Annotated in this window: 50 protein-coding genes and 1 riboswitch (1 of these 51 cut by a window edge); of the genes, 34 read left to right on the top strand and 16 right to left on the bottom strand. The window is 39.9% G+C overall.

The features are described 5' to 3' along the window. Positions 1 to 268 precede the first annotated feature (268 nt). The 4 genes from mglA to AC3ANL_RS23835 all read left to right on the top strand — a co-directional run bounded on the left by mglA (position 269) and on the right by AC3ANL_RS23835 (position 5,921). Positions 269 to 1,774, top strand: a complete 1,506-nt coding sequence (gene mglA, locus AC3ANL_RS23850; RefSeq protein WP_488326794.1) for a galactose/methyl galactoside ABC transporter ATP-binding protein MglA — start codon at positions 269 to 271, stop codon at positions 1,772 to 1,774. Between the two features lie 11 nt (positions 1,775 to 1,785). After that, complete coding sequence (gene mglC, locus AC3ANL_RS23845; RefSeq protein WP_488326793.1) at positions 1,786 to 2,808, top strand: galactose/methyl galactoside ABC transporter permease MglC; 1,023 nt, start codon at positions 1,786 to 1,788, stop codon at positions 2,806 to 2,808. 327 nt (positions 2,809 to 3,135) lie between these two features. After that, a complete protein-coding gene (locus AC3ANL_RS23840; RefSeq protein WP_488326792.1) occupies positions 3,136 to 4,311 on the top strand; it encodes an ABC transporter substrate-binding protein in 1,176 nt (391 codons plus the stop codon). 374 nt (positions 4,312 to 4,685) lie between these two features. Then, positions 4,686 to 5,921, top strand: coding sequence for an allantoate amidohydrolase (locus AC3ANL_RS23835; protein WP_488326791.1), 1,236 nt, complete (start codon positions 4,686 to 4,688; stop codon positions 5,919 to 5,921). 140 nt (positions 5,922 to 6,061) lie between these two features. Here AC3ANL_RS23835 and AC3ANL_RS23830 read toward each other — a convergent pair whose 3' ends face one another. Both AC3ANL_RS23830 and AC3ANL_RS23825 read right to left on the bottom strand, forming a co-directional pair. After that, positions 6,062 to 6,985, bottom strand: a complete 924-nt coding sequence (locus tag AC3ANL_RS23830) for a DsbA family protein (protein ID WP_488326790.1) — start codon at positions 6,983 to 6,985, stop codon at positions 6,062 to 6,064. 18 nt (positions 6,986 to 7,003) lie between these two features. Beyond that, positions 7,004 to 7,318 carry a winged helix-turn-helix transcriptional regulator gene (locus AC3ANL_RS23825; RefSeq protein WP_488326789.1) on the bottom strand — a complete coding sequence of 105 codons (315 nt, stop codon included), beginning with the start codon at positions 7,316 to 7,318 and terminating at the stop codon, positions 7,004 to 7,006. 243 nt (positions 7,319 to 7,561) lie between these two features. On the opposite strand from AC3ANL_RS23825, the gene AC3ANL_RS23820 reads away from it, so the two are divergent. From AC3ANL_RS23820 to AC3ANL_RS23790, 7 genes are all read left to right on the top strand, one after another. Continuing rightward, entirely contained in the window at positions 7,562 to 8,509 is a 948-nt protein-coding gene (locus AC3ANL_RS23820) for a 3-hydroxyacyl-CoA dehydrogenase family protein (RefSeq protein ID WP_488326788.1), read from the top strand. Between the two features lie 235 nt (positions 8,510 to 8,744). Continuing rightward, positions 8,745 to 9,350, top strand: coding sequence for an acetate CoA-transferase subunit alpha (gene atoD / locus AC3ANL_RS23815; protein WP_488329820.1), 606 nt, complete (start codon positions 8,745 to 8,747; stop codon positions 9,348 to 9,350). 2 nt (positions 9,351 to 9,352) lie between these two features. Then, positions 9,353 to 10,003, top strand: a complete 651-nt coding sequence (locus AC3ANL_RS23810; protein WP_488326787.1) for a 3-oxoacid CoA-transferase subunit B — start codon at positions 9,353 to 9,355, stop codon at positions 10,001 to 10,003. Positions 10,004 to 10,066: 63 nt separating this feature from the next. Then, positions 10,067 to 11,251 (top strand): acetyl-CoA C-acetyltransferase, encoded by a 1,185-nt coding sequence (locus tag AC3ANL_RS23805; protein WP_488326786.1) that lies wholly within the window; start codon positions 10,067 to 10,069, stop codon positions 11,249 to 11,251. A 308-nt stretch (positions 11,252 to 11,559) separates the two neighbouring features. Then, entirely contained in the window at positions 11,560 to 12,993 is a 1,434-nt protein-coding gene (locus AC3ANL_RS23800; RefSeq protein WP_488326785.1) for a GntP family permease, read from the top strand. A 50-nt stretch (positions 12,994 to 13,043) separates the two neighbouring features. Further along, positions 13,044 to 13,829, top strand: coding sequence for a 3-hydroxybutyrate dehydrogenase (locus tag AC3ANL_RS23795; protein ID WP_488326784.1), 786 nt, complete (start codon positions 13,044 to 13,046; stop codon positions 13,827 to 13,829). A gap of 305 nt (positions 13,830 to 14,134) precedes the next feature. Next, positions 14,135 to 15,760 (top strand): ATP-binding protein, encoded by a 1,626-nt coding sequence (locus tag AC3ANL_RS23790; protein ID WP_488326783.1) that lies wholly within the window; start codon positions 14,135 to 14,137, stop codon positions 15,758 to 15,760. Positions 15,761 to 16,036: 276 nt separating this feature from the next. On the opposite strand, the gene AC3ANL_RS23785 is transcribed toward AC3ANL_RS23790, so the two are convergent. The 4 genes from AC3ANL_RS23785 to AC3ANL_RS23770 all read right to left on the bottom strand — a co-directional run bounded on the left by AC3ANL_RS23785 (position 16,037) and on the right by AC3ANL_RS23770 (position 19,776). After that, the gene (locus AC3ANL_RS23785; protein ID WP_488326782.1) at positions 16,037 to 16,564 is read right to left on the bottom strand and encodes a phosphatase PAP2 family protein; all 528 of its coding nucleotides are present in this window, start codon (positions 16,562 to 16,564) and stop codon (positions 16,037 to 16,039) included. Further along, positions 16,564 to 17,898: a UDP-glucose dehydrogenase family protein gene (locus AC3ANL_RS23780; protein WP_488326781.1), complete on the bottom strand. Its 1,335-nt coding sequence runs from the start codon at positions 17,896 to 17,898 to the stop codon at positions 16,564 to 16,566. The genes AC3ANL_RS23785 and AC3ANL_RS23780 overlap by 1 nt, the downstream gene beginning before the upstream one ends. A gap of 135 nt (positions 17,899 to 18,033) precedes the next feature. Then, positions 18,034 to 19,011 carry a GGDEF domain-containing protein gene (locus tag AC3ANL_RS23775; RefSeq protein ID WP_488326780.1) on the bottom strand — a complete coding sequence of 326 codons (978 nt, stop codon included), beginning with the start codon at positions 19,009 to 19,011 and terminating at the stop codon, positions 18,034 to 18,036. Positions 19,012 to 19,026: 15 nt separating this feature from the next. Then, positions 19,027 to 19,776, bottom strand: a complete 750-nt coding sequence (locus AC3ANL_RS23770; RefSeq protein ID WP_488326779.1) for an EAL domain-containing protein — start codon at positions 19,774 to 19,776, stop codon at positions 19,027 to 19,029. 339 nt (positions 19,777 to 20,115) lie between these two features. Between AC3ANL_RS23770 and AC3ANL_RS23765 the strand changes: the two genes are divergently transcribed. Next, positions 20,116 to 20,961, top strand: a complete 846-nt coding sequence (locus AC3ANL_RS23765) for a VOC family protein (protein WP_488326778.1) — start codon at positions 20,116 to 20,118, stop codon at positions 20,959 to 20,961. 87 nt (positions 20,962 to 21,048) lie between these two features. Here the strand turns inward: AC3ANL_RS23765 and AC3ANL_RS23760 are convergent, their stop codons facing one another. Next, the gene (locus AC3ANL_RS23760; protein ID WP_488326777.1) at positions 21,049 to 21,282 is read right to left on the bottom strand and encodes a hypothetical protein; all 234 of its coding nucleotides are present in this window, start codon (positions 21,280 to 21,282) and stop codon (positions 21,049 to 21,051) included. Positions 21,283 to 21,366: 84 nt separating this feature from the next. Next, a complete protein-coding gene (locus AC3ANL_RS23755; protein ID WP_488326776.1) occupies positions 21,367 to 21,534 on the bottom strand; it encodes a DUF3934 family protein in 168 nt (55 codons plus the stop codon). Positions 21,535 to 21,801: 267 nt separating this feature from the next. Here AC3ANL_RS23755 and AC3ANL_RS23750 point away from each other — a divergent pair, with 267 nt between their 5' ends. From AC3ANL_RS23750 to AC3ANL_RS23740, 3 genes are all read left to right on the top strand, one after another. After that, complete coding sequence (locus tag AC3ANL_RS23750) at positions 21,802 to 22,557, top strand: NRDE family protein (protein WP_488326775.1); 756 nt, start codon at positions 21,802 to 21,804, stop codon at positions 22,555 to 22,557. Positions 22,558 to 22,773: 216 nt separating this feature from the next. Continuing rightward, positions 22,774 to 23,349: a LemA family protein gene (locus tag AC3ANL_RS23745; protein ID WP_488326774.1), complete on the top strand. Its 576-nt coding sequence runs from the start codon at positions 22,774 to 22,776 to the stop codon at positions 23,347 to 23,349. Then, positions 23,349 to 24,110, top strand: coding sequence for a TPM domain-containing protein (locus tag AC3ANL_RS23740; protein ID WP_488326773.1), 762 nt, complete (start codon positions 23,349 to 23,351; stop codon positions 24,108 to 24,110). Before AC3ANL_RS23745 ends, AC3ANL_RS23740 begins: the two co-directional genes overlap by 1 nt. Before the next feature lie 55 nt (positions 24,111 to 24,165). Here the strand turns inward: AC3ANL_RS23740 and AC3ANL_RS23735 are convergent, their stop codons facing one another. Beyond that, positions 24,166 to 24,759 carry a DedA family protein gene (locus AC3ANL_RS23735; protein WP_488326772.1) on the bottom strand — a complete coding sequence of 198 codons (594 nt, stop codon included), beginning with the start codon at positions 24,757 to 24,759 and terminating at the stop codon, positions 24,166 to 24,168. A 157-nt stretch (positions 24,760 to 24,916) separates the two neighbouring features. Here AC3ANL_RS23735 and AC3ANL_RS23730 point away from each other — a divergent pair, with 157 nt between their 5' ends. The 9 genes from AC3ANL_RS23730 to ebgA all read left to right on the top strand — a co-directional run bounded on the left by AC3ANL_RS23730 (position 24,917) and on the right by ebgA (position 39,697). After that, positions 24,917 to 27,103, top strand: coding sequence for an alpha-galactosidase (locus tag AC3ANL_RS23730; protein ID WP_488326771.1), 2,187 nt, complete (start codon positions 24,917 to 24,919; stop codon positions 27,101 to 27,103). A gap of 189 nt (positions 27,104 to 27,292) precedes the next feature. After that, complete coding sequence (locus tag AC3ANL_RS23725) at positions 27,293 to 29,032, top strand: sensor histidine kinase (RefSeq protein WP_488326770.1); 1,740 nt, start codon at positions 27,293 to 27,295, stop codon at positions 29,030 to 29,032. Continuing rightward, entirely contained in the window at positions 29,010 to 29,807 is a 798-nt protein-coding gene (locus AC3ANL_RS23720; protein WP_488326769.1) for a response regulator transcription factor, read from the top strand. Before AC3ANL_RS23725 ends, AC3ANL_RS23720 begins: the two co-directional genes overlap by 23 nt. Before the next feature lie 120 nt (positions 29,808 to 29,927). Continuing rightward, complete coding sequence (locus tag AC3ANL_RS23715) at positions 29,928 to 31,205, top strand: ABC transporter substrate-binding protein (RefSeq protein ID WP_488326768.1); 1,278 nt, start codon at positions 29,928 to 29,930, stop codon at positions 31,203 to 31,205. A 60-nt stretch (positions 31,206 to 31,265) separates the two neighbouring features. Further along, positions 31,266 to 32,174: a carbohydrate ABC transporter permease gene (locus tag AC3ANL_RS23710; protein ID WP_488329819.1), complete on the top strand. Its 909-nt coding sequence runs from the start codon at positions 31,266 to 31,268 to the stop codon at positions 32,172 to 32,174. Between the two features lie 36 nt (positions 32,175 to 32,210). Then, the gene (locus AC3ANL_RS23705; RefSeq protein WP_488326767.1) at positions 32,211 to 33,041 is read left to right on the top strand and encodes a carbohydrate ABC transporter permease; all 831 of its coding nucleotides are present in this window, start codon (positions 32,211 to 32,213) and stop codon (positions 33,039 to 33,041) included. A gap of 107 nt (positions 33,042 to 33,148) precedes the next feature. Next, positions 33,149 to 34,447 (top strand): MFS transporter, encoded by a 1,299-nt coding sequence (locus AC3ANL_RS23700; RefSeq protein ID WP_488326766.1) that lies wholly within the window; start codon positions 33,149 to 33,151, stop codon positions 34,445 to 34,447. Positions 34,448 to 34,460: 13 nt separating this feature from the next. Further along, positions 34,461 to 36,170 carry an amylo-alpha-1,6-glucosidase gene (locus AC3ANL_RS23695; protein ID WP_488326765.1) on the top strand — a complete coding sequence of 570 codons (1,710 nt, stop codon included), beginning with the start codon at positions 34,461 to 34,463 and terminating at the stop codon, positions 36,168 to 36,170. 470 nt (positions 36,171 to 36,640) lie between these two features. Beyond that, positions 36,641 to 39,697, top strand: coding sequence for a beta-galactosidase subunit alpha (ebgA, locus tag AC3ANL_RS23690; protein WP_488326764.1), 3,057 nt, complete (start codon positions 36,641 to 36,643; stop codon positions 39,695 to 39,697). Positions 39,698 to 39,761: 64 nt separating this feature from the next. Here ebgA and AC3ANL_RS23685 read toward each other — a convergent pair whose 3' ends face one another. Beyond that, positions 39,762 to 41,159: a sigma-54 interaction domain-containing protein gene (locus AC3ANL_RS23685; RefSeq protein ID WP_488326763.1), complete on the bottom strand. Its 1,398-nt coding sequence runs from the start codon at positions 41,157 to 41,159 to the stop codon at positions 39,762 to 39,764. Between the two features lie 277 nt (positions 41,160 to 41,436). Between AC3ANL_RS23685 and AC3ANL_RS23680 the strand changes: the two genes are divergently transcribed. The 6 genes from AC3ANL_RS23680 (at position 41,437) to AC3ANL_RS23655 (ending at position 48,514) form a co-directional block, all read left to right on the top strand. Further along, positions 41,437 to 42,216 (top strand): SDR family NAD(P)-dependent oxidoreductase, encoded by a 780-nt coding sequence (locus AC3ANL_RS23680; protein WP_488326762.1) that lies wholly within the window; start codon positions 41,437 to 41,439, stop codon positions 42,214 to 42,216. 24 nt (positions 42,217 to 42,240) lie between these two features. Beyond that, entirely contained in the window at positions 42,241 to 43,680 is a 1,440-nt protein-coding gene (gene gcvPA, locus AC3ANL_RS23675; protein WP_488326761.1) for an aminomethyl-transferring glycine dehydrogenase subunit GcvPA, read from the top strand. After that, positions 43,667 to 45,244: an aminomethyl-transferring glycine dehydrogenase subunit GcvPB gene (gene gcvPB, locus AC3ANL_RS23670; protein ID WP_488326760.1), complete on the top strand. Its 1,578-nt coding sequence runs from the start codon at positions 43,667 to 43,669 to the stop codon at positions 45,242 to 45,244. The genes gcvPA and gcvPB overlap by 14 nt, the downstream gene beginning before the upstream one ends. Before the next feature lie 137 nt (positions 45,245 to 45,381). Beyond that, the gene (locus tag AC3ANL_RS23665; RefSeq protein WP_488326759.1) at positions 45,382 to 46,677 is read left to right on the top strand and encodes an ABC transporter substrate-binding protein; all 1,296 of its coding nucleotides are present in this window, start codon (positions 45,382 to 45,384) and stop codon (positions 46,675 to 46,677) included. 86 nt (positions 46,678 to 46,763) lie between these two features. Continuing rightward, positions 46,764 to 47,687 (top strand): carbohydrate ABC transporter permease, encoded by a 924-nt coding sequence (locus AC3ANL_RS23660; RefSeq protein WP_488326758.1) that lies wholly within the window; start codon positions 46,764 to 46,766, stop codon positions 47,685 to 47,687. Continuing rightward, positions 47,684 to 48,514: a carbohydrate ABC transporter permease gene (locus AC3ANL_RS23655; RefSeq protein WP_488326757.1), complete on the top strand. Its 831-nt coding sequence runs from the start codon at positions 47,684 to 47,686 to the stop codon at positions 48,512 to 48,514. The genes AC3ANL_RS23660 and AC3ANL_RS23655 overlap by 4 nt, the downstream gene beginning before the upstream one ends. Before the next feature lie 118 nt (positions 48,515 to 48,632). Here AC3ANL_RS23655 and AC3ANL_RS23650 read toward each other — a convergent pair whose 3' ends face one another. Next, positions 48,633 to 49,853, bottom strand: a complete 1,221-nt coding sequence (locus tag AC3ANL_RS23650) for an MFS transporter (RefSeq protein ID WP_488326756.1) — start codon at positions 49,851 to 49,853, stop codon at positions 48,633 to 48,635. Positions 49,854 to 50,047: 194 nt separating this feature from the next. Here AC3ANL_RS23650 and AC3ANL_RS23645 point away from each other — a divergent pair, with 194 nt between their 5' ends. Together AC3ANL_RS23645 and queF are read left to right on the top strand one after the other, a co-directional pair. Beyond that, positions 50,048 to 50,419 carry a winged helix-turn-helix transcriptional regulator gene (locus AC3ANL_RS23645; RefSeq protein WP_488326755.1) on the top strand — a complete coding sequence of 124 codons (372 nt, stop codon included), beginning with the start codon at positions 50,048 to 50,050 and terminating at the stop codon, positions 50,417 to 50,419. A gap of 93 nt (positions 50,420 to 50,512) precedes the next feature. After that, positions 50,513 to 50,559, top strand: a riboswitch (PreQ1 riboswitch). A gap of 122 nt (positions 50,560 to 50,681) precedes the next feature. Then, positions 50,682 to 51,182: a preQ(1) synthase gene (queF, locus tag AC3ANL_RS23640; protein ID WP_098532388.1), complete on the top strand. Its 501-nt coding sequence runs from the start codon at positions 50,682 to 50,684 to the stop codon at positions 51,180 to 51,182. A gap of 42 nt (positions 51,183 to 51,224) precedes the next feature. On the opposite strand, the gene AC3ANL_RS23635 is transcribed toward queF, so the two are convergent. From AC3ANL_RS23635 to AC3ANL_RS23615, 5 genes are all read right to left on the bottom strand, one after another. Next, positions 51,225 to 53,171, bottom strand: a complete 1,947-nt coding sequence (locus AC3ANL_RS23635) for an FtsX-like permease family protein (protein WP_488326754.1) — start codon at positions 53,169 to 53,171, stop codon at positions 51,225 to 51,227. Then, entirely contained in the window at positions 53,161 to 53,922 is a 762-nt protein-coding gene (locus tag AC3ANL_RS23630) for an ABC transporter ATP-binding protein (protein ID WP_488326753.1), read from the bottom strand. The genes AC3ANL_RS23635 and AC3ANL_RS23630 overlap by 11 nt, the downstream gene beginning before the upstream one ends. A 103-nt stretch (positions 53,923 to 54,025) precedes the next feature. Continuing rightward, positions 54,026 to 55,030, bottom strand: coding sequence for a sensor histidine kinase (locus AC3ANL_RS23625; protein WP_488326752.1), 1,005 nt, complete (start codon positions 55,028 to 55,030; stop codon positions 54,026 to 54,028). Further along, complete coding sequence (locus AC3ANL_RS23620; RefSeq protein WP_488326751.1) at positions 55,023 to 55,718, bottom strand: response regulator; 696 nt, start codon at positions 55,716 to 55,718, stop codon at positions 55,023 to 55,025. Before AC3ANL_RS23620 ends, AC3ANL_RS23625 begins: the two co-directional genes overlap by 8 nt. Positions 55,719 to 55,926: 208 nt before the next feature. Then, positions 55,927 to 56,871: an urea transporter gene (locus tag AC3ANL_RS23615; RefSeq protein WP_488326750.1), complete on the bottom strand. Its 945-nt coding sequence runs from the start codon at positions 56,869 to 56,871 to the stop codon at positions 55,927 to 55,929. Positions 56,872 to 57,035: 164 nt separating this feature from the next. Here AC3ANL_RS23615 and AC3ANL_RS23610 point away from each other — a divergent pair, with 164 nt between their 5' ends. Then, positions 57,036 to 57,338: an urease subunit gamma gene (locus AC3ANL_RS23610; protein WP_066250648.1), complete on the top strand. Its 303-nt coding sequence runs from the start codon at positions 57,036 to 57,038 to the stop codon at positions 57,336 to 57,338. A gap of 38 nt (positions 57,339 to 57,376) precedes the next feature. Next, positions 57,377 to 57,671 carry the 5' portion of an urease subunit beta gene (gene ureB / locus AC3ANL_RS23605; RefSeq protein WP_488329818.1) on the top strand. 29 nt of this gene lie beyond the right edge of the window, so the window shows 295 of its 324 coding nt (coding positions 1-295); its start codon is at positions 57,377 to 57,379; its stop codon lies beyond the right edge, outside the window.

Genomic DNA, 57,671 nt, shown 5'->3' with positions numbered 1-57,671 from the left:
AGCTGGACAAATAAGCGTAAGCGCCCTGGTCAGCGGCGTATGGAGGCGCCTTTCCTGGGGCTGTGATGATCAGCCCCCTGGCGCTCTTCGAACGAAGGAAAAGATGACGCTTTTCCTTCGTTCGGGGATTTGTGGAGCAAGGGACAGATCCGTTTGCGACATCCACTGGACGCCGTACAAATTAAATGTACTTTTTATTAAACAAATAGGAGACGGGCTCATGAGTGCCGCTCATATTTTTTAAATGGTAAAGTGAGGAGGTTCACTTATGTCAGAATCTAGTACTACCAATCTACTTGAAATGCAGAATGTCACCAAAAGGTTCCCTGGGGTACTTGCTTTAGACAATGTTTCCCTGAAGGTGAAGCCTGGTTCGGTACATGCTTTAATGGGAGAAAACGGGGCAGGAAAATCAACATTAATGAAATGCCTATTCGGTATTTATTCCATGGATGAAGGCAAGGTCATTTTTGAAGGAAAAGAAATATCCTTTATGAATTCCAAACAAGCTTTAGAAAGTGGAGTCTCGATGGTGCACCAGGAGCTTAACCAGGTGCGTCAACAGAATGTTATGGATAATATTTGGCTGGGGCGCTATCCGAAAAAGGGCATTTTTATTGATGAAAAGAAAATGTACGAGGATACGAAGGCGATTTTTACCAATCTGGACATTCACATTGATCCACGCAGTAAAGTAAGTTCATTATCCGTTTCCGAAATGCAGATGGTAGAAATTGCAAAAGCCGTCTCCTATCATTCAAAAATCATTGTAATGGATGAACCGACTTCATCGCTGACAGAGACCGAAGTCAATCATCTCTTTAGAATCATAAGAAGGCTTCAAAGTGAGAATGTGGCGATTATCTATATTTCACACAAAATGGAGGAAATCTTAAGGATTTCGGACGAAGTTACGATTATGCGCGACGGCCAGTACATTGCAACAAAGAGTGCAAAAGACCTAACGACGGACGAAATCATCAAGCTAATGGTGGGTCGAGACTTATCGCAGCGCTTCCCTGCTAAAGAAAATACGCCTGGTGATGTCATTCTGAAGGTTTCTGATTTGACTGCAGAAACACAGCCGTCTTTTTCGAATGTAAGTTTTGAACTAAAAAAAGGTGAGATATTAGGAATTGCTGGATTAGTAGGATCAAAACGAACGGAAGTAGTCGAAGCCTTATTCGGAATCAGGGCGTTAAAATCTGGAACGATTGAATTAAATGGTAAGGTGGTTCACAATCATTCACCACAGCACGCCATCAAAAATGGCTTTGCCCTTGTAACAGAGGAAAGAAGATCAACTGGGATTTTTCCAGAATTGAGCATCAGCTTTAACTCGATTATTTCAAACATGAAGCAATACAAAACGAAAAGTGGCTTTTTATCTAACCGCAAAGTGGCCGACGATACCCAATGGGTGATCGATTCGATGAAAGTAAAAACACCATCTCAAAGGACATCGATTGGCAGCTTATCGGGTGGTAACCAACAGAAGGTCATAATTGGTCGTTGGTTATTAACAAAGCCCAATATATTATTGCTAGATGAACCTACACGGGGTATTGATGTTGGGGCAAAGTTTGAAATTTACCAGCTGATTAACCAATTGGCAGCAGAAGGAAAAGGGATTGTCATGATTTCTTCCGAAATGCCTGAGCTTTTAGGGGTTACAGACCGAATTTTAGTTATGAGTAATGGGAAAGCAGCTGGGATTGTTGAAACAGCTGCCACATCTCAAGAAGAAATCATGCGTTTAGCAGCTTTGTATTAGGAGGAATAAAAATGAATACGAAGGCTTCAAAAAAGACCAATGTTTCAAAATGGTTTGTTGATAATGTCATTTATGTAGTTTTAATTCTATTAGTTGTCGGGATTGTCATTGCTTCCCCTGACTTTTTATCGATGACTAACCTAATCAATATCCTAAGTCAGGCCTCTTCTCGAGTCATTATCGCACTTGGGGTAGCGGGGATCTTGATTTTAGCGGGTACTGATCTATCAGCCGGAAGGATGGTTGGTCTTGCAGCGGTTATTTCAGCATCCATGTTACAAGCCGGTGATTACGCTTATAAAATGTATCCCAATTTGCAGGAATTACCGCTATTTGTTCCAATCATCATTGCCATGCTTGCAACGGGTATAATTTCTGCCATCAGTGGCGTGATCGTTGCAAGACTTCATGTTCCACCATTCATTGCAACATTAGGTATGATGATTGTTGTGTACGGATTAACTTCGATTTACTTTGACCGGCCGCCATATGGTGCGCAGCCAATTGGTGGATTAAGTGAAAAATTCACAACGTTTGCACAGCGTGGAATAAAGATTGGTCAATATGAATTCCCATATCTCATTTTATATGCCATCATTGTATCGGTCATTATTTGGGTCATATGGAATAAAACACAACTAGGTAAAAACATGTACGCCATTGGCGGTAACCCGGAAGCAGCGAAAGTTTCAGGGGTAAATGTAGCCAGAAATATTATAATTATTTATATGATTGCCGGCCTTCTTTATGGCCTAACTGGTACACTTGAAGCCGGTCGTGTTGGTAGTGCTACCAACAATACAGGTAACATGTACGAGATGGATGCAATCGCAGCCTGTGTTGTTGGCGGGGTATCCTTAACGGGAGGAATTGGAACTGTACCGGGTATTGTAACCGGGGTTCTGATTTTCCAAGTTATTAACTACGGTCTAGCCTTCCTTGGTGTAAGTCCATATATCCAATTTATTGTAAAGGGTTTAATCATCATTGTCGCGGTCGCATTCGACATGCGGAAACACGCTAAGAAAAAATAGAAGCAAGTAAAAGGGCAGTCTCCTATGGGGATTGTCCTTTTGGTATATTAGAATATTTACAAAATTGATTAATAGAAAGATAGTATAATTTTTTATCCAGCTATTATTATTCAGAATTTAGTATGTTTGTTTCAAAACTGTTATAATACAATGAATTCAGAAATATTTAAATTAATAAAAAATATACTAGACGAAAGAAGAAAATAGTATTAGAATACTATTTATCAAATAACTCAACGACAAAGCAAAATGTTTTTACCATTTTGGTAAAAAACTAGCTATGTTCATTGATGTCAGAAAAATCAAACAAATAAGGGGATCATCATTATGAAGAAGAAATTTGCAAAGATGTTTATGGCTTCAGCATTATTAGCTGGAGTATTAGCTGGATGTGGTCAGGCAAAAGAGAGTTCAGGCAGTAGCAGTGATTCTATTAAAATAGGTGTTAATTTAGAACTTTCAGGCGGTGTTGCTTCCTATGGCGAGTCACTTGCATCTGGGATCGATCTTGCTGTTGAAGAGATTAACAAAAATGGCGGGGTTGATGGTAAAAAGCTCGATCTTATCAAAGTGGACAATAAATCAGATGCAGCAGAAGCCACCAATGGTGCCATCAAGTTAACGAGTCAAGATAAGGTAACAGCCATTATTGGAGCAGCCACAAGTGGGGATACAGTAGCACAGGCTGAAATCGCAAATGGTAATAAAACAGTTTTGTTAACTCCTTCGGGAACAGCACCAAATGTAACTGTAAGTGATAAAGGGAAGTTGAATGAATTTGTTTTCCGTACTTCATTTATTGATCCATTCCAAGGAACAGTTGCTGCAAATTTTGCTGCTAAAGAATTAAAAGTTACAAATGCTGCTATTTTTGAGGACAGCGCCAGCGATTATGCAAAAGGTCTTGCGGCTTCATTTAAGAAGACTTTTGAAACAGCAGGCGGAAAGGTTGTTGCTGAAGAAGCATATGTAGGAAAGGATACGGACTTCCGTGCTACCTTAACACGGATCAAGGCAAAAAATCCTGAATTCATTTTTATTCCTGGATACTATGAAGAAGTAGGCTTAATCGTTAAACAAGCTCGTGAGTTGGGGATTGACGTTCCATTGGTTGGAGGAGATGGCTGGGATTCACCAAAGTTAATTGAATTAGCAGGCGCTGAGGCATTGAACAATACATTTATCACAACCCATTACTCTCCTGAAGATCCAGACCAAAAGATTCAAAAGTTTGTAACCGCATATAAAGAAAAGAACGGTGGAAATTTACCTAACGCCTTCAATGCTCTTGGCTATGATACTGCCTATCTATTAGCAGACGCCATCAAGCGTGCCGGCAGCACGGATTCAACAAAAATTAAAGATGCATTAGCGAAAACTAAAGATTTATCACTTGTTACTGGTATTGTTACGATAGACAAGAATCACAATCCTATTAAATCAGCAACTATTTTAGAGTATAAAGACGGTAAGCAAGTGTTTAAAACCAAAGTTAACCCATAAGAAGAAAAGCGGAAGCGCCCTGGTCAGCGGCGTATGGCCTGGAGCTGGACAATTCTCGAAGACAAAACTTATAAATTCTTATATAAGCAAAAAGGTGAAATGGGCAGGGTCTCCTGCCGTTTCATCTTTTTTGTTTTCCAGGTTTTCTTTTAAATATACAAACTATAAAACAATTAGGATGGAAGATTTTATGTTTTGTCTAATGACAGGAAAGGGCCGTGGTGTATAATTAAAATGTTAACTGAATATTTTAAAGAATATATATATTTATCTGTTTACACATTAATCCCGATGAAATTCACTTTAATAAACATTCAATGAAACATTATTTGTTCATTATTTAGTATCAGTTTTTTAAAGGGGGAGTGTTTAGCATGCAGCAACGGCAAAAGCTAGTCATAAATGGAGAAAGATTGAAGCAGGAACTGGAACGATTTGCTGAGTTTGGACAAACAGAAAACAATGGGGTTACACGTTTGTCTTTGTCAGAAGAAGATCGTCGTGTCCGGGATTATTTCCGGAATTGCTGCGAGGAGCTTGGGTTAACGGTCAAGGTGGATGATATGGGCTGTATGTATGCGACCCTGGAGGGGCTCGAAGATAATCCACCATTATTAATTGGATCGCATCTGGACTCGGTAAAAAAGGGTGGCCGTTTTGATGGGGTATTAGGGGTATTAACAGGGTTAGAAGTGGTTCGGACATTGGTGGACAATCAGATAAAACCGCAAATCCCGATTACGATTGTTAATTTTACAAATGAAGAGGGTTCAAGATTTGAGCCTTCGATGATGGCATCGGGTGTCCTTTCTGGTAAGTTTGAAAAATCCGTCATGTTACAAAAAGTAGATTCAGAGGGAATCACCTTTGAGGCTGCCTTAAAAGCCAGCGGGTATGAAGGGGATATAGAGAATCGTCTAAAAGAAGCTGCCGCGTTTCTTGAATTGCATATTGAGCAAGGGCCTATCCTCGAAAAAGAAGCACTTACTATCGGGGTGGTCGAATGTGTTGTTGGGATGGCTTGTTATGAAATTGAAGTGACAGGAGAGTCCGATCATGCTGGCACGACCCCAATGAATATGAGAAAGGATGCCCTGTTTGCAACTAATAACTTGATCAACGAAATTCGGAACCATTTGGGTGTCCTAGATGAAGAGTTGGTTTATACAATTGGCAGGGTGAACGTGTATCCGAGCATTCACACAGTTATCCCGAATAAGGTAGTTTTTACGCTTGAAGCACGGCATAAGGATATGGATATTGTCGGCGCGGTAAAGGATTTCATTGAAGGTCTTCCATACCGAGGCGTTAATGAGGGCTGTGAGGTTAAAACAACCAAGCTGTGGGAACGGGATACAGTTTGGTTTGAACAGGAACTCTGCCGCCAATTAGAACAATCCGCCGAGTCTCTCGGCTATTCCCATAAAAGAATGGTCAGCGGTGCTGGCCATGATGCCCAGTTTATTTCCAGCTACGTGCCAACGGCGATGCTGTTTGTACCAAGTGTTAACGGAAAAAGCCATTGTGAAGAGGAACTAACCACTTGGGAGGACTGTGAAAAAGGGGTAAATGTTGTTTTAGATACAGTGCTCAGCTTATTATCCAAATAAAAAGGGAATGGAATAGAATAAATTAGTTAATAGAAATAGCGAGGAGCACGTCCAAGTGCTCCTCGCTGTTTTTTTAGTATATTTGAATTTATAAGTTTTGGCTTCGAGAATTGTCTAGCTCCAGGCGCCTTGCGCTTTTATTATTTTTTAGTGATATATAATTCTCCCAGAACTTCATTGATCTCATATTCGTTGGCTGAAAGACTGCCTTCAAGCAATGATCTTACTTCTGATTGGTCAAGGTTATAGAGGACCTCCAATTCTTTGGAGAAGAGTAAGCCTTCTTTTTCGAGCAATTCTTTAAGTGGAGGGAGAGCTGCAGCCTGCAGCTCCTCGGAAGTTATTCCAAGTACCTGTTCAAGTCCCTTTTGATAGTATTCGAATGGTCGGGCACCGACGATTTTTACCCCTTTATTCTCTTCGTTCAAGATAATGATGGTTGGAAAGCCGCGCACTCCAAGGTTTCTTGCAAGGGAAAAATCTTGATCTAACAGTTCGTGACCGACTGAAAGTGTAGATTCTCTTACTATTTGTTCCCCGTCTAACCCTAATTGATTGACGAGATTAATCAATACTTGTTCATCACCAATATTTTGGTTAAAGGCAAAAACCTGCTCACGAGCACGTCGTAAAAATGTCCGAGCGAGCTGCGCATCCTTCTGTTGTAAAATTTTAAATACTCGGGACGGAGGATAGGATGATTGTACCGGATTATCGAGCCATAATGTGCCATCCACAGGCATACGGGAATGTTCGCCAACTTCTCTCCAATGACCCGCAACGTCCGAAGGGCCGCCGATTCCATTCGCAACATCAGCAAAACCATCCCAGTTGGGCAATAACCCTCCCATTACGGTATGCAAATCAAAATAATGTCCATACAATAATTCGAATTTATGTAATTCCGGTTCTAGCGCCCAGCAGTGAGAGCAGATAGGGTCGGTTACATAATAAAGCGTAAGTTTTGTTGGTGGTTGATTGAAATCAATCGTTTCCATTCCATTTTCTCCGGCTTCACCGCAAACGCCGGTTTCTAAGTCACAAACCATTTTATTGTTAGTCATGTTCGTTTTCCTCTTCCTTTAAAGTTTTTTATAGTGTTGAGCCCATTTTTGAATGGGTCCAAGTGCAGCAGTTAAGGATGTTCCCTTTTCTGTTAATTCATAAGAAATCACGATTGGAGAACCTGCTATTACTTTTTTTTCAATTAAGCCGTACTCAACTAGCTCGGATAGTTTTAATGAAAGTGCTCTAGGAGTAATATCTGGGAGGTCACGTTTTATTTCAGAAAAATGGGCACTGCCATATGGGCACAGTGACAAGTAATGGATAATTAAGCCGTTCCATTTTTTTCCTAATATTTCAAATGAGTATTGTAAATATGGACAAATTTCCATATAAAAACCTCCCTTATATCTCTTATTATAATAGATATAAAAAATATATCAAGTATAAAAAATATACCTATTGATATTGGTGTCATTAAGTTGGTGTCAGGCACCGTTCGTGGACACTGTCCATTGGAGACGGACACTAAAAAGTGAAGGAAAAGTTGGGTTAATCTGACTGGTGGCACGAAAATTGCATAGTTTATGGTGGATAAATAAATGGTTATGTAAGAAGAAGAGAGGGGAATACATATGATAAAAAAAATTGCGGTCATCGGTTCAGGTGTTATGGGGAGTGGGATTGCCCAGTCCTTTGCTGTTAATGGATATCAGGTTCTGCTGAATGATGTGAAAGAGGAGTTTTTACTAAAGGCCAAGGACAGGATATTTGAAGACCTCTCCCTATTGGTAGAAGAAGCTGACATAACGGAAGAAAGGATGCAAACAACACTTGCCAATATCACTTATTCTATTGATTTAGAAGAGGCAGTCCGTGAGGCAGATTTTATCATTGAAGCCATTCCTGAAGTTATAGAGCTAAAGTGGGAGCTTTTTCAAAAATTAGCACAAATGATGAAGCCTGATGCAATTGTGGCATCTAATACATCAACTTTTCCAATTTCAAGATTAATGGAGAAAGCTGCGATCTCCGAACGAATGATGATTACCCATTTTTTCAATCCTGCCCATTTAGTGCCTCTAGTTGAAATAGTCAAACACAAGCAAACTAAAGACTCAGTTGTCGAGACAACGATGAATTTAATTCGCAGCATAGGTAAGTCACCAGTTTTTCTGAAGAAAGAAATTTCTGGTTTTATAGCGAACCGGCTGCAAACAGCATTAATGAGGGAAGCTTTTTATTTATTAAATGAAGGCGTTGCCAGTGCTGAAGATATTGATACAGCTATAACGGCTGGACCAGGCTTTCGCTGGGCATTCACTGGCCCGATTGAGATTGCTGATTTTGGCGGGCTTGATACATGGCAGCGTGTGTTTGATAATGTTGCGCCAGATTTAGACGAAAGCAAGGGTGCTCCCGCAATCATTCGTGAGTTAGTTGCCCAGGACAAGCTTGGAGTAAAATCTGGTGAAGGGATCTTTCATTATGAGGGTTCGGCAGTATCTCAAAAAATAAATGAGCGCGACCGTCATTTTATTCAGCTAAAAAAGATTAAAGGAAAACAAGAAAACTATAAATAGAGATTAATAGTAGTGTAGAGATAATCTTCCTCCATGTAGAGGGATTATTTTAGAAGGTAAAAATTATTTTCTCAAAATGGCTAAAAAGAAATTTTTAATTGCAATGTAAAGTTGGCACGAATCTTGCATATTAAATGAGTGTGAGGACAAAAACTTCACTTATATTTTCGGGAGGTGCTTTTAAGTGAATAAAATAATTTCAAAAGAAGAAATTTCATCTTTTTTCACAGATGGGATGACTGTTATGGCAGGAGGATTTATGGGGGTCGGTACACCTCAAGCACTTGTTTCCGCCATGTTAGAAGCAAATGTAAAAGATATTACCTTGATTGCAAATGATACCGCTTTCATTGAAACTGGCGTAGGGCCATTAATTATGAATAAACGAGTTAAAAAGGTTATTGCTTCCCACATCGGGACGAATCCAGAAACAGGAAGACAAATGATTGCAGGTGAAATGGACGTGGAGTTGGTTCCACAAGGAACACTTGCTGAGCGAGTACGTGCAGGCGGCTCCGGTCTTGGTGGAGTATTAACTCCAACAGGTGTAGGAACGGTTGTTGAGGAAGGAAAAGAAAAAATTACTGTTGACGGCCGTGAATATCTGCTTGAAAAACCACTCCGTGCAGAAGTTGCTCTTCTTAAAGCCTATAAAGCTGATAAAGCAGGGAATTTAATTTACCATCGTTCCGCACGGAACTTTAACCCACTGATGGCACTGGCTGCTGACAAGGTCATTGTTCAAGTAGAGGAAATTGTAGAAGTCGGGGAGATTGATCCCGATGAAGTAATGACTCCTGGGATTCTTGTCGATAAAATTTACGTTCAAGGAGGATGTTAATAATGAACAGTACACTAGTAAATCCAAAGCAAATCATCGCCGCTCGGGTAGCAAAGGAAATGAAGGACGGAGATGTGGTCAACTTGGGTATCGGTCTTCCAACGATGGTGCCAAATTATTTGCCTGAAGGTGTTAATGTCATTCTTCAATCAGAAAATGGTTATATCGGCCTTGGACCAGTTAACGGAGAAGCTGATCCAGACCTTGTTAATGCTGGGGGGCAGCCTGCCGGCATTATCCCGGGTGGTGCATTTTTCGACAGCTTATTCTCATTCGAATTAATCCGCGGCGGCCATGTGGATGTGACAGTTCTTGGGGGGTTAGAGGTTGATACTAAAGGAAATCTAGCAAACTGGATGGTTCCTGGAAAAATGGTTCCAGGTATGGGCGGTGCAATGGATTTAGTAACAGGAGCCAAAAGGGTTATTGTCGCAATGGAACATGTGGCGAAAAATGGCTCTTCTAAAATACTTGAACAGTGCCGTTTACCTTTGACAGGAAAAGGCGTAGTCGACCTGATTGTCACGGAATTAGCTGTTTTCCGCGTAACCAATGAAGGATTGGTGCTAGAAGAGCTGCAAGATGGGGTTGATTTGGAAACAGTGAAGGAAAAAACGGAGGCTTCTTTTAAAATCAATCCTGCTATTTTATAGCAAAATAGCATTCTCTTCTTAATGAACAAACCATCATATTACTAAAATTGGAGGAAAACATTCATGCGTGAAGTAGTTATAGTAAGTGCAGTACGTACCGCAATTGGCAGCTTTATGGGGACTTTAAGCAACACACCAGCAACAGAGTTAGGGGCTACTGTCATTAAAGAAGCAATCAACCGTGCTGGAATTACAGGAGATCAAGTTGATGAAGTGATTATGGGAAACGTTCTTCAAGCAGGTCTTGGCCAAGGCCCTGCCCGTCAAGCTGCGCTTAAAGCAGGCTTGCCAATTGAAGTTTCAGCTATGGCGATCAATAAACTCTGCGGCTCTGGATTAAAAGCGGTCCACCTCGCCACACAGGCCATTCAAACGGGAGATGCAGAAATTGTCGTAGCAGGCGGAATGGAAAATATGAGTCTCGCACCATACCTGCTGCCAAATGGCCGGACAGGATATCGCATGGGCGATGGTAAGATTATCGATAGTATGATTCAAGATGGATTGCAATGTGCGGTTAACTCTTACCATATGGGGGTAACGGCAGAAAATATTGCCGAGAAATATGGGCTAACGCGGGAAGAACAAGACGAGTTTTCTGCATGGAGCCAGCAAAGGGCAGAAGCAGCTATCAACGAAGGTAAGTTTACGGAAGAGATTGTTCCGGTTGTGATTCCACAGCGTAAGGGAGAGCCTATTGTATTTGACACAGATGAATTCCCACGTGCTGGAGTCACAGCGGAAAAGCTTGCAAAATTAAAATCAGCGTTTAAAAAAGAGGGAACTGTTACAGCGGGAAATGCTTCCGGCATCAATGACGGCGCAGCTGCTCTTGTCCTTATGAGCAGAGAAAAAGCTAATGAATTAGGTGTTAAGCCGATGGCTATTATTCGCGGAAATGGGACTGCAGGTGTGGATCCTAGTATTATGGGAATTGGACCTGTTCCAGCTACTAAAAAGGCTTTTGAAAAAGCAGGACTAACCATCGAGGATATGGATCTAGTGGAAGCAAACGAGGCATTTGCAGCACAATCATTAGCTGTTGGCCGTGATTTAGCGATACCAAGAGAAAAACTAAATGTGAACGGCGGGGCGGTTGCACTTGGCCACCCAATCGGTGCCAGTGGTGCACGAATTCTGGTTACATTATTACATGAAATGAAACGCCAAGGGTCTCAGTACGGTTTAGCTACTCTATGTATTGGCGGCGGTATGGGAATTGCAACAGTTGTGGAAATGGAAAAATAATTGATTTTCTTAAAATGTAAGGTTGAACAAATTCCGCAAAAACGGAAAATTCCGTTTTTGCGGAAACGCTTACATGGTAATAATTCCGGATTTTCGGAACAAATGGTGTCCAACCATAAAAACTATTTTGTGTTTTCATATACTTAAAATCTTTGAAATAAGTATTTTAATTGCCTATAGTTAAAGTTATAAAAAATTCATTAATCTGGCACAAAACTTGCACATGTAAATATGTAAGCTTTTATATGAAACCGCTTACCTGTCGGGAGGTAAGCCAAAGCTTACAAAAAATATTAAGGGGGATTTACATGGAATTATTTATTATTTTATTGGCGCTCGGGCTATTGATATTTGTGGCCTACCGCGGATTCTCTGTTATTCTGTTTGCACCAATATGCGCATTACTTGCTGTATTGCTCATAGACCCAAGCCATGTTTTACCGTTCTTTTCCGGGGTATTCATGGAGAAAATGGTTGGATTCATTAAATCTTATTTCGCCGTCTTTTTATTAGGTGCTATTTTTGGAAAAGTGGTTGAAATGTCAGGGATTGCAGAATCCATCGCGAAGACGATTGTTAAATTGCTTGGTGCAAAACGTGCTATGTTAACGATTGTTTTATTAGGCGCTATCTTAACATATAGCGGCGTAAGTTTATTCGTTGCCGTATTTGCCATTTATCCATTTGCTGCCCAAATGTTTAGACAAGCAAATATTCCAAAACGACTTATTCCAGGAACGATCGCACTTGGTGCCTTTACGTTCACAATGGATGCATTACCAGGTACACCACAAATTCAAAACGTAATCCCAATTGCCTTCTTTAAGACAGATATTTATGCCGCACCTACACTTGGAATTATCGGTGCTGTGGTTGTCCTAGGAGCTGGTTTACTTTATCTAGAATCGAGAAGAAGAAAGGCTGAAAAAGCTGGTGAAGGCTATTTTGGGTTTGGTGCTGAAAATGCAGCTGCGCTTGAAAAGGCAAAACTTGAAGAAACGACAGGACCAGATTTAGCAACACAGCAATCTGTGGCAAGACAGATTTTTGCATTTGTTCCACTCATTCTTGTGGGCGTAACAAATAAACTGTTCATTACGTATATCCCTAAATGGTATCCAGATGGCTTTGATTTTTCGGCGATTGGTTTGAAAGCATATGCTGTAGACGTACCTACGGTTGCCCCTGTTTGGGCCATCATCATGGCACTTATTGTTGGTATCATTTCATCGATAGCATATGATTGGAAACGTGTTACAGGCGGCTTTAAAGATGGACTAAATCTTGCGATTGCCGGTTCACTACTTGCAACTATGAATACAGGTGCTGAATATGGATTTGGCGGCATTATTGCGGCACTTCCAGGATTTTCAAAAATCAGTGATGGGATTTCTGGTACATTCACGAATCCGCTTGTCAACGGTGCTGTGACGACAAGTGCCCTTGCTGGAATGACAGGATCTGCTTCCGGTGGTATGGGGATTGCATTAGGAGCGATGGCAGATAAGTATAATCAAGCGATTGCTGCTGCTCATATCCCGCCAGAAGTTATGCACCGTGTTGTGGCGATGGCGTCCGGTGGTATGGATACGCTCCCGCATAATGGTGCCGTTATTACCTTGCTTGCTGTTACAGGCTTAACACATAAACAGTCATACAAAGATATTTTTGCTGTAACGTTGATTAAAACAGCAGCGGTATTTGTTGTTATCGCACTTTACACATTCTTTGGCATTATTTAATCGAGAGTTTACTAGAAAAACTGAGTTCAATATAGTAGGAGGTTACTAGCATGAGTAAAGCATTAGAAGGAAAAACAGCATTTATTACAGGATCTGCAAGTGGAATTGGATTAGAAATCGCAAAGACTTTCGCTCTTGAGGGTGCAAAGGTTGTTATTTCTGATTTAAACGCTGAAAAAAGTGATCAAGTTGCGTCAGAACTAAGAGACCAAGGATTTGAAGCTCTTTCAGCTCCCTGTGACGTGACAAATGAGGAGGCCTTCAAGAATAGCCTTCATCAAGCACGTGAAACGTTCGGCAGTCTTGATATTTTAGTTAACAATGCAGGGATGCAGTATGTGTCGCCTATTGAAGAATTCCCTACTGAAAAATTTGAATTACTAGTAAAAATCATGTTAACAGCACCGTTCATTGGTATTAAAACGGTATTCCCAATTATGAAGGAACAAGGTTTTGGCAGAGTTATTAATATGGCTTCCGTTAATGGAGTCATTGGTTTTGCTGGAAAAGCAGCTTATAATAGTGCAAAACACGGTGTCATTGGGTTAACAAAGGTGGCGGCATTGGAAGGTGCTACTTCTGGAATCACGGTCAACGCCTTATGTCCCGGATATGTGGATACACCGCTTGTTAGAAATCAATTAAAAGACTTAGCTACTACAAGAAATGTTAGCTTGGATAGTGTAATTGATGAGGTGCTTTTACCGTTGGTTCCACAAAAACGACTCTTGTCTGTATCGGAAATTGCTGACTATGCAGTCTTCTTAGCTAGTGATAAAGGAAGAGGAATTACAGGTCAAGCCGTGATTCTTGATGGCGGCTACACTGCACAATAATTACTTTATAAAAAAGTGGATGTTCTAAAAGGGTCTGACCCCACATTTAACACTCAATATATAATCGCCTATTAGGAAAGATATATTGAGATTGTGGGGTCTGACCCTTATTTTTGGACCGCCCCTCTATTATTTTCATGCGCAAAAACTTGCTAGGAATACGTGCTCGACATCCTCGTTATCGAAAAATCCAAACCATCTTGGGCTAAAGGCTCCATTAGTTTTTTTCTTATGGAAATCGTCGTAACTCTAGTTTAAGATAAAAGGGAATATTGCAAATTTGACAATGTATGGGTGGGAGTCCGTTGGTTCTTTTAGACTATATTATTAATCTCTCAATTTTTTCATTATTGGTTAGTACACCGTTAGTGATTGGTTCATTTGTCAATTATAAACCTCTGAAACAAGTCGGGTCTTGGGTAGGATTATATGGAGGCATTGTTTCCATCCTTCTTGTTGCCTTATCGTTCCAGCAGCATGGGTATTCCTATGATATCCGCTATGCACCGGTTATTCTGGTGTATGCCTATTTTGGACTATGGCCAGGATTAATTACCGGGATATTTGCTCTAAGCTCAAGATTGTTTGTAAGTGGTCATTGGATACCGGCAATTAGCGGATGGATCGCCATTGTCATGATTTTTTCTATCCTTCATTTGTACACAAAGCGTCTTACCCCTGTAAAAAGATGCATTCTCTTTTTTGGAGCCTATGTCGTCATTTATATTATTACGGTACCACTTATTTTCAATGCATTTAGAGATAAACCATTCTTCCATCTTCAATATATTTTATTTGTTATGTTGGGCGTAATTATTGGAATTTTATTAATTGAATCCTATCTGAAATTGCATCGATTAAATCATCGCTTAATAAACATGTACAAGTTAGTGGAGGCGAGCGAATCCAATTATCGACTCATTGCAGAGAATACTTCAGATCTTATTATAGTAATAGATAAGGAGCAGTTGATTAATTACTATTCTCCTTCGCATGAGCACGTTTTAGGATTCAGTTACTGTGAGTTAGAAAAGTTTGAGTTAACGCAGTTAGTTCATCCGGAAGATGTAACGAATTTTAGACATAGATTATTGGAGATGTTTGTACATAAAGAGTCAAGAGCAATGGAATTTCGTTTGAAGCATAAAGATGGCTATTGGATTGAGTTTGAATCCCGCTGTATGCCAGTTCGCGGCGAAGAAGATGTAATCGAGAATATTGTTATTATAAGCCGGGATATATCGGAACGAAAGAAATCCGAAGAAATCCTTTTGCAATCTGAAAAGCTATCGATTGTCGGGGAACTAGCAGCGGGAGTTGCCCATGAAATCCGCAATCCCCTTACCACTATTAAAGGATTTGTTCAGCTTTATAAGGCAGAAAATAGCTCAATCGAATACAATGATTTACTCCTAAGTGAGTTGGAGCGGATTGAAAATATTACGAGTGAACTTCTAACATTGGGGAAACCTCAAGCAGTCCAACTGGAAAGGACTAATGTAAGGAAGTTAATGGAAAATACACTCGAGTTACTAGCACCACAGGCCCTAATGGATAATGTTCAATTTAAACTCGATGTTGAGGAGCATCCTTTTATTATTACAGGTGAGCGGAATCAATTAAAACAGGTATTCTTAAATATATTTAAAAATGCTATAGAGGCAATGCCGCTTGGCGGAGACATTCTCATTAATATCCGAAAAGGGACAGGAAATGAATGTATCATTTCGATTCAAGATCAGGGGTGTGGAATCCCAGATGAACTACTTCCGCGTTTAGGTGAGCCTTTCTACAGCTTAAAAGAAAAGGGGACAGGTCTCGGCATCATGATCTGCCATAAAATTATTAAACAGCACAATGGCAGCATCAACTATACAAGCAAAGTCAAACAAGGAACCTTAGTGGAGATTAAACTACCATTGGTAAGTTGAATATACTCAAAAGGGTGTCAGGCACCGCCCGTGGACATTGTCCACCAGTGGTGCCTGACACCCTTTTTTTATAGGAAATTATAGATTGTATCACTGTGAATAACTTTTGATGAGTTAGACTCGTCCAGCTCCAGCGCCCAGCGACTAGTGAACTTCGCCCATCTCCCTACGATAAGTCAACATCGAATCGCTTCCGCTCTTCGTGTTTCCTTTATCTCAGTCAATGTGCTCCAGTCCATACGTCGCTAACCGGGCGCTTCCGCTTTTGTTCTTCTCTCACAAACATAATAAACAAAAGCACAAAATTCCTGTGATGGAACCAAGTATTCCCCCAGCAAGGACATCTGATGGATAGTGAAGTCCTAAATAAATCCTTGATATTCCCACCAATAATCCTAAAGGGATGAGAATAATTGCAAGTTGTGGAATAAATAAGACATAGGGGGTCAAAACAGAAAAAACGGCTGTTGTATGACCCGAAGGGAAAGAATGATCTTGTAATGGATTTGCAGGAAACTTTGTCGTTTCTATCATTATATATGGCCGTTTTCTTGGAAACAGCTGCTTTAATAGATGAACAGGTATATGACTTGCAGTTAAGGCGAGAGCACTGGCAATCGCAGTTAATTTAGGCTCACCAGATGAAAGGACAAGGAGAAGAAATGTTGCTGCAATGGTAATATCTGCTCCTCCAAAATTTGTTACTGTTCGGAAAAAAAGATTTAACAGCTTTTTATCAAAATGACGATTTACCTGATGCAATACGCGGCATTCGAAACCATATACTGCTTGGATCCATCTCATTAATGCACCTCCATCTGTTGGAATTTCCCATTTGATACAATAGGTCTCCCAACTGATCGATACATTATCGAATACGACTGGGCATTCTCAAGTGAATAACAATTGCGCCCATCAATTACAATCGGTTCTTTCATATAAGTCTGATAGATCCATAACGGGAGATGCTTGATTTGTTCCCATTCTGTCGTAATAATGGCTAGGTCTGCACCGGTAAGTGCCTGCCGAATATCTTCTGTGTACTCAACCGCGTTCCCTAAAATTTTCCGAGCGTTCGGTATGGCAACAGGGTCATATGCTGTAACATTGGCACCTTCCTCTATTAATTCTTTAATAATGGTTAGCGCGGCAGACTCACGAACATCATCTGTATCTGCTTTAAATGCTAAACCGAGCAAGGCAATATTTTTCTCTTTTAACGAACCAAACATTTCCTTCGCCTTTATAATAGGCATTGATTGTTGCCGATTATTTATTTGAATGACGGCTTCAAGTAAGGCGAGAGGCTGTTTAAGATCACTGCCAAGCTGTGCAAGTGCTTTTGTATCCTTTGGAAAACAAGAGCCGCCGTAGCCGAGGCCTGCTTTGAGAAAATGAGGACCAATCCGTTTATCTTGACCTATTCCAAAGGCCACCTCTTCTATATTAGCCCCGATATTTTCACAGATATTGGCTATTTCATTGATAAAACTTATTTTTGTTGCTAAAAACGCATTGGCCGCATATTTAATCATCTCTGCACTTCTAATGTCTGTTTTCATAATCGGGATCTGTAAGGGCAGATAAAAATGTTCCATTATGGTTGCCACTTCAGGGTTGCTAGTGCCAATCACAATACGGTCACCATGGAAAAAATCAAGAACGGCCATTCCCTCGCGAAGAAATTCAGGATTGGCAACCACTTCTGCCTGGAGATTAGGAGGTTTTCTGCTGTCAATAATTTCTTGAATGAGTTCGTTCGTACCGACTGGAACCGTGCTTTTTGTACAAACAATTACATCTTGCTCGATATAGTTAGCGATTGTATGGGCAGCTACATGTATGTATTTAAGGTCTGCTGAACCATCTAGTTTCATTGGTGTACCGACTGCAAGAAAAATGATATCAGCTCTAGAATAGGCATCATGAGGATTAGTGGTAAACTGCAGCTTCTCATTGCGTAAATTTTTTTCTAAAAGGGTCTCTAATCCAGGCTCATAAATGGGAGTACGGCCGCATTGGAGCATGTCAATTTTCTCTTTTTGAATGTCTATGCACGTCACTTGATGTCCTAATTCTGCTAAACAAGCACTAGTGACCAATCCTACATATCCTGCTCCAGCAACAGTAACCTTCATCCAATCCCTCCAATGATTTGTTTACTATATTGTATTAGGGAATGATGGAGATTTTCTTAATCTAGTGTAAAGAGAGTGTAAAGACTGTGTGTATTTATAAAAATGTAAATTGCCCATTAATAAACCGTTTTAAAGTTAGTGCTGGATGCTTTCCTCTAAGGAATCCTCCAATGATAAATAAACACTTTTTTTAATGACTTTACATTGTTTCTTTACATTGGCTGCTTCTTTACTTAATTGGCCAACTGATTGAAAGGCAACTGATTTATTTGAAACAACGGCAATGGAGAGGCTGACCAATGCTGCTTTTTCTAGTTGTCCTCTTCGATTGATAGCTTTTACATACCCCCTAGTTAGCTCTTCCTCACTATAAAATTGCCGCGCGATATCGTCAAATCGTGTAATAATGGACTGGCAAATTGGTTTATAATTAAAATCGTGAATCACAGCGATGAAATCGTCTCCCCCAATATGACCTACAAACGACGTTTCATTGGCATAGGTTTTAAGGGTCTGAACAATAATGTTAGCGGTTTCTCGAATAAGTTCATCGCCTTCTCTAAATCCGTGGGTATCATTAAAGGCTTTAAAGGAATCAATATCTATATATAAAACACAAAACTTTTCAGTTGATAATATTTCTTGCAATGTTTCATTGATGACAAAGTTCCCCGGCAGCCCTGTTAAAGGGTTTGAATTGCGGGCAATGCTAACTTGTACTTCGGTTAATTTCATTAAAAGATTCTTAATACTAACGATTCCGTACATACGCCCTTGAACGGTGACGATCACGTAATCATATAGGTGGCCGAGGCTTCGATTCATGGCAAGTGCACTCACATCGGTAATTGGCACAGAATAATCCACAATCAATGGTTCTTTATTCATGACTAGTTCAATCATTCGGTTCATAAAAAGATTAAAACCATATTTAGTCGAAAGCGCTTGATAAAAATGGGTTTTCATGACTAATCCAACTGGGTGCTCATTTACACAAACAACAATTCCCTCTAACGATGGAGTATCCTTAAAAGATTTATAGACTACTTCAGATTTTGTGAAAGGTGTGATGATCCGTCCTTTTTCAGCAATATCCCCAATTGTTTGCTCCATATATCCACCTCCATTTTATAAATAGGATTGACCAATTAATGGGTGCGGCCGCCCAAGATGATATCCTTGTCCATAGGGTACGCCTGCTTGTTTTGCAATCTTCAGTTGTTCCTCGGTTTCAATTCCTTCGAGTGTAACGGTCGTTCCAGCTTCTTTAAAATAGGCGGTAATCCACTTCAAGAATTGCTGTTTTTTTATGGACTGATCTAAGTCTATAGAAAAGTATTGATCGAGTTTCACCATGTCGGGTTCGAGCTCAAGGGCGGCTTTCAGAGATGATTGCCCTTTCCCAAGGTCATCAAGAGCAATTAAAAACCCAGCAGCTTTTAAATAACGAACTATTTTCTGCAGACTTCCTAAATTTTGAACAGTCTCCGCTTCATTTAGTTCAAAAATAATTTGACATGGGTGTATATTGATTTTTTTCATCAGATCTTCAATGAACCAAGGAAAATTGGGTTCCAACATTGTTGAGGGGAAAATATTCACAGTAAGATGCTTGCTCATATCCCTGGGAGCGATCCATTGATTAAATGAAGCAATACTTTGCATAACAGAGGATAAATCTAAATCAAAGCGTTTCTTTTGTTGTTCTGCCATCGCAAAGAGCATTTGTGGATTTTGCACCTTTTTTCCTCTAATCAAGCTTTCAAACCCATAAAGGGTTTCATTCTGCAGAGAAATAATGGGCTGAAATACGTGAGAAAAAGTAAGCGATTCTGTTAGTTCAATGGTCGGCTTTGGTAAATCTAGGATTGTTTTCATTGCCTAAGTCCCATCCTATGTATAATTTTTAAAAAACTTATAATCTAAATGTACTATGAATGTATAAAAATGTTTGTAAAATTCATGTAAATATGCATTGTCGGAATGGATTTTACACTAAATTTCATCTAGGAAATTTATTTTGAATATCCTATATTTAAAATACTTGAATTCAAGATAAATATAAGATATACTCTAAATGTAAGGCAATTGATAAAATTGCTTAAATTCACAAGTCTAACGAAATCTTTATTCTGAATCAAAATAAAACTAAACAATAAAATCCATATTAGAACTAATCATCTGTCTTTTGACAAGTATGAAAGGGAAGTGAAGAGAATGGAAAAATTTCATCAGGAACCTAATGTGTATGTCGGAGAGGTTAATATTAAAGTAAAAAATCTTGATTATTCCACTACATTTTATGAAAACATTATTGGTCTTCGCGTATTGGAAAAAACGGATCGCAAGGCTGTGTTAACAGCAGATGGAAAAACACCGCTTTTAATAATTGAGGAGCCCGCAGATGCTATTTCAAAGCCAGCTCATATGTCTGGATTGTATCATTTTGCGATTTTGCTGCCGTCGCGTGCGGACTTATCAGTCTTTTTAAGGCATTTAATTCAAACTGGTTACCCACTTGGCGCAGCGGATCACTATGTGAGTGAGGCACTGTACCTCAATGATCCGGATGGAAATGGGATTGAAGTCTATCGAGATCGTCCTTCTTCTGAGTGGACATGGAAAAATAATTTGGTCGACATGGCAACTGAGCAGCTGGATGCGGAAGGGATTCTTGCCGTAAGTAATGCGGAGTGGAATGGTCTTCCAGCTGGTACAGTGATGGGTCATATACATCTTCATGTGGGGGATCTTAAAAAGGCTGAAGAATTTTATACTAAAGGACTAGGTTTTAACGTAGTAAGCTACTATCCGCAAGCGGCATTTCTTTCCACTGGCGGTTATCACCATCATATTGCCATTAATACCTGGCAGGGAGTAGGAGCGCCAACTCCACCGAAAAATAGTGTTGGCTTAAATTGGTATACGCTTGTGTTCCCTAATGAAGCAGCAAGAGAAAAGGTCCTAAATCAGTTGCAGCAATTAGGAGCACCGGTACAAAAAGAAGCAAATGTTTTTGTAACAAGTGATCCATCAGGAAACCAAATTCGTTTGGTGATATAAAGAGCTATTTGCAAGATTAAGAAAGAGGATGTCTCAAAGGGTCAGACCCCTTTGAGACATCCTCATTTTTGTATTATGATCAGGTTATTATTGATTGAAAAAACCTAAGGCATATTTAATTCCTTCTTCGATTTCTTTTGTCTCATAGCCTAACAAATCCTCATGGGTAATTTCCAACTTGGTTCTCGCTAAAGAGTATCCACTGTCTAAATTAACATCGAGGACCACTTCGTAACCATTTTCATTTCGATTAATTTCAATTATGTCATAATCTCGAATGGCAGTTCCTGTTTCGTATTCTAAAGGCTCTAATTCTGACATCAAATAACCTCCTAATTCTTACTTGTCAACGCCAACCTGGTGAATATGCTGAAATGCTGACCCTAGTAGAAAGGTAATGTAGGATTACATTTCCGATGTGTCACCTTTATTGCCGGTGGCTGCTGCTTTTTTCACACCTTTACTGACATACGGCTTGAAACTCTTAGCTTTATTAGCACTAGCTTGCCAGCGATTCCAGCCCTTTTTTCCCGTTCCTCTTCCTGTTCCACTTTTCCCTTTAGCATTACTCATATAATCACTCCATTATAATTCCAAATTCTGATGTAAGTCTGGGCTAGTCTAACACACATCATACCTTCTCGTCCCCAAAATTTTTCATCCTACAGCACAAGTAATAAAACTAATCCATTTTATTTTCTTCGAAATGGTTAAAATAATTCGGTGCCTGACACCATTTTTACGTCCAGCAACTTGTTTTAGAGGTTTTATGGAGAAAATGCCGAATAAAAATATCATGCGCTATGATGCATTCCATTTTAATTAAAGGTAGTGATTTTGATGTGTTTAATCCTGTTTGCCTACCAAGTCCATAAAGAATATAAGCTCATCGTGGCCGCGAATCGTGATGAATCCTATCAAAGGCCGACCGCTCCTGCGCATTTTTGGGAGGATACTCCCCAGGTCCTGGCGGGCAGGGATTTAGAAAAAATGGGGACATGGATGGGAGTTACGACCGGAGGACGCTTTGCTGCATTAACCAATTATCGTAATCCAAAGGAAGTAACAATAGGGAAACGGTCACGTGGTGAGTTAGTAGCAGATGCCCTGCGGTATAACGGAAATGTAGAAGATATTATGGGGAAGTTTGTGGAAAATAATAACATGTATCCGGGTTACAACTTATTAGCAGGGGATGGGAATGAACTTTACTATTATTCGAATATGGGTCAGACCTTGAGTAAGCTCGAGCCAGGCATATATGGAGTTAGTAATCATCTATTAAATACCAATTGGCCTAAGGTGCAAAAGGGGAAGGAAGGTCTGGCCCAAATAATTGGCGGTGAAAAGGAAGAAATTGCAGAAAAACTTTTAATCCTCCTGCAAACAGCAGACCCAGCACCTGATGAAGTTCTTCCTCACACAGGGGTTTCCTTGGAGATGGAAAGAATGCTTTCCCCGCTATTTATCAAAAGCGATCATTACGGAACAAGGAGTTCCACCATTTTATTGATGGAGGATAAACAACTTCAATATGTTGAAAGAGTATTCTCTAAGGAGAACATAACAGAACAGCGATTTACGATTGAGCTTTAAGAAAACCTATTTGTAAAATATCCTCTGAGTTTATAACTAATCAAACGTTTGATTAAATGGTCATGATGCTATGGCATAAATAGTTTTTCACCTAGAAGGAAAAAACTAATTAAACGATTGATTAGCGCCCCGTGAGGCTTTGTTTATTTATTGCTTAATTTGGGAACTTATTTACTAAGTGATATATACTATAGGTGAGAAAGGAGCGTGGTTAGTTTGAAAAAAGGATGGTTAGGAATCGGAATAGTGGTCGCTGTGATTGTTATCTTTGGCCTCATGTTCATGTCCAGCTATAATGGCTTTGTTAATCTTGAAGAAGACGTGAATCAGTCGCATGCTCAAATTGAAAACCAGCTTCAACGAAGGCTTGATTTAATTCCAAACTTAGTAAATACCGTAAAAGGGTATGCTTCACATGAAAAAGAAGTAATTGCATCCATATCAGATGCACGAGCACGACTTGCTGGAGCAAAAACACCGCAAGAAGAAGCGACAGCAAACGCAGAATTGTCTGGTGCATTAAGCCGATTGCTTGTGGTAGTGGAAAATTACCCCAACCTAAAGGCCGACCAGCAATTTACACGATTAATGGATGAACTGGCCGGAACAGAAAATAGAATTGCGGTAGCCCGCAAGGATTACAATGAACAGGTGGCCACATTCAACAAAAAAGTTAAGCGATTCCCGGGTTCCCTTATTGCAGGAATCGGCGGATTTGATGAAAAGGAATATTTCAAAGCAGCTCCTCAAGCACAAGAAGCGCCAAAGGTTGATTTTGGGGGCAACGGATAATGAACGCGAAGAGGGTCTTCAGCTCACTTTTGGTGTTATTCACTTTTTTTCTGAGTACTGCAAATGCACTTGCTGAGGATGTCCGAATTCCTGCTCCAGCAGGAGACATTTATGTACAAGATTTTGCCAATATTTTAAATGAAACAGAAAGAGCAGAATTAATCAACCTGGGTAGAAGCATTGAAGATCAAACAACTGCACAAGTGGCCGTGTTAACCGTTCAAACCATCGGCGATCAAACGATAGAAGACTTTTCTATTGAGGCATTTCGCAAATACGGGATTGGTCAAAAAGGAAAAGATAATGGAGTAATGCTCGTCTTAGCAATGAATGAACGCAAGTTGAGGATTGAAGTGGGCTATGGGCTCGAGGGCAGAATTCCGGATGCCAAGGCGGGCCGGATTCTAGATGAATATGCCATTCCTTATCTTCAGAATCAACAGCCAAATAAGGCAGTGACGGAAACCTATAAAGCGTTAGCTAAGGAAGTATTCGCCGAATATGGTATTAAGAGTGGGGAGCAGACGGCACCCAATCCAGCAGTACCATCGAAGGAAAAGGGGCTTGGGATTCCCTCATGGCTCCTCATCATTATCGTGCTTGTCGTAGTATTCTTAGATTTTAAGTTTTTTGGCGGCACCCTCACATATCTTCTTCTCTCTATCATATCCCGTGGCGGAGGAAGAGGCGGTGGTGGCGGCGGTTCCCGCGGCGGCGGCGGCGGATCCTCCGGCGGCGGTGGTGCCAGCCGTGGCTGGTAAGATCATTGTTTCGTTTCACAAAAAAGATGCTCTCCAATTGGAGGGCATCTTTCTTTTATTTTATAGGAAGTCTTCTTCTCCGATAGGCATAAAGAATAATGAATCCTAGTAGAAAAACGACGATCAAATAGATACTATACCTGGAAAGGTAACTGCCTACATAAACCCAATTTCCTCCAAGCACTTTACCTAAAGTGATGAAAGAGGAGCACCAGATCATCGCCCCGGAATATGCAAATAAGGCGAATTTTCGATAGGAGTAATGGTTGATTCCTGCTAGATATGCTGTGATATGCCGTACACCGGGAATGAAAAAGCCGATAACAAGGAGGAACGGTCCGAATTTGTTAAATAATTTCCTCGTACGACTAATTCTTGCCTCACTAATATGAAGTTTAGGACCAAATTTATGTAAAAATGGTACGCCTAATTTGATTCCTAAAATAAAACTGAGCGTAATGCCGATACTTGCACCAATATAGGCGCATAAAAGAGAGGGCAGGTAAGCAAATTTTTCTGTAAAAACATGATAGCCCACATAAGTAAGGATCACTTCATCTGGAATGGGCAATCCAATAATGCCGCCGATTAATGCCAAAGTAATTCCTAAATAACCAAAATGTCCAATAAGATGATTCAAATGTTCCATCACTGCACACCCTTATTCAATTCTGGAAAAAGACTAAAAACAGAAAAATTTTTTTACGTTTATCTTTTACATATTTTAAATCTTTATACAATACCTGGCACCATTTTTTAGCAGGATTACGAATATAGTAGAGTAACTGTTTTTAGGAGGTTCTTTTATGCCGATTGAATGGAATGAAGCAGATCAGGTATTTCATTTACATAACCACAGGGTGAGTTACCTGATTCAAATCGTTCATCGAAAGCATTTGGCCCATTTATATTGGGGGGAGCGTGTTGAGGTATCGCAGCCTTCATCCATCCTTACCTATAAAGGAAGGGCTTTTTCACCGATGACAGAACCTACGGACCCTTCATTTTCCCTTGATACACTGCCGCAGGAATATCCTGCATTTGGGAACGGGGACTATCGTGCCCCGGCCTATCAGCTTTGTTCCCGCGATGGATCGACCATCACCGAGTTTGTTTATGACTCCCATGAGTTTTATAAAGGGAAGCGTCCCCTAACAGGATTGCCTTCGGCTTATGTAGAAGGAGATGCTGAGGCCGATTCGCTCGTCATTACCATGGTCGATTCCATGCTGGGTGTTGGATTAAACTTAATGTATACGATTTACGACGATCTTGATGTGATAGCCAGATCCGTTTCTTTTCAAAATTTGGGCAGCTTTGCGGTGGAAGTCCAGAAATGTATGAGCATGTCTATTGATTTCCCCAATTCGAATTGGGATTGGCTTCAACTGCAAGGAACGTGGGCAAGGGAGCGTCATATCGAACGGCAGTCCTTACACCCTGGCGTTCAAATGATTTCCTCCGCACGAGGAGCCAGTGGTCATCAACATAATCCCTTTCTTGCCTTACTTGCAAAGTGTTCGATTGAAGAGGCTGGCGATGTTTATGGGATCAGTCTTGTGTATAGTGGGAATTTCCAGGCCTCCATCGAGGTCGATGCATTTGAAACAACAAGACTCAGCATTGGGATCAATCCGTTTGATTTTGCCTGGCAGCTAAAGCCGGGGGAAACGTTTCAAACACCGGAGGCCTTAATGGTCTATTCGTCGGAAGGTCTGGGCGGGATGTCGCGAACCTTTCATAAAGTACTGCGAGAAAGGGTGTGCCGCGGCGTTTACCGTGATAAAGCACGCCCAGTTCTTATTAATAATTGGGAAGCTACTTATTTTAATTTTAATGAAAAAAAATTAATGGCGCTTGCGGATACGGCTAAAGTCCTGGGAATTGAGCTGTTTGTCCTGGATGATGGCTGGTTTGGGCACCGAGACAATGATAAAAGCTCGCTCGGTGACTGGGTGGTCTATCCAAAAAAGCTGCCACATGGTTTAAAGGGTTTAGCTGATTATATTAATAAGAAGGGGATGCAATTTGGGGTATGGGTGGAGCCGGAGATGGTGTCACCTGATAGTGATTTGTACCGCAAGCACCCTGATTGGTGTTTGCATGTGCCAGGGCGAAACCGGACATTGTCAAGGAATCAACTTGTCCTGGATTTGAGCCGGGAGGATGTGTGTGATTGGTTAATTGACACACTCACGAAGGTCTTCCAAAGTGCGCCGATTACCTATGTAAAATGGGATATGAACCGAAATATGACGGAGGTTGGGTCGGCGGGGCTGCCACCGGAAAGGCAAAAGGAAACGTCACATCGCTATATGCTCGGTTTGTATCGGACTTTAGAAATATTAACAGCACGCTTTCCTCAGATTTTGTTTGAAAGCTGCTCGGGCGGCGGCGGTCGCTTTGATACTGGCATGTTGTATTACATGCCGCAAACCTGGACGAGTGACAATACGGATGCAGTTGAAAGGTTAAAAATTCAATATGGAACAAGTATTGTTTATCCGGCGGTCACGATGGGAGCCCATGTGTCAGACGTTCCGAATCACCAAGTGGGCAGGGTAACGCCTCTAGAAATGAGGTGCCATGTGGCGATGGCTGCCAATTTAGGATTTGAATTAAATGTTGATAAGCTGAGTAAGGAAGAGATGTCGCTAGTCGGAGCGCAAATCAGGCTATACCAGCAGATTAAGGAAGTCGTTTGTTTTGGTGATTTGTACAGGCTGATCAGCCCATTTGATGGAATGGACACAGCCTTGATGTATGTTGCTCCCAAGCAAGAAAAGGCAGTATTGTTTTACTATAAAACTTTTGCAACACCCAATCCACCATTTCTCCGTCTCAAATTGCGCGGGCTAAATCCGAAACGCAAATACCAAATCAACAACGATGACCGTGCTTATTATGGAGATGAACTGATGAAGATAGGATTAATCCTGCCGCTAATGAAAAAGGATTATTACTCACATATTTATCAACTCACACTAGTATAGCCACCATCGTTAACAAAGTTAGAAGAGGGCAGCGGCTTCCATAGATTCTGCAGCCCTCTTTTTGCATTTATAGACAACGAATATTGTTCAGTCTATCAAAAAAACAATTCTAGAAATGGCCGTAACTCTGGTTTATGATAAGGGGGAATTCTTCTAAAAAATATTAATAGAAGCATCAAAGGGGTGGACATGATGAGAGATTTATATCAAAGCTTTAATACAACTATTAAACATAAGCTTTTTGGCAGCTTCCGCATTAAGATGATCCTGTTTTTAATGATGGCCGCTTTGATTCCACTCCTCTTGTTCGGCTTTCTTTCCTATCAAAAATCTTCTAAAATTGTGAATCGCCAATTTAATGACTATCAAAATTTTGCTGTTTCCCAGCTTGAAAAGCAGCTGGAAAATACAATTGATCAGATGTTTGTCGTCTCAACAGATATTCATCAATATTTATCGGATCCAACCTTGATTGTCATCAAAGAGGAGATACCAAGAACATATGAAGGTTTCATTGAAAAAAAGAACTTTGAAAGATTCCTTGAAGCTCATAAAACGTTTAATACAAAAGGAATCTATTTGATCACTAGCTCTGGCTACTATTACGGTGGAAACCATTTAAATACTGAAAAACTGTTTCAAATGCCCTTTTGGAAAGAAATGAGTAAATTAAACCAAGGTGATCGCTGGATTGGATTTTATAAAGCCAATTATTATGATAGCAGCAAGCCGTCTCAACAAATGGTTGGGCTTGTCTTGCCAATCCAGAGCCAATATGGAATTTTAAAAGGAAGCAAATTATTGATTGAGACGAATGCTGATGAACTCTTTTCCTATATTAAGTATCTTGAAAGAGACGTGCATGCTTTTGTCACCATCCACAATGAGAAGCAAAAAATCCTTTATCAAACAAAAACTGAACGGAAACCGCTTCCAAGTGATATTGTCAGAGTAAAAGAGATTGCTGCTTATGGCTGGAAAGTCGAGGTCCGTGTCCCAGAAAGACTGTTTTACCAATCGTCAAATGTGATTTTTAACTATACATTGTTAGGCATATTTTTTCTCATTATTCTTGCCATCATATTAGCGATGGTCTTTTCAGCACCACTTGCAAAGAGAATCAGGAAGCTAAAGGAATCGATGGAGCTTGTTAGTGCAGGTGAACTGAAAACCCAGGTCGCTGTAGGGAAAGAATACGATGAAATTGGACAATTAACCGTCAGCTTTAATCAGATGGTTCAACAAATTAAGGAATTAGTGGATGAAATCAGCGAGACGGAGAGGTTAAAAAGGAAAGCAGAATTGAGGGCCTTCCACTATCAGATTAATCCCCATTTATTGTTTAATACTCTAAATTCAATCCAATGGAAGGCAAGGCTTTCTAACGCAAAGGAAGTTCAGGAAATGATTTATCATCTGACAGAGGTTCTCCATGAAAATCTCAACTTTTCTGATGAATTGATTACCTTAAAAAAGGAATTAAACACCATTAGCCACTATTTAAAGGTGCAGGAAATCAGATATGGCCATATGTTTGAATACCATGAAACCGTCAATTTAGTGTGCATGGATTATTTAATTCCTAGATTGTCCTTACAGCCTTTATTTGAAAATATCTTTTTTCATGCATTTGAAGATGGCAAGGGTATAATTGAATTATCAATTGAAGAAGAGCCGGAATTTCTTGAGTTAACTCTAAGGGATAATGGAAAAGGAATGTTGGAAAAAACAGCTCTAAATCTATTAAATCCTCATTCATCAAAGGAAAAAGCACGGGGAATCGGTGTGTACAATGTTGATCAGCGGTTCAAGCTTCATTTTGGAAATGAAAATGGTCTTCGGATTGATTCTAAACCGAAGAAAGGGACGACAATCAAAATACGTTGGCCGAAAAGGAGGATGTCCGATGATCAAAGTCATAATAGTTGATGATGAATATATCGTCCGAAAAGGGTTAATAGCAACGGTGGATTGGCAAAAATTTAATATGGAAGTAGTTGCCGATGCCTCTAATGGCCAGAAGGGTTGGGAACAGTTTCTTGAACATTCTCCGGATATTGTCATTACAGATATTGTTATGCCCGAACTGAATGGGATTGACCTTTCCAGAAAGATTAAACAAACTGCCCCAGATACTAAAATTCTGCTATTAAGCTGCCACCGGGATTTTGAGTATGCGCAGGAAGGCATTAAACTTGGTGCATCGGGTTACATCGTAAAAACAGCCTTTCAAGATGAGGAATTCGAAGATTATTTAGAGAAGTTTGCCGATGATATTAATAAAAAATTGGAAGTGAAGAAACAAGTAGAGCCTGCGTCTCCAATTCTTCCCATTGAGCTGCATGAAACATGGCCTGAATCGATTCAAAAAGCAGTGCAGATTATTATGAAAGACCTAAACGAATCTCATTCATCGGTAGACATTGCCTATGAAGTGGGGCTGAGCAGGAGCCATTTTAGCACCCTTTTCAAAAAATCAGTGGGTGAAAGTTTTTACACTTTTACAGAGAAACTAAAGCTAAATGCTGCTTGTGAATTACTAATTAAGACTTCCCTTACTTTACAGGAAATAGGGGAAAAAGTGGGGATACAGGATGGTAAATATTTTAGCAAATGGTTTAAAAAATGCAAAGGGCAGACACCATCTGAGTATCGTCAAACAAAAAGGGGAAAACAATCGGACAAATTTACCCCTATCCATTAAATTTTTCGAAAGTTAAAACATTATTACGACCAATTTAAGATGATTTTTAGTATGGGACCGCTTTCATTAGAAGTACAATGAAAGCGGTTAATTTTTTATATAAAGAGGGGGAAAATCCGAATGAGAAAAATAAGCATCTTAGCAATGATTTTAATGTTGGTTAGCGTATTCTCCTTAGCCGCATGTTCACAAAGCAGTTCAGGTGAAAATTCAACTGACAAAAAAGGGGAAGACAAGGCCGGGGGAGATAATGTGACCCTTCGCTTTGCTACATGGGACTCTGGAGAAGCATTGAAAATTCAACAAGACATCGCAAAAAAGTTTGAAGAAAAAAACCCTGGCGTAAAGGTTCAGGTTGAAGCATATGGTGATGGTTTTGATCAGAAGCTTGCCGCTTCATTTGGAGCAAAAAATCCTCCGGATATGATGTATATGTGGAATTTCCCGGCTTACTTCGAGTCACTTGAACCATTGGACAAGTACCTTGAAGGCGACACGGAAATGGAAATGAATGACTTTTACCAAGGTTTATTTAATTATTCAAGTATGAATGGGAAAATTTACGGAATGCCCGCTGGATTTACTACCAGGGTTGTTTATTATAACAAAGATTTATTTGATAAAGCCAACATCCCTTATCCACAGGATGGCTGGACATGGGACGATTTCAAGCAAATCGCTAAAAAATTGTCAGACCCGAGCAAAAAACAATACGGCTTTGGGGTAGTTCCTGAGCCAGATACGTATGACCTCCAAGGGTTGGTTTGGAGTAACGGCGGCAGCTTCATCAGTGAGGATGGCACAAAGGTGAAAGGCTATATGAATAGCCCTGAAACAATCGAAGCAATCCAATTATTGAATGATTTGCTTAAAGAAAAAAGTGCTGTTCTTGTCGGAGGGAAAAACCAACAAAGCGGTGATGATATTTTCAAGGCAGGAAAAATTGCGATGTGGGAAAGCGGTATTTGGCCTTTAGCAGGATTTAAAGAAGCGAAAATTAATTTTGGAACGGTTGAAGTGCCATCATTTGGTGATAAACCGGCAAAAGGAGTTATTGCCTCATCTGCCGTATCGATCGCGAAGGATTCTAAACATAAGGACCTTGCCTACAAATTTGTGAAATTTTATTCTTCCGACGAAGCAATCAACATGAGGACTGAAGATTTACCAGTACGAATTAGTGTTGTAAAGGAAAAGAATATGGAGCAGGATGCATTGTTAAGTCCGTTTTATAAAATGCTTGAACGCTCAGATGATACACCGGCATTTCTATTAAATAGCAATTGGAATGAAATTAATCGAAATCTTTCTGCAGCAGTGAATGCAGTTATGCTCGGGCAGGATGCAGAGAAACTACTGAATAAGGCTGTTCAAGACTCCGAGAAATATGTCAAGTAGGGAGACTATATAAATGAGGTGTTCATCATGAAATCAATTCCTGCCTCTTCCACACCGTATATGGAAATAAACAAGAAAAGAAAAGTGAAGTGGGACAAGATTGTCCCCCTCCTTTTCATCTCTCCATGGATCATTGGGTTCCTGGCGTTTACGCTGGGGCCCCTAATATATTCGCTTTTTATCAGCTTTTTTGATTGGCCGGTTGTCGGTAAGGCAACTTTCATAGGTTTGGATAACTATAAAACGATGTTTACGGATGATCCATTGTTTTGGAAGTCATTATGGGTGACGGTTAAATTTGCTGCGCTGTTTGTCCCGCTAAATATCATTATTGCCCTAGTTTTAGCGATGTTGTTAAATCAAAATGTCAAAGGACATGGCTTTTTTAGAACCTTTTTTTATCTTCCTTCTGTAATATCTGGTGTTGCCCTAGCGATGATCTGGGCATGGGTGTTTAACGGTGAATACGGTATTCTTAATTACTTTCTTTCCTTAATTGGCATTACGGGTCCTAATTGGCTGAATGATACAAGCTGGGCGTTAGTTGCAATGGTTATTGCGAGCCTATGGGGCCAGGGATCGATGATGTTAATCTTCTTGACCGGTTTAAAAAGTATTTCAAAAGAGCTTTATGAAGCAGCATCCATTGATGGAGCCAATAAAATTACACAGTTTTTCAAAATTACGTTGCCACTGTTAACGCCTACGATTCTATTTAATGTCATTACAACAATTATTGCCGCATTTCAGCAATTGACGCTAGCACTGTTGTTAACCGGTGGAGGACCGCTTAACTCAACATACTTTTACGCCATGTATCTCTACGAAAATGCCTTTAAATATTTTAAAATGGGCTATTCCTCCGCAAATGCCTGGTTTATGTTTTTGATAGTTTTAAGTTTAACCATGCTAGTATTTAAATCCTCGTCGGCCTGGGTGTACTACGAAGGAGAAGTGAAGAAAAAATAGGTTTGCAGCCAATCTATCGATACGAGGAGTTTTAGGATGAAAACAAAAAACAGGGTCGAAAAAACCTTTATATATGGAATCTTAATCTTTTTCTCACTGTTATTTTTAGCGCCGTTATTCTGGATGCTGACAACATCGTTGAAATCACCAGAAGAGCTCTATTTGTTCCCGCCAAAGTGGATTCCCTCAAGTTTTCATTTTGAGAATTTTAAGGAAGCCTGGCTTTCCCAGCCGTTTACGCAATTTTTAATCAACTCACTTACGGTGACCATCATGGCAACCATTGGCCAAATCGTATCCTCTGCACTGGTCGCCTATGGATTTGCACGGTTCACGTTTAAGGGCAGGGATTTTTTATTTATGGTCCTGTTGGCTACGATGATGATTCCATGGGAAGTCACGATGATCCCGTTATATATGGAATTTAATGTCCTTGGGTGGATCAATACGCTGAAGCCGCTCATTGTCCCGGCATGGTTCGGAGCTCCTTTTTATATTTTCCTGATGAGGCAATTTATTATGGGGATACCAAAAGAACTTGACGAAGCAGCAAGAATGGATGGGGCCAATACATTCCAAATTTTTTATAAAATCTATCTGCCGCTGATGAAGCCTGTGTTAATTCTTGTCGCCGTGTTCAGTGTGCTGAACTGCTGGAATGATTACCTTGGTCCGCTCGTCTTTTTGAATGACCAGAGTAAATACACATTGACACTTGGCCTTGCCCAGTTCAAAGGGATGTTCGGGGTTGATATGGAGGGAATCATGGCGATTACGTTCCTTATCAGTTTGCCGCCGCTTATTCTCTTCTTCGCAGCTCAGCGTTACATCGTTGAAGATGTTTCTACTACCGGCATTAAGGGGTAAGAAGTTCATCTGTTTTAATCAGAAGGGGCCAGTCCCTTCTGATTAAACAGACAGTTTAGTAGTTGGGGAGCTCCCTTAATTTTTAATAAAGGAAGGGTTGAACACCTATGATCCAGTCATTACGATTTCTATCTTTACCTTCTGGTGTAAAACGTTTTTTGGCTACTGAATCATTATACGGTCTAAGCATTGGTATGTTTACCTTAATCTTGAATCTTCATTTTATTGACAGGGGGATTACTGAAAAAGAAATTGGTGTCATCACATCGATGGGGATTTTGGTAATGGGTATTTTCGCCATACCTGTAAGTATCTTGGCTAAAAGGACCGGACGGAAAAAGCTGCTGGTTTTAGGAATTATGAGTATTGCCATTGGATGCAGCATTTTTGCTTTTGCAGAAGGCTTTGCGTTCTTTTTTTTCGCTCAATTGGTTGTATCGATTGGCCTAACGCTTGTGGAAACGACAGAAATACAGCTGTTGTTCCATTATAGCCGTTCAAAAAGAGAAGAAACCCAAGCCTACAGCTTTTTATTCGCGGTATTTACTGCATTTACAGGGGCGGGGACATTATTAGGCGGCTTTTTGCCAAAGTGGATTGAGCTTTCTGGGAGAGGCTACCATAACACCTTAATTGCCACCTCGATCTTGTTTTTACTATTAGCCTGTGCACGGGGAACCTTACTTCCGGCTGAGGAGCGGGTGACACCTGTTCGGCAAAAGGAGACAAAACACCAGGCTAAATCATTACCTGAACAAAAGAAGATTTCCAATCCTAGAGGGAAGGTTTCCCATGAACTGAAGCAAAAGTTACTGTTTTTTGCTGTATTTGCCCTCATTACAGGTGGAGCGGTATCTTGTTTGCAGCCTTATTTAAATTTATTTGTTAAGTTTCGCTTAGATTTTTCCAATGAGGCAGTGTCAATCCTCTTAGCTCTTAATGGGGTTGCTTTGTTTATTGGCTCCGTTTTTTCACCGGCATTGATCGACCGCTTTGGAACGAAAAAAACATTTTTTTACATTTACATGATCAATATGGTTCTCTGTTTTATTTTATTTTTGAATCTCCCAGCCATTTTCTTTTCGAGCCTTTTACTTATTAGAGGCGGAGTGTTTACGATGCTGACAAACCTGGTCGACAGCTTATCCATGTCTTCGTTTAAAGATGAAGAACGCGATCTATATGCTGGAGTAAGGGCAGTATTCAGGAGCATTGGTTCTGCATTAGCGGCTTTCATGATTGGTACAATCTTAGCTGGTAAGAACTATACGTTGCCTTTTTTACTGGCAGGTTTGTTCCTCCTCCTTGGATATACGTTTTTCGTCTATGTTATAAGGCCAAAATTTTTCGAAACGGACCAGGAATATCCTTCTAGCCGACAAGATAAAATTTCAAATGAATGTTGAAAGAGGTGACCGTATGTTTGATATCAAAAAAATACCGTTCAGCCGTTATGGTTCGTTTATTACGATCTCACCGAATCATCAAGAGGGCAGTGATGGACCGCTGTATATTCGGAATATCCGGAACGGAGACAATGATTTCGGAGCAGTGTTCAAAATTGATCTTATTGGGAGGAATGGAAAATCCCAATCATATCATGCTGTATTATTTCCAAGCATGCTTCGACTTGAAGCAGATGAAGGGTGTGCGGAATTTTGTATAACAGAGTCTAGAATTCTCCAAATAAGAAGTCAAGGGGTTGGGGTAAGACTGACGGGGGTTATTGGAGCATATGATTATGCAGTCCAAATGGAGGAAAATCGTTGGGAAGTCAATCATTCACTTCAGGAAATGCGCTATATGCTTACAACTTTAAAAGGTCACATCCAAATGGATGCGCCATTTAATGAACAGCGGTGCGAGAAAATCATAGCGGATTTTCTGCCGGATCCCCAGGATTTAGAAATGGAATGTGTGCTTGAGGAGTTTACGGTTGTCTACCAAACTCAAACCTACACATCTTTTTCTGAAGGACAACAGCAGGTTAAGAAAGAGTATGTGACCTGGCATGAGAATACACTTGAGACACCTCATGAGTATTACAGCGGAAGAGAGCTTGCTTCCTATATAACTTGGTCGTGTATGGTTCCTCCGGAAGGAAGACTAACCAGGCCAGCCATGTATATGTCGAAGAACTGGATGACAAACATTTGGAGCTGGGATCATTGTTTTAACGCGTTGGCGCTTGCTAAAAAATCCCCGGAACTAGCATGGGATCAGTTTATGATCTTTTTCGATGCGCAGGATGAGTCTGGCATGCTTCCGGATTTCCTCAATAATAGGTTCATGTTGTGGAACTTCACGAAACCGCCCATCCATGGCTGGACGCTTAGACGTATGTGGGAGCAAAACGACTTTGTGGATGCAGCTAAACTGCAGGAGGTTTATCTGCCGCTTGTAAAATGGACAAAGTGGTGGCTTACATTTCAGGACAGCGATCGTGACGGAATTCCGCAATATAATCACGGAAATGACAGCGGGTGGGATAATAGCACCATTTTTCACAAAGGTACACCGATTGAAAGCCCGGATCTTTCCTCATTTTTAGTATTACAAATGGAAGTGTTGTCGGAAATAGCCTCAAAGCTTGGAAGAGTTGAGGAGGCCGAAAAATGGAAGCAGGAATCTCAAGCCTTATTAAATCGAATGCTTGATCATTTTTGGAATGGACAGAGATTTGTGGCCAAACGCTCAGGCACCCATGAAATGATCGAATCAGATAGTTTGGTATTATATGTCCCTCTCATTCTAGGAAAAAGATTGCCTAAAGAGATTTTAGAGAAGTTGATTGCGGATATTAAGGATAAGGGTTTTTTAACAGAGTACGGCTTGGCAACAGAGCTCCCAGACAGCCCGTTTTATCGGAAGGATGGTTATTGGCGGGGACCAATTTGGGCACCGACGACCATGCTGCTAACAGATGGTTTGCTTGAATCAGAGGAACAGGAATTAGCCCTGTCTGTTGCGAGGAAATTTTGTTCAATGGCCTCAACATCAGGAATGGCAGAAAATTATGATGCGCTGACGGGGGAAGGATTACGTGATCCAGCATTTACTTGGACATCGAGTGTATTCCTACTCTTAGGACAGCTTCTTATGGAAAACGATCGTGACCACCAGCTATAAATAGTTTAAGACGGCTTATTGAGGACAGTTTGAGGGAGTGAAATAGTAGTTTTGTCTTTAACGCCGGTTTATTGAGGACAGTTTGAGAGATTAGAAAGGTAGTTTTGTCTTTAAGGCGGCGTATGGAGGACAGATTGAGGGATTAGAGTAGTAGTTTTGTCTTTAATGCTAGCTTATTGAGGACAGTTAAGGGATTAAAAAAGTAGATTTGTCTTTAAGGCGGCGTATTGAGGACAGTTTGAAGGATTAGAAAGGTAGTTTTGTCCTTAAGCCAGCTTATTGAGGACAGTTTGAGGGATTGGAATAGTAGTTTTGTCTTTAACGCCAGCTTATTGAAGACAGTTAGAGGGATTAGAAAGGTAGTTTTGTCTTTAAGCCGGTTTATTGAGGACATTTTAAGAGATTAAAAAGGTAGTTTTGTCTTTGTTACCGCTGTTTAACCAAAATTCAACTGATTGCGAGGGTGAATCATGAAAAAATGGAAAAGATGGGAAGACATCCATACAGATGGGATTAATCGCTTGAGTGCACGCACTCATTATTTCAGTTATCCTTCACGTGAAGCGGCAGAAACAGGTGTGGCACCCAATACGCACTATTATCAAAACCTTAATGGAACATGGAAATTTGTCTTTCTCGAAGCACCAGAATATTGGCCGGATGTCTTTTATCAAGACGGTTTAAATACAGCTAGTTGGGATGATATTACTGTTCCCGGCAACTGGCAGCTCCAAGGTTATGGGAAGATGCACTATTCCGATCTATGGTATAACTTTCCGCTTATCCCGCCGCGTGTCCCAACGGAAAACCCAACAGGGATTTATCGCCGGGAATTCGAGTTACATCGAAACCTTGACGAAGAACAGTTAATCCTTCGTTTCAATGGCGTCGATTCTGCTTATGAAGTGTATATAAACGGAGAATTTGCCGGCTATAGCAAAGGTGCACGGATTCAAGCGGAATTTGATATTACGAATTTATGCCGTCAAGGAATGAACAACTTAACTGTTCGAGTGTTTCAATGGTCGGACGGCACCTATTTAGAGGACCAAGATATGTGGTGGCTGAGTGGGATTTTTCGTGATGTGGAGCTATATACAAGACCAATAGCCGGGCTTTATGACTACACGGTAAAAACGGAACTCACAAATGACAATCAGGATTCAGTACTCTCGGTGTCAGTTAAGCTGACAGAACAGCGCGGTCAAACGATTGTTTATGAATTAAAGGATCCATCGGGAAATCAAGTTTTTATCGAGGAAAAAGCGGCAAATTTACCTTTTACCAAAGATATGACAGCCCCATTGAAGTGGAGTGCGGAAGACCCTTCTTTGTATCATCTTTCTATGACAGTAAAAGAGGATAATCGGATTATTGAAGTGATTCACCAACATGTTGGATTCCGTTCCATTGTTCTATCAGGTGATACCTTCCTGGTTAATGGAGTGGCGATTAAATTGAAGGGTGTAAACCGCCATGATTATAACCCTAAGACTGGACGAGTGGTAACGAAAGAGGAAATTGAGCGGGATATTAAGACCATGAAGCAAAACAATATCAACGCTATTCGAACAGCCCATTATCCAAATTCGTCTGTTTTATATGATCTTTGTGACCGATATGGAATGTATGTGATTGATGAAACAGATTTAGAATGTCATGGATTTGAATTGACCGGAAAATATGATTGGATCAGCAATGACCCAGAGTGGGAAATGGCCTATGTATCACGACTTGAGCGGATGATTGCGCGTGACAAAAACCATCCATGTATTATCATGTGGTCACTTGGAAACGAATCATCTTTTGGTCACAATTTCCGTGCTATGGCAAAGCGTGCCAAGGAAATGGATCCGACTCGACTTGTTCATTATGAGGGTGATTTTGAGGCAGAAGTAACAGATGTTTACAGCACGATGTATACATGGCTGGAACCACATGGGGACAGGCTGACGATGGATCAAGTGATTGAAAAATCAACTAAACCGCATATTCTCTGCGAGTATGCGCATGCCATGGGAAATGGTCCCGGAAATCTAAAAGAATATCAAGATTTATTTTATCAATATGATAAGCTGCAAGGCGGATTCATATGGGAGTGGTTTGATCACGGAATTGAAACCGTTGCAGAGGATGGCACGGTTTACTATAGGTACGGCGGCGATTTTGGTGATGACCCTACGAATGGAAACTTCTGTATTGATGGGTTAATCATGCCTGATGGTACGCCTTCGCCAAGTTTATTTGAATACAAGAAAGTGATTGAGCCCGTTCAAACCGAATGTATGGATGCAGAAAAGGGCATATTCCGACTCATTAATCGTTATGACTTTCTATCATTAGATCATTTGGAATTAACTTGTTCTCTCTATGAAGACAATCAATTAATAGAGACATTCCCTGTGGATCTTCCTAGGTTGGCTGGACGTGAGATGGCCGAAATTCAGGTGCCGATTAGACAAGATTTTGAAAAAGTCAGTGGCGCAAACTATTATTTCACCTTTTCTTACAAACTTAACCACGCTACCCAATGGGCTGCAAAAGGTCATGAATTAGCAAATGCTTCGTTTGTGCTCCCTGGAAAAGGAAAGTTGACCAAAAAACATCCAAGCGGAGACCTTAACGTAACAAAAGAGGGAGCTTTACTAACTGTTTCAGGTGCTGATTTCACAGTGAACTTTGACTGTGTAAAAGGGACATTAAAACAAGTATCCCGCAATGGGAAAACGCAGATTGAGAAGGGGCCGAAGTTCAATTTCTGGCGCGCACCCATCGACAATGATATGTACTTACTCTCCGATTACCGAACTAAATATTTCATGCATTTAGGCCATGAGATCGTTGAAGATGTTCAGTTTGGTTTGAAGGACGGAGTGTTTGAATGGCGTACCGAGGCAGTATATGGGACAACGAATAGCTCTTGGTACTATCAACTGCAATATCAGTACCGCATCTATCCAGATGGTGACATTATTTGTACTGTGGATGGCATTGCTTCAGGTCTAAAAGAAAATGCGCCGGTTATGGTACCGCGTTTAGGTCTACAGCTCCAATTAAGCCCTGATTTTAATCACATCGAGTGGCGTGGCAGAGGCCCAGGAGAAAGTTATATTGACTCTAAACAAGCAAATCATTTAGGGGTTTACAGAAAAACCGTGGATGAATTGTTTACGAACTATGTGAAACCGCAGGAAAATGGCAATCGTTCCGATTGTGATTGGGTCAGCTTTACTGATCATGAAAATAATGGTCTCATATTTATTGCAAAGGATACGTTCAATTTTAGCGCTTCCCATTATGAAATCAGCGACATGGAACAGGCAAAGCATACAGTTGATTTGCAGCCAAAAGAGTATGTCGTCTTAAATCTGGACTACAAACAAAATGGTCTCGGGAGCAATTCCTGTGGACAAAATCAACTAGAAAAATACCGTTGTGCATTTGAGGATTTTTCGCTCACTTTCCGGATTTCGTCCTTCAACACCGAGAATACAAAAGCTGTAGAACTGGGACGCGAACAGTACTAATAAAAGATAGACCGTAAGAAAAAAGCGAGGATCACTTATGTGTAATCTTCGCTTTTTTTCCTATTTATGTCCGAATTTGGAGTTTTTCAATCTTTCGATATAATGTGCGAAGGCTTATACCTAGGTCGTTTGCCGCCATTTGTTTTCCGGTATGGCTATATCCATAATCTTGCAGTTTCCGAATAATGACCTCTCTTTCGGCCTCAATCAGTGCGGGTTCGTGTTCATCAGTTGACTTTTGCATGCTATGTTTTTTCAAGAGATTTGGGGGGAGAGAGTTCTTACTTAAAGTGGTTCCAGTTTCTATATTCATACTATATTCAATGACATTTTCAAGCTCACGTAAATTTCCTGGCCAGTGGCAGGAAGATAATATCTTCAAATATTCTTTCGTACAGGAATGAATGTATTTGCCTGTCCGATCCTGTAACTTTTCCATAAAGTGTCCGACTAATAATTCTAAGTCTTCCATCCTTTCCCTTAATGGTGGAATTGTAAGGGGAATGACGTTTAATCGATAAAATAAATCAGCTCGAAATAACTTTTCATTCATTAATTCATCTAAAGGCTGATTCGTAGCCGCGATCAGACGGACATTGATCTTTTTTGAAGTGGTGCCACCCAGCCGCTGGATGATTCCATCCTGCAATACTTTTAATAATTTTGGCTGCAAACTAATGGGTAAATCAGCAATTTCATCTAAAAATAGTGTTCCATTATCGGCTAGCTCGAAGTAGCCTGGTTTTCCTTTTCTTCGGGCATTTGTAAAAGCGCCTTCTTCATAGCCAAATAATTCACTTTCAAATAAACTCTCTGGAATCGTAGCACAATTTAATTCGATAAAGGGTCCCTTTCTTACAAGACTGTGCTGATGGATATATTGAGCTAACAAACTTTTTCCAGTACCCGTTTCGCCTGTAATTAACACAGAGGAGGTGCTATTTCTAATGCCTTTAATCAGTTTATCAATTTGCATAAAGGACTGGCTATTTCCAAATATGTAGTTTGTGCTTAAGGGTACATTATGTTCAGATACCTTGAAATCATCAATATCTCGTAAAATCGAAATAATAATTTCCCGCAAACGCGAGAGCCATTCAACATAAAACTCTTTGTTTTCGATAAGGATTTTCTCGTTTTCTTGAGAGAAGCTGACAAAGGATAAGTAGCCATATTTTTTACCGTTAATAATCATGTCTTGAATAAGCTCAGCTTTAGAAGGACAGTTATTGATAAAATGACAGCCTTCACACGTCTTCATTTTTCCAGGCTGGTGTAGAAGCGTAATATGGTGCCCAAACAATGAGTTGAAAAATGGAACATAAACCTTCCTTCCTTTACGGCGTACATATTCTTCAGTTGCCGCAATTAGCTTGCCGTCTGGATTAAAATAAGCAATATCAACATGGAGGAGCCTTGAAAAAGCTTGGATAACCTTTGAAATCGAATTGAGTAGCAGCAAACAAATCATCCCTCCAATTATTTGACTAGGTTACTTCAATTCTATTTTTATAATTTTGAATAGTCAATCGAATTAGTGAAAGCGTTGTCAATAATGACATTTTTTATGACATTTTTGACACAATTCTCAACCATTAGAAATAGATAAGTCTATTTTGACTGTTTTTAAACAAATCTTAAAATTGGCACAGTAATTGCAAGTAATAGATTGTAAGTTAACAAAGGAGGAAAAGAGTAATTTTTTTAAGACTACGAGATAGGAAAGGTTGGTGTTTAGAATGAATTATGAAGAATTACTAGGAATAAAAAATAAAGTGGTTGCGATTACTGGCGCTGCTTCTGGTATTGGTTTAGCAACGGCTGAATTGTTTGCGGAAACAGGGGCCAATGTAGCCATGATAGATATTAACGAAGACCGAGGAATCAGTGTAGCGAACGAGATGAAGGACAAAGGCTGGAAAGTAGGATTTTTCAAATGTGATGTCACTTCCGCGATGGAGTGTGAAGGAACAGCCAAGCAAATAGAAGTGGAATTTGGAAGAATCGATGTGTTGTTTAATAATGCAGGAGTGATTAGGAGAAAAAGTGTCGTCGACCATACGGAAGAGGATTGGGATTTAGTCCTTAATGTTTCGTTAAAAGGTGCTTTTTTATTATCAAAATACGTCATCCCCATTATGGAAAAAAACGGAGGCGGCAGCATTGTCAATACAGGCTCCGGCTGGGGTTTAAAAGGGGGAGATGTCGCAGCTTCCTATTGTGCCGCGAAAGCAGGGGTTGTCAACTTAACAAAAGCAATGGCAATCGATCACGGAAAACAAAATATACGTGTCAATTGCCTATGTCCTGGTGACACAGATACACCATTATTACGAGATGAAGCCAAGCAATTGAAACATGATGAAGCATCGTTTCTTGCCTCTTCAGCTGTAGGCCGGCCATTGGAGAGAATTGGTACACCTCATGATATTGCAAAAGGAGTGTTGTTTCTAGCAAGTGACATGGCGTCTTGGGTGACAGGGACAGTGTTAACAGTAGACGGCGGCGGTTTAGCCTAAAACGAGTTTGGAGGAGTAAAAGTGATGAAAAAACAAAATAAAACAGCCCATCCGTACATTCCGAATACAGCTCCAGAAATACAGGAGGAAATGTTAAGAGAGATTGGTGCTAAAACAATTGATGAGTTATTCGATGGAATTCCGGAAGAATTACAGTATAAGCAGGAAATGAATATTCCCAAGGCATTATCCGAATATGAGCTTAGAAGATATATCGAAGAAATTTTAAATAAAAATGTTAATACGAAAGAATATTTAAATTTTCTAGGTGCAGGTTGTTGGAATCATTATGTTCCTGCCGTGTGCGATGAAGTGAATCAGCGGGCGGAATTTTTAACGGCATATGCAGGAGACCCATATGAAGATCATGGCAGATATCAAGCGTTATTTGAGTATCAAAGTTTGATGGCAGAATTAGTAGATATGGATGTAGTCAATGTCCCAACCTTTGATTGGGCGCAGGCTGCAGCAACTTCCATCCGGATGGCAAGTAGGATTACAGGACGAAATAAAGTACTACTGCCGAAAACGATTGCCCCTGATCGTTTGAAAATAATTAAGAATTATTGCTCGCCGCATATTGAATGCGTACTTGTTGACTATGAAGAGGACTCTGGACAAATCAATTTGACCGATTTTGCAAATAAGCTATCGTCGGATACTGCTGCTGTTTACTTTGAAAATCCTTCTTATTTGGGCTTTTTAGAAACTCAAGGCCAATTGATTAGTAAACTGGCAAAAAGCTATGAGGCAATCACGATTGTTGGTGTTGATCCGAGTTCTTTAGGTGTACTTGCTCCTCCCAGCCATTATGGAGCCGATATCGTTTGTGGAGATCTGCAGCCACTTGGCATGCATATGAATTATGGCGGCGGGCAGTCAGGATTTATTGCTACTCATGATGATTTGACCTTTATACAAGAGTATCCTTCCCGCTTATTTGGAATTGCCCCTACCGTTGTCAAGGGAGAGTATGGTTTTGGCGATGTATTATACGATCGAACATCTTTTGCTTTACGAGAAAAAGGCAAAGAATCCGTCGGGACCCAAACAGCTTTATGGGGGATTACAGCGGGCGTATATCTTTCCTTGCTAGGTCCAAATGGGATGTATGAACTTGGAAAGTCTATTATGCAAAAATCACAATATGCGCTGGAACAGCTTGGGAACATTCCTAATCTAGTGGCCTCTCGATTTGAGTCAACGAATTTTAAAGAATTTGTAGTGGACTTCTCCCATACAGGCAAAACCGTCAAAGAAGTGAATCAATATCTATTAGACAAGGGGATTTTTGGGGGGAAAGATTTATCTGACGAGTTCCCAGAATTAGGTCAATGTTCACTATTTTGCATAACGGAAATTCATTCAAAAGAAGATATTGATCGGTTAGTCCGTACAATCCAAGACTGTCTAGGTTCAATCGGAATTAGTGAAGAAAGGAATGGTGTACATGGAAAAAATTAATAGGGAAGACAAGGTTAGAAGTTATCACCAGGCAAAATGGGATGAGCCTATTATTTTTGAACTCCATAAAAGCGGTGAACGAGGAATTACCCTTCCCCCTGTGGAAGAAGAGATAACAAATAATGTAGGAGATGGAGTTTCGGCCATTCCATTTGAACTGGTTAGAAAAAGGACTCCTAATTTACCTGAAATCGCTCAAAACAGGGTATTACGCCATTATTTACGATTGTCACAAGAAACCTTAGGGGCCGCATTCAACGTGGAAATTGGGCAAGGGACATGTACGATGAAATACTCCCCTAAAATTAATGAAGCATTTGCCTCCTCACCGAAAATGACTGAGCTTCATCCTTTGCAAGATGCAAGTACAGTCCAAGGAATGCTTGAAGTCATGCATAAATTGGATTTATGCATGAGAGAAATTTCAGGTATGGATTACTTTACCTTCCAGCCTGGGAGCGGAACGCAATCATTATTTACGATGGCATCTATTGTTCGCGCCTATCATGAAGCGAATGGTGAAGGTGAACAGAGAAACGAAATCATTACAACGATCTTTTCCCATCCATCACAAGCGGCAACTGCGGCAGTAAAAGGATACAAAATTATCACGTTATATCCCGATCAAGATGGATTTCCGGATATTGAAAAGCTAAAAGCTGCCGTTTCCGAAAGGACTGCTGGCTTCGTCGTGGCAAATCCTGAAGATACAGGAATTTATAATCCACGAATAAAAGAATTTACTAAAATTGTCCATGACGCTGGCGGCATTTGTTATTATGACCAAGCGAATGCCAATGGTTTACTAGGCATCACCCGGGCAAAAGAGGCAGGCTTTGATATGTGCTTCTTTAACCTTCATAAAACCTTCTCCACACCGCATGCATGCGGCGGACCGGCAACTGGAGCGTTGGGTGTCGTCGAAAGGTTAAAGGAATTTATGCCTGGACCACTAGTGGAAAAGCAAGGTGAGAAATACAGTTTGAATGAAAGTTTGAGACATAGTATTGGCAAAGTACGTTCATTTCAGGGGGTTCCTCAAACCGTACTGCGTGCCTACGCGTGGATCAGGGCCCTGGGAGCAGAAGGTCTTAAGGACGTAGCAAAAGTGGCTGTGTTAAATAACAATTATTTATACCACAAGATAGTAAACATTCAGGGTGCGGATGCTCCGTATATTAAAGGCAAAAGACTGGAGCAGGTTCGCTATAGCTGGGAGCAATTAACGAAAGATACAGGGGTAACGACAGAAGATATTTCCCGCCGTATGGCTGACTTTGCCCATCACTATTGGTCCAGCCACCATCCATTTATTGTCCCTGAGCCGTTTACGCTTGAACCGACAGAATCCCTTTCAAAGGCTGATTTAGATGAATACATTGCGTCGCTATCACATATTGCAAATGAGGCATACACAAATCCGGAGAAGGTAAAAACAGCCCCGCATAATAGCTCGATTCATCGTGTGGATGAACAAGATTATTTTGAAAATCCGGAGAAATGGTGCATTACATGGCGTTCCTATATAAAAAAAGCAACTAAATCAGAAACCATCAATTCATAATTTAGACTATCCGTGTTGGCCATTTATTGTTTTAGAGCAAAACACAATTCTCCCAATTAACAGCAGGCCTATAAAATCTCTAAATCATACGTTAGCGCCGATACGTGAAATAAATGATCAAAACTGGGGGATTAATCATGAAAAGGTATATGTCTTTAATGCTAGCGATACTCCTATTATTACTAGCGGCCTGCTCAAATAAAACAGATGGAGATCAAGTGAAAACGGGGGATGCAAAGCATCCATCTGGGACCATCACTGTTTGGGGCTGGGATATCGCCGCGGCAACGATGAAAGAATCGGTAGCTAAGTTTCAGAAACAATATCCAGATGTAAAAGTGAAAGTGGAGGATTTCAATAGCGGAGACCTTTATGAAAAATTAACTGTCGGTTTAGCGGCACGAGGATCAGGCTTACCAGATGTAATTCTAATGGAAGATGAACGGATTCCGGGATATGTTCATCAATTTCCGACAGGATTTTTATCCTTAAACAAGCTTGGCTATGATCAATACAAAGATTCTTTTAACCCAGCCAAGGTTGCGGCTGTACAGAATAAGGATGGAGAATTCATTGCTGCTCCATGGGATATTGGTCCGGCAGGGGTATTTTATCGGGTAGACTTTTTTGAAAAAGCGAAGGTTGATCCTAACGCAATCAAAACCTGGGATGACTACATTGCTGCGGGGAAAAAGATAAAAGCAGCGACCGGTGCCCAGCTATTACCAATTGATATTCCGAACTATGATGGTGTCTTTCAAATGATGATGCAGCAGCAAGGACTATCATATTTTGATAAAGAAGGAAAAATTGCTTTACAATCCAAAGAAGCGATTCGGGCGATGGATGTCATCAAACAGCTGCATGATGAGGATTTAATTTTAAACAATAAGGGTTGGGATGGGATTGTTACTGCTACCGTAAATGGCAGTGTAGCCACCGTTCCTTATGGTGTTTGGTATACAGGAACAATCATGGATCAGGCGCCAGATTTAAAGGGGAAATGGGATGTTTTTTATCTGCCGAGCTTTGAAGAGGGCGGCACCAGATATGCCAACGTAGGGGGCTCATCGTTACTGATTCCTTCAACGAGCAAAAATCAGTCTGCAGCCTATGCGTTTGTTGAATTTTTTACAACAGATGAAGAGTCTCAGCTGCTAGGTTTTGAAAAATATGGATTATTTCCATCTTTGAAGAAAACCTATAGTGCCCCACAATTTACAGCGAATAGTGAGTATTTCAACAATAGTCCAATTTTCAAAAAGTTTGCGGATATTGTTGATCAAGTTCCACAAATAAATTTAAACGAAAACTATGCAAAAGCCAGCTCCCTTATGAGTAATACACAAGCAGCGATTTTACTTGAAAATAAAGCCGTTGACTCTGCCTTAAAAGATGCCCAAAAACAATTAGAAAATGAAATAAAAAAATAGTTAAAAGGGAAGGGAGGGGGACGTTCCTCCTCTCTGCCTCTTTGATTGAGTAAATCATTCATTCTTAGTAGTAAGGGGGCATCTTGATGGCACATATAGAAAAGGTCGCAAAAACCACTCCAAAAATCCGAGCTAAAACGAGAGCAAGTTTTTTAACTCCTAAAAATGCTCCATACTTTTTTCTTGGTCCGGCTTTTTTATTAATCTTAATTTTTACGGTTTATCCAGTTCTCTCTTCTTTAATCCTAAGTTTTCAAGAAGTTCGCGGCGTTGAAAAATCTTTTGTGGGATGGGCAAACTATTCTCGATTATTTCATGATCCCATATTCTATAAATCTCTTTTAAATACTTTTCAAATATTGATTATCCAAGTGCCTATCATGTTGTTTCTTGCCTTATTGGCGGCAGTAGGGCTCCATTCTTCGATGTTAAAAGGTAAGGCACTTTTTCGAATCTCGTATTTTATGCCTGCCATTACAGCCCTTGTTGCCGCTTCGATTGTATTTATGATTCTATTGGATGAGCACTTTGGGTTAGTAAACTATCTTTTGTCATTTCTTGGTGTGAAACCTATTCAATGGTTGACAACGCCATTATGGGCGAAAGTCTCAGTCGTGATTGTCATGACATGGAGATGGACCGGATATAATATGGTGATTTTTTTGGCAGGATTACAAAATATCCCATCTGAATTATATGAAGCAGCCAGCATCGACGGAGCAGGTAAGGTAAAACAATTTTTTATGATTACGATTCCGCAGTTAAAACCTGTGTTTATTTTTACAGTGGTCATGTCAACAATCGGGACGCTGCAACTTTTTGATGAGCCGTTTATTTTAACGCAAGGTGGTCCGAATAATGCTACGATGACAATTACACTCTATTTATATGAAACAGGTTTTAAGTTTTTTGACTTCGGCTATGCATCGGCTATTGCTTATGTACTTGTTCTGATAACGGCCATAATTTCTTGGGTTCAGATGAAATTGGTAGGTGATCTCGAAGAATGATACGTTCAAACAAACTTCAAACGAAAATCATCATCTATATTTTGTTAATAGTGGGTGCTATTTTATCGATTGGTCCATTCTATTGGATGATTGTCGGCTCGACGCTCCAATCGGGGGATATCTTTCATCTTCCGCCAAAGTTAATTCCAGGTGATTTTTTAACGAAGAACTTTCAATCACTGAATGAATCATTGGGGATCGCTAAAATCTTTTGGAATTCATTATTTATTGCTCTTGTTTATACAGCTGTTAGCACACTTATTAGTGCGATGGCGGGTTATGCATTTGCAAAATTTAAATTCAAAGGAAAGAAAATCTTCTTTTTCGTTATTTTATGTTCCTTAATGATTCCGTACCAAGTTACCTTGATTCCTTTGTTTGAATTAATGGTTTCATTTAATTGGTTAAATACGTATCAGGCAATCATCTTGCCCTCGTTGGCATCGCCGTTTGCTATTTATTTAATGAGGCAGAATATGCAGGCAGTTCCTAATTCAATTATTGAAGCATCCCGTGTTGATGGGGCAGGAGAAATAAGAATATTCTTTACGATCATTTTTCCAGTGGTACGGCCTGCACTAGCTGCGGTGTCGATATTTTTATTTATGTCCCAGTGGAATAGTTTAATCTGGCCGCTGATCACGTTAAATTCAAAAGAAATGTTTACTCTGCCTGTAGCATTATCTAGTTTAATTGGCATGGCGAGAATTGATTATGGACAACTAATGCTAGGAACCACCTTATCTACCATCCCGATTATGATCTTCTTCCTCCTGCTGCAAAAACATTTCATTTCAGGAATATTAGGTGGATCCGTAAAAGAATAATCCATGGTGTCAGGCACCATTAAATAGGTAAACAAGTTGGCAGGGTTTCAAAAGGTAATCCTTTTGAAACCCTGTATTGTAGTTAGAAGTCAAAAATTATTTTATTAGATGATTAAAATCAGCAACTTACACTTTTTCCACAAGTCGTCGTGATCACTTCTTGGTCTTTCCGTTCAAGCCTCCTGCTCCAGCCTGTAAGGGCCACCGCACCAAGAACCATTAATGCCCCAATCCAAGAGGTATGAATCAGTCCGATTGAATCGGTAATAACTCCTCCTAAAAAGGAACCAATCGCGATTCCAGCATTAAATGCAGCGATATTGATGGCAGACGCTACATCTACTGCAGTCGGAACGAATCGCTCGGCTAACATAACGACATACACTTGAAGTCCTGGAACATTCATAAAAGCCAGCAGTCCCATGAAGAAAATAGTGATGAGGCCTACTATTTTAAAAGGAGCGGTAAACATCAACACAAATAGAACAACTGCCTGAGCGATGAACATATAAAATAATGCCTTAATTGGATTGTGATTAGATAATTTACCACCAACCATGTTCCCAATAGCAATTGCGATACCGTAAACGAGCAGGATCACGGCAACGGTTCCTTCCTTAAATCCCGTTATATCCTGCAGGATCGGGGATAAATAGGTAAAGACAACGAATGTTCCACCGTAACCTAACGCCGTTATCATAAATACCAGCAATAAACGTCCATTTGTGACTAATTTGAACTGATCGCGGAATGTTGTCCGAGTGCCTTTTCGTAAATCAGATGGAACAAGGATGCTGTTTGCAATAAAAGCAATCACCCCAACGGCAAAAATGATAATAAAGGCCATTCTCCAGCCGAATTGCTGCCCCATAAACGTTCCAAATGGCACGCCAGTAACGGTCGCAACTGTAAGCCCTGAAAACATAATCGATATCGCGCTAGCTCTTTTGTTTTCCGGAACTAAATCAGCAGCAATCGTTGAACCGATTGACATAAAGACACCATGTGAAAAGGCAGAAATAACACGAGCCGCGAGTAACACACCCATGCTTGTAGCACTTGCTGCAAGGCCATTTCCAATGATAAAAATAACCATAATCCAAAGTAATAAAGTTTTTCGTGACATTCTCGACGTGAGTGATGTGAGAATAGGTGCCCCAAAGGTAACTCCTAACGCATATAAGGAAACAGTTAAGCCAGCGGTTGTAACGGATATGTGTAAGTCCTTCGAAATGAGCGGTAATAAACCTACACTAATAAATTCTGTGGTGCCTATGGCGAATGCACTTACAGCTAATGCCAGTAGTGCGAATGTACTTCGTTTTTTATCTAAAGTCATTTGTTTTTCTCCTCCTAAAAAATAATTAACTTGCTTAAGGCAAACGATATAAAAATGTTTAAGTGAAATTTCAACCGGCAAATGTTATTATGGGATATACAGGAGTGGATGAGAAGTACGCACTTTAAAGTGATATAGATACTTTGAAGTGACATAGATACTTTTTAGTGCCTATAAATTAGGAGGATTTTAAATTGAAGAAAAAGAAATACAATATATCGGTTGAAGCTACATTAGAGGTAATCGGAGGAAAATGGAAATGTGTTATACTATGCCATTTAACACATGGTAAGAAACGGACTAGTGAGTTAAAACGTTTGATGCCGGATATAACTCAGAAAATGTTAACCCAGCAATTACGGGAATTAGAGGATGATGGTGTGATTAACAGAATTGTATATAATCAAGTTCCGCCAAAAGTAGAGTATGAGCTTAGTGAATACGGCTGGAGTTTACAAAGCATTTTAGATTCCCTTTGTGCTTGGGGAGAAAAGCATATCACCAAAGTTTACGGTGATAAATTTTCTGTCTTAGAAGAGAATGTATTAAATGAACATCTCAAATAAAATATAAGCAGCAAGGGAATTTTTCAATAACATTGTGTTTGACGTATCCCAATCAGTTCTTTATTATATAGAGATGAGAATACCCGTACTTGATCGGGAGAGGTTCATAGCTGATACCCTCTATAAAAAACTATGGATACATGACTTTCTGCCATGTCCATATCGGACGTGGCTTTTTTGTTTTTTATCCTTACGTTTGCATAGAATGTTCAGAAGAAACTCTCTTAAAAAGTGTGGGACACATTTTATAGGGGGTTTTTTTATGTCTGGCCGCAGCCACGAAGAAGGATTAAAGGATTTAACTCTATTAGGTAACCAAGGTACAACCTATTCATTTGAATATGCACCAGAGGTATTGGAGGCAGTCGACAATCTCCATCCGGAACGTGATTATTTCGTGAAATTCAATTGTCCGGAGTTTACGAGTTTGTGCCCGCTGACTCGTCAGCCTGATTTTGCCACTATGTATATTTCGTATGTTCCAGATAAAAAGATTGTCGAAAGCAAGTCTTTGAAATTATATCTGTTTAGCTTTAGAAATCATGGCGACTTCCATGAGGATTGTGTCAATATCATCATGAACGACCTAATTAAATTGCTTGATCCACGCTATATTGAGGTGTGGGGGAAATTCACGCCACGTGGCGGCATTTCCATTGACCCATGGTGCAACTATGGAAAACCAGGTACCAAATACGAAGAAATGGCCAATTACCGATTAATGAACCATGACCTTTATCCAGAAAAGGTAGATAATCGTTAAGTGTTAAAAGAAGCAGCCGCGTGATAACGGCTGCTTCTTTTCTTATAGTGCTTCCTTAATCACTTTCTTGTAATAAAGAACGGAGAGGATGCCGAAAATGGAGTACAATCCGGTATAAAGGACCATGACAAGAATCATCGGTGTCCACACTTCGGTTCCGAATAGAAACCAGCCTGATTGAACGGCGAAATAACTGTGGAACAATCCAACCACTAAAGGGATACCAAAGTTAAAAAGCTGTTTGGCTTGAATTCCCTTTAACAAGTCACCTTGGGTAAAACCAAGCTTTCGTAAAATGGTATAACTTGGCTTTTCCTCTTCACTCTCTCCCATTTGCTTAAAATAAAGAATACAGCCCGATGTGATCAGAAAGGTTAGCCCTAGAAAGCCAACGATAAACATAATCAGACCCATGATTTTTTTCTGCTCGTTACTAATATCCAGCCGAGAAGTATTTTCTACCTTTCCAGTGAACTTCATTTCCTTAAAAAGGTCATTAGCTTGATCCAAATTGGCCTCATCTTTCAAAGTTATCCCGATATAGAGAGAGGTTTCCTTTTGAATCGCTGGATTTACATCCTTCTTTAAGCGGTTGAAGACAGTTTCGTCAACAATGGCAGTAGGTTGACTGCCATTTGTAAAATAACCTGAAATGATGAAATCCTTCTTTAAACCTAAGAAGCTAAGTGGTATCGTTTCATTTTGACCTTTTAACTCAATTTCACCAGCTCCTTTTAAACTCATAAATTTCTGCAGTAAATTATTATAACCAGTAAAAACGGTTTCCTCTGAAGCTACATCAATGTTGTTAACAGCCTCGTCGCTAACCATAGGCAGGGTCATTGCTTTTGGGTCCACCATTAATTCATCTAGATTTGCCTCGAAAATTTCATTGAGATTAGCTTGTACCTGAATAACCTCGATCTTTTTTTCACTGAAGGAAATGTTGTTCTCGGTTAGTGCCTTTTTAAATTTCACTGCATCATCTGTATTGGTTATCGAAAAATCAGCTGCTACCTGATTTTCAGCCATCTTTTCTGCTGAATAATAGGAAATGTAGCTTAAGGACAATAAACCAATCGCCAGTGCAGATACAGTAGTAATCACGGTTAATAACAAGGCATTCGATTTCATCCGAAACATGATCGACGATAGCGATAAGACCTGGTTAATATTTAAATAACCATCCTTCTTTTTCCGAATGACATTAAAGATAAAACTGACAGATCCTTTATAAAAAAGGTAGGTTCCGATAATGACTGACCCGAGAATATAAATCATTGCAGCAAACAGTTCCATCATCGAGGTAAAAGCGCCATCAAATAATTTCGATGAAATATAGTAGCCAGAAATGATTAAAATCAAACCAATAATCCCGATGATGATTTCTAAAATGGACAATTTTTTGACTCTCTCTTCTGTAGAGGATACGACTCTAAATAAAGAAAGAATACTTTGCCTTTTGATAAATATAAAATTCATCAGCATAATCAAAAAGTAGATGATACTAAAAACAATAAGAGTTTGAATCAAGGCCGTTGCTGAAAAATGAAGGCCAGCAATCGCATCAACCCCTGTAATTTTAAAAAGAATCATAATAATTAATCGGGAAACGGAAAACCCGATAAAAATCCCGACAACTAAAGAACCGAAGTAAAGAATAAAATTCTCTGCACTAAGGATGTTAAAGATTCGGCCTTTGGTCATCCCGATTAATTGAAATAAACCAATTTCTTTGCTCCGTCGTTTAATGAAGATGTTATTGGCATACAGCAAAAAGATCGAGACGATTGCGACAAGTAAAACGGATGCAGCCCGGATGGATGCTGCTCCTTTCATGGTATCCTTTGTATCATTCATTGCTGGGTCATATTGCAGCGTAACGAAGGCGAAATAAAGAGCCACGCTAAACATCAGCGCAAATACATAAAGATAGTAATTTTTTAAATTCTTTTTCAAGTTACGAAAAATAAGCTGGTTAACGCTCATAGGGTACACCACCCAATACACCTTGAGTTTTCATGATGTCTTTAAAAAAGGCCTGTCGTGATTGGTCACCTTTATTTAACTGGGTGTAAATTTGTCCGTCTTTTATAAAAACCACTCTGCTGCTAAAGCTGGCTGCCACTGGATCATGCGTAACCATCACAATGGTAGCTTTTCGATGTTGATTTAATTCGCTTAATTTGTTTAACAAATCCGAAGCGGATTTTGAATCGAGCGCACCAGTCGGCTCGTCAGCAAAAATGATACTTGGTTCATGAATAAACGCTCTTGCCGCAGAAGTACGCTGTTTCTGCCCGCCGGAAATTTCATTTGGATACTTATCTTTTATTTCATAAATTCCTAGCTCATCCGCCACAGCTTTAAATTTTTCATCAGCCTCTTTTTTTGACACCTTTATAATGGATAATGGTAAGAGAATATTTTCTTTGACTGTTAACGTGTCCAGCAGGTTATAATCCTGAAAAATAAACCCAAGATGCTGCTTGCGGAATTCAGCGAGCTGCTTTTCTTTCATGGCGGTCATTTCTTTTCCTTCAATCATGATGGTCCCGCCGCTTACTTTATCAATGGAAGAAAGAACATTGAGCAGGGTCGTTTTCCCGGAACCAGATGCTCCCATGATACTCACGAATTCCCCTTTCTCCACGTTAATGTCGATCCCTTTTAATACTTCTTGTTTATTCAGCTTATTGCCAAAACTTTTATGAATTTTATGGGCTGCTAATATACTCATTACAAAATACCCTCCTTATTTCTCGATAATTTGATTATAAAAGCCATTGGCAGTCTTTTCCTTCGATTCGTCTAACAAATAGCAAAGGCATGTGACATTGTTGTCACATGCCTGCAATATGACCAAATTCATTTCTTTTTGGAAAGGTTAACGTAAACGTGGTGCCCAACCCAAGTTCTGACCGCACCTCAATATGAATCAACAGGGATTTTGCAATTTTTTTAGTTAAATATAACCCCATGCCTGTTGCTGCATTGTCATGATGGACTGAAGTCGAGGTAAACCCTTTTTCAAATATCCGTGGTAAATCCCTAGCATCAATCCCCCGGCCAAAATCCTGCACAATCAGTTTAGTACGGTCATCTTGTTGAAAGCATTTAATTAGAATGTCCGATTCCTCACTGTATTTCACGGCATTTGTTAACAGCTGCCTAATAATAAAGGCCAGCCACTTGGCATCCGTTAAAACGGCAGCCACTTCTAAATTAACCTCAAAGCCAATCCCTTTTTGCATACACCAGGATTGTAACGTTTTAATCTCTTTAAAAAGTAAGGTCTTTAATTCAATTTCTTCTATAAATAAATCATTCTCCATAAAGGGGATCCGCTTTTGGTGAAGCTGTGTATCAAGGAGCAGGTGGATTCGTAACCATTCATGAGCTAGTTGTGACTTCATGGCTTCGTCCTCTAACCGGTCAATCATTAAATGCATCGCTGTTAGTGGGGTTTTGACTTCGTGAATCCATGATAAAAGGTCATCTTTTTCCTGCTCCACATCTACCCAATTTTTCGATACGGTTTGTTTCAGTAACTCTGTTTGATTCACAAGGCTAGTCTTAATAATTTTTTCAAATGGGCCTTCTGCTTCCACAATCGAGGTTAAATCAAGATTGTTTTCCCATTCAGCTAAACTAGCGTAGAATTTTGTCTCTTTATGATAGCGAATCATGAAAAAAATAATAAAGATTATTGTTGATAAAAAAACAATGTAGAGGAGGGGCATGAAGGGAATTGCCGAATCTATATAGGCGATGAAAAGGATCAGCACCTGCAAAAATAAGAAAAGAAAAATCCAGCTGCATCTTTCTCTAAAGTAAGTTTTAATCATAATCGTTTGCCTCTTCGATCGCGATGTAACCTTGTCCAACCTTCGTTTCGATATAGCGTCCTAAACCAAGCTCGTCCAGCTTCTTTCGTAAACGATTGACATTGACCGTTAAGGTGTTATCACTGACAAAACGCTCATCATCCCATAAACTCTTGATTAACTCATCACGGCTGACAATCTTATTTTTTTGCTCAATTAACTTTTTGAGGATAAACGTTTCATTCTTCGTCAGTTCAACGACGCCCGACGCATGACTGACCATGTTTTTCTCATAATCTACGGTTGCACCACACCAGGTTTTAAGCTGGATTTGCTCAGTATTATAATTATAAACACGGCGCAGAATCGCCTGGATTTTCGCAATCAGCACATCAAAATGAAATGGTTTTTGAATAAAATCATCTGCGCCCAGCTGCATCGACATCACCATATCGGTAGGATGATCTCGGGAGGACAGAAATAGAATGGGAACATTTGAATGAGAACGGATCATCCGGCACCAATGAAAGCCATCAAATTTAGGCAATTGGATATCAATTAGGACTAAATCTGGTTTTACTGCCGTAAATTCCTTCATGACATGGCTAAAATCAGTAATCCCATAAACATCATAAGACCACCCGGTTAACCGTTCTTTTATTTCATTAAATAGAGATACATCATCTTCAATTAATAACAGTTTAAACAATTAACTCACCGCACTTTTCTTGAAAATCCTACACTAATTGTATAATATGTCCTATTTGTATGTATAGAGAAATGGTCGGTTGTCAGCTATGTGTAAAATATTTCTCGGGGGGATTTGAGGACAATTTCTAGCCAAAAAAAGAGAAAGCACTCTATCATAAATGTATGCTTTGATCGGCAAGTACATTTAGAAAGAGACCTTCTCGTAGTTACAATGATGGCAAAACCTTTCTCGCCCCTAAAAAAAGCCAAGTACTAAGGACAAAGGGCATTGTTAGGGCAGGGAGCCCATAGGGTAAAAGCCAGGTACTTGTACTTGCCATTAGTGGGACTGTTAAACAAGCAGCTAATATCCCTGAGACATGTCTAAAGCGATTTTCTCTAGTGCTAAACACACTTCCAACTGCCATGCATGCCAAAATCGCATTGTATCCGTATAACCCCAAAATAATTAATGAGTGTTCTCCTCCAAGTCCGTAAGCTACGATTAAAGCCGCCACATTTCCGACTACTGCATAAAGACCAAGTTTCCATCCAGCCAAAAATACAGCAACGAACAGCAGCACTCCAGATAAGTTATTATCAAGAAAAAATATTTGCCCAATTCCATTAAAAGTTCCCTCTGTCCAATTTACCTCTCCTGCAATATCTAGCTGCCAATGCGATAAACTCTGAGGGACGAGGGTGTTATTTAATTGGAATTCTTTTAATCGATAAGAAACTAATAGCATAAACCAAGTCAGGATGATAAAAGGGAAAGTAAGAATAGGAAGTGCATAAATTTTCATAACATGCATCATCATAGCTGAAAAGATAGCCGCGACGACGGCTCCCAATAAAGCAATGAACCACCTTGAAGTTCCAGTTAATAATAATGCAAGGGCAATGCCTGTTAGGACGGAATTATATCCGTATAAACCTGAAAATATACTATTTTCAGTTGCCCCTCCTATTTTTCCGATTAACGCACCAATAATGGAGGACAACAGAGCAATAATCCCTAATTCAAAAGAATAATGAGAAATAGCGATTAAAATAATGAAACCGGAAACAGCATTCTCAATAAAGATGACTTGAGAGATCCCCCTCAGCGCCGCCAAAATAATTGAAGTAACCCCTCCTTTTGACAAATAAATACTTTTGTCATTTAGCATAAACATCACTCCATCTTATAAATAAATATTTAAATAAAAAAAGTTTAAATCCAATTTATATGGAAAGGCTATTTATGTTTGTTATTAAAAAAGAACTACATCTTAGTATGTTCTTAATGGAAGAAAATCTATTTGGTATTTAAATGAAAAAAAGGAGGCTTACAATGCAATTATTACCTCGTGAGATCGATAAGCTCATGATTGTTGTTGCAGCGGATCTTGCTAAAAGGCGAAAAGAAAGGGGATTAAAATTAAATTACCCTGAAGCTGTTGCCCTAATTACATATGAAGTACTGGAAGGTGCGAGGGATGGAAAAACGGTTGCTGAATTAATGGAATTTGGCGCAACCATTCTGTCTCGTGAAGATGTCATGAATGGTATTCCTGATATCATTGACGATATTCAAGTAGAAGCTACATTTCCTGATGGCACAAAACTTGTAACTGTACATGATCCAATTCGATAAGAAAGAACTGGAGGTTTAACTTTATGGAACACATTGAAATGGAACCAGGCCAGCTATTTTTGAAGGAAGAAGATATTATTTGTAATGTTGGTAGAACAACGTCAAAGATTTCTGTTACCAATACTGGAGACCGTCCAGTCCAAATTGGTTCTCATTTCCACTTTTATGAGGTAAATGAATCTCTTCAATTTAATAGAGAAGAAGGATTCGGGAAACGTTTGAACATTCCATCAGGTTCTGCTGTTCGTTTTGAACCTGGCGATGAGAAGGAAGTAGAATTGGTTCCTTATGGTGGAGAACGAAAAGTATATGGATTTAACAATAAAACAGATG

The sequence above is a fragment of the Neobacillus sp. DHD-1R genome (genome assembly GCF_057747995.1).
The sequence above is the reverse complement of the archived record's forward strand: the minus strand, read 5'-3'. Positions and strand labels throughout refer to the sequence as shown.

What these genes read in the sequence shown, in the direction of transcription:
- mglA (WP_488326794.1), top strand. Translation starts at nt 269, where the DNA reads ATGTCAGAATCTAGTACTACCAATCTACTTGAAATGCAGAATGTCACC.
- mglC (WP_488326793.1), top strand. Translation starts at nt 1,786, where the DNA reads ATGAATACGAAGGCTTCAAAAAAGACCAATGTTTCAAAATGGTTTGTT.
- AC3ANL_RS23840 (WP_488326792.1), top strand. Translation starts at nt 3,136, where the DNA reads ATGAAGAAGAAATTTGCAAAGATGTTTATGGCTTCAGCATTATTAGCT.
- AC3ANL_RS23835 (WP_488326791.1), top strand. Translation starts at nt 4,686, where the DNA reads ATGCAGCAACGGCAAAAGCTAGTCATAAATGGAGAAAGATTGAAGCAG.
- AC3ANL_RS23830 (WP_488326790.1), bottom strand. Translation starts at nt 6,985, where the DNA reads ATGACTAACAATAAAATGGTTTGTGACTTAGAAACCGGCGTTTGCGGT.
- AC3ANL_RS23825 (WP_488326789.1), bottom strand. Translation starts at nt 7,318, where the DNA reads ATGGAAATTTGTCCATATTTACAATACTCATTTGAAATATTAGGAAAA.
- AC3ANL_RS23820 (WP_488326788.1), top strand. Translation starts at nt 7,562, where the DNA reads ATGATAAAAAAAATTGCGGTCATCGGTTCAGGTGTTATGGGGAGTGGG.
- atoD (WP_488329820.1), top strand. Translation starts at nt 8,745, where the DNA reads ATGACTGTTATGGCAGGAGGATTTATGGGGGTCGGTACACCTCAAGCA.
- AC3ANL_RS23810 (WP_488326787.1), top strand. Translation starts at nt 9,353, where the DNA reads ATGAACAGTACACTAGTAAATCCAAAGCAAATCATCGCCGCTCGGGTA.
- AC3ANL_RS23805 (WP_488326786.1), top strand. Translation starts at nt 10,067, where the DNA reads ATGCGTGAAGTAGTTATAGTAAGTGCAGTACGTACCGCAATTGGCAGC.
- AC3ANL_RS23800 (WP_488326785.1), top strand. Translation starts at nt 11,560, where the DNA reads ATGGAATTATTTATTATTTTATTGGCGCTCGGGCTATTGATATTTGTG.
- AC3ANL_RS23795 (WP_488326784.1), top strand. Translation starts at nt 13,044, where the DNA reads ATGAGTAAAGCATTAGAAGGAAAAACAGCATTTATTACAGGATCTGCA.
- AC3ANL_RS23785 (WP_488326782.1), bottom strand. Translation starts at nt 16,564, where the DNA reads ATGAGATGGATCCAAGCAGTATATGGTTTCGAATGCCGCGTATTGCAT.
- AC3ANL_RS23780 (WP_488326781.1), bottom strand. Translation starts at nt 17,898, where the DNA reads ATGAAGGTTACTGTTGCTGGAGCAGGATATGTAGGATTGGTCACTAGT.
- AC3ANL_RS23775 (WP_488326780.1), bottom strand. Translation starts at nt 19,011, where the DNA reads ATGGAGCAAACAATTGGGGATATTGCTGAAAAAGGACGGATCATCACA.
- AC3ANL_RS23770 (WP_488326779.1), bottom strand. Translation starts at nt 19,776, where the DNA reads ATGAAAACAATCCTAGATTTACCAAAGCCGACCATTGAACTAACAGAA.
- AC3ANL_RS23765 (WP_488326778.1), top strand. Translation starts at nt 20,116, where the DNA reads ATGGAAAAATTTCATCAGGAACCTAATGTGTATGTCGGAGAGGTTAAT.
- AC3ANL_RS23760 (WP_488326777.1), bottom strand. Translation starts at nt 21,282, where the DNA reads ATGTCAGAATTAGAGCCTTTAGAATACGAAACAGGAACTGCCATTCGA.
- AC3ANL_RS23755 (WP_488326776.1), bottom strand. Translation starts at nt 21,534, where the DNA reads ATGAGTAATGCTAAAGGGAAAAGTGGAACAGGAAGAGGAACGGGAAAA.
- AC3ANL_RS23750 (WP_488326775.1), top strand. Translation starts at nt 21,802, where the DNA reads ATGTGTTTAATCCTGTTTGCCTACCAAGTCCATAAAGAATATAAGCTC.
- AC3ANL_RS23740 (WP_488326773.1), top strand. Translation starts at nt 23,349, where the DNA reads ATGAACGCGAAGAGGGTCTTCAGCTCACTTTTGGTGTTATTCACTTTT.
- AC3ANL_RS23735 (WP_488326772.1), bottom strand. Translation starts at nt 24,759, where the DNA reads ATGGAACATTTGAATCATCTTATTGGACATTTTGGTTATTTAGGAATT.
- AC3ANL_RS23730 (WP_488326771.1), top strand. Translation starts at nt 24,917, where the DNA reads ATGCCGATTGAATGGAATGAAGCAGATCAGGTATTTCATTTACATAAC.
- AC3ANL_RS23725 (WP_488326770.1), top strand. Translation starts at nt 27,293, where the DNA reads ATGATGAGAGATTTATATCAAAGCTTTAATACAACTATTAAACATAAG.
- AC3ANL_RS23720 (WP_488326769.1), top strand. Translation starts at nt 29,010, where the DNA reads ATGATCAAAGTCATAATAGTTGATGATGAATATATCGTCCGAAAAGGG.
- AC3ANL_RS23715 (WP_488326768.1), top strand. Translation starts at nt 29,928, where the DNA reads ATGAGAAAAATAAGCATCTTAGCAATGATTTTAATGTTGGTTAGCGTA.
- AC3ANL_RS23710 (WP_488329819.1), top strand. Translation starts at nt 31,266, where the DNA reads ATGGAAATAAACAAGAAAAGAAAAGTGAAGTGGGACAAGATTGTCCCC.
- AC3ANL_RS23705 (WP_488326767.1), top strand. Translation starts at nt 32,211, where the DNA reads ATGAAAACAAAAAACAGGGTCGAAAAAACCTTTATATATGGAATCTTA.
- AC3ANL_RS23700 (WP_488326766.1), top strand. Translation starts at nt 33,149, where the DNA reads ATGATCCAGTCATTACGATTTCTATCTTTACCTTCTGGTGTAAAACGT.
- AC3ANL_RS23695 (WP_488326765.1), top strand. Translation starts at nt 34,461, where the DNA reads ATGTTTGATATCAAAAAAATACCGTTCAGCCGTTATGGTTCGTTTATT.
- ebgA (WP_488326764.1), top strand. Translation starts at nt 36,641, where the DNA reads ATGAAAAAATGGAAAAGATGGGAAGACATCCATACAGATGGGATTAAT.
- AC3ANL_RS23680 (WP_488326762.1), top strand. Translation starts at nt 41,437, where the DNA reads ATGAATTATGAAGAATTACTAGGAATAAAAAATAAAGTGGTTGCGATT.
- gcvPA (WP_488326761.1), top strand. Translation starts at nt 42,241, where the DNA reads ATGAAAAAACAAAATAAAACAGCCCATCCGTACATTCCGAATACAGCT.
- gcvPB (WP_488326760.1), top strand. Translation starts at nt 43,667, where the DNA reads ATGGAAAAAATTAATAGGGAAGACAAGGTTAGAAGTTATCACCAGGCA.
- AC3ANL_RS23665 (WP_488326759.1), top strand. Translation starts at nt 45,382, where the DNA reads ATGAAAAGGTATATGTCTTTAATGCTAGCGATACTCCTATTATTACTA.
- AC3ANL_RS23660 (WP_488326758.1), top strand. Translation starts at nt 46,764, where the DNA reads ATGGCACATATAGAAAAGGTCGCAAAAACCACTCCAAAAATCCGAGCT.
- AC3ANL_RS23655 (WP_488326757.1), top strand. Translation starts at nt 47,684, where the DNA reads ATGATACGTTCAAACAAACTTCAAACGAAAATCATCATCTATATTTTG.
- AC3ANL_RS23650 (WP_488326756.1), bottom strand. Translation starts at nt 49,853, where the DNA reads ATGACTTTAGATAAAAAACGAAGTACATTCGCACTACTGGCATTAGCT.
- queF (WP_098532388.1), top strand. Translation starts at nt 50,682, where the DNA reads ATGTCTGGCCGCAGCCACGAAGAAGGATTAAAGGATTTAACTCTATTA.
- AC3ANL_RS23635 (WP_488326754.1), bottom strand. Translation starts at nt 53,171, where the DNA reads ATGAGCGTTAACCAGCTTATTTTTCGTAACTTGAAAAAGAATTTAAAA.
- AC3ANL_RS23630 (WP_488326753.1), bottom strand. Translation starts at nt 53,922, where the DNA reads ATGAGTATATTAGCAGCCCATAAAATTCATAAAAGTTTTGGCAATAAG.
- AC3ANL_RS23625 (WP_488326752.1), bottom strand. Translation starts at nt 55,030, where the DNA reads ATGATTAAAACTTACTTTAGAGAAAGATGCAGCTGGATTTTTCTTTTC.
- AC3ANL_RS23615 (WP_488326750.1), bottom strand. Translation starts at nt 56,871, where the DNA reads ATGCTAAATGACAAAAGTATTTATTTGTCAAAAGGAGGGGTTACTTCA.
- AC3ANL_RS23610 (WP_066250648.1), top strand. Translation starts at nt 57,036, where the DNA reads ATGCAATTATTACCTCGTGAGATCGATAAGCTCATGATTGTTGTTGCA.